This window comes from Mycobacterium sp. 1274756.6, from assembly GCF_001668625.1.
GTDB lineage: Bacteria > Actinomycetota > Actinomycetes > Mycobacteriales > Mycobacteriaceae > Mycobacterium.
The window spans coordinates 1-53,656 of record NZ_LZLJ01000005.1 but is presented as its reverse complement, the minus strand read 5'-3'; the positions used below and the strand labels follow the sequence as shown (position 1 = coordinate 53,656).

Annotated in this window: 46 protein-coding genes and 1 pseudogene; 28 read left to right on the top strand and 19 right to left on the bottom strand. The window is 70.8% G+C overall.

Annotation, left to right across the window (positions count from 1 at the left end; genetic code table 11):
* Window position 1 precedes the first annotated feature (1 nt).
* From A5643_RS00795 to A5643_RS18520, 3 genes and pseudogenes are all read left to right on the top strand, one after another.
* A complete protein-coding gene (locus A5643_RS00795) occupies window positions 2-271 on the top strand; it encodes a type VII secretion protein EsxS (RefSeq protein WP_231995397.1) in 270 nt (89 codons plus the stop codon).
* Between the two features lie 31 nt (window positions 272-302).
* Window positions 303-590: a WXG100 family type VII secretion target gene (locus A5643_RS00790; protein ID WP_066851115.1), complete on the top strand. Its 288-nt coding sequence runs from the start codon at window positions 303-305 to the stop codon at window positions 588-590.
* A gap of 6 nt (window positions 591-596) precedes the next feature.
* A pseudogene (locus tag A5643_RS18520) lies at window positions 597-908 on the top strand (ESX secretion-associated protein EspG); the annotation flags it as partial.
* Here A5643_RS18520 and A5643_RS18515 read toward each other — a convergent pair.
* From A5643_RS18515 to A5643_RS00755, 7 genes are all read right to left on the bottom strand, one after another.
* The gene (locus A5643_RS18515) at window positions 851-2,230 is read right to left on the bottom strand and encodes a PPE domain-containing protein (RefSeq protein WP_082948635.1); all 1,380 of its coding nucleotides are present in this window, start codon (window positions 2,228-2,230) and stop codon (window positions 851-853) included. The pseudogene A5643_RS18520 and the gene A5643_RS18515 overlap by 58 nt on opposite strands.
* A gap of 3 nt (window positions 2,231-2,233) precedes the next feature.
* A complete protein-coding gene (locus A5643_RS00780) occupies window positions 2,234-2,542 on the bottom strand; it encodes a PE family protein (protein ID WP_066851113.1) in 309 nt (102 codons plus the stop codon).
* A gap of 34 nt (window positions 2,543-2,576) precedes the next feature.
* Window positions 2,577-6,560, bottom strand: coding sequence for a type VII secretion protein EccCa (gene eccCa, locus A5643_RS00775; protein WP_066851112.1), 3,984 nt, complete (start codon window positions 6,558-6,560; stop codon window positions 2,577-2,579).
* Window positions 6,557-8,128 carry a type VII secretion protein EccB gene (gene eccB, locus A5643_RS00770; protein ID WP_066851111.1) on the bottom strand — a complete coding sequence of 524 codons (1,572 nt, stop codon included), beginning with the start codon at window positions 8,126-8,128 and terminating at the stop codon, window positions 6,557-6,559. Before eccB ends, eccCa begins: the two co-directional genes overlap by 4 nt.
* On the bottom strand, window positions 8,125-9,966 hold the full coding sequence (gene eccA / locus A5643_RS00765; protein ID WP_066851110.1) for a type VII secretion AAA-ATPase EccA: 1,842 nt from the start codon (window positions 9,964-9,966) through the stop codon (window positions 8,125-8,127). Before eccA ends, eccB begins: the two co-directional genes overlap by 4 nt.
* Before the next feature lie 257 nt (window positions 9,967-10,223).
* Window positions 10,224-11,150, bottom strand: a complete 927-nt coding sequence (locus tag A5643_RS00760; RefSeq protein WP_066851125.1) for a class I SAM-dependent methyltransferase — start codon at window positions 11,148-11,150, stop codon at window positions 10,224-10,226.
* Between the two features lie 223 nt (window positions 11,151-11,373).
* Window positions 11,374-11,955 carry a VOC family protein gene (locus tag A5643_RS00755; protein ID WP_066851109.1) on the bottom strand — a complete coding sequence of 194 codons (582 nt, stop codon included), beginning with the start codon at window positions 11,953-11,955 and terminating at the stop codon, window positions 11,374-11,376.
* 92 nt (window positions 11,956-12,047) lie between these two features.
* Here A5643_RS00755 and A5643_RS00750 point away from each other — a divergent pair, with 92 nt between their 5' ends.
* The 5 genes from A5643_RS00750 (at window position 12,048) to A5643_RS00730 (ending at window position 17,629) form a co-directional block, all read left to right on the top strand.
* On the top strand, window positions 12,048-12,686 hold the full coding sequence (locus A5643_RS00750; RefSeq protein WP_231995396.1) for a TetR/AcrR family transcriptional regulator: 639 nt from the start codon (window positions 12,048-12,050) through the stop codon (window positions 12,684-12,686).
* Window positions 12,683-13,807: an alpha/beta hydrolase gene (locus A5643_RS00745; protein WP_197497607.1), complete on the top strand. Its 1,125-nt coding sequence runs from the start codon at window positions 12,683-12,685 to the stop codon at window positions 13,805-13,807. Before A5643_RS00750 ends, A5643_RS00745 begins: the two co-directional genes overlap by 4 nt.
* On the top strand, window positions 13,798-14,784 hold the full coding sequence (locus A5643_RS00740) for a 2-hydroxyacid dehydrogenase (protein WP_066851108.1): 987 nt from the start codon (window positions 13,798-13,800) through the stop codon (window positions 14,782-14,784). The genes A5643_RS00745 and A5643_RS00740 overlap by 10 nt, the downstream gene beginning before the upstream one ends.
* Before the next feature lie 9 nt (window positions 14,785-14,793).
* Complete coding sequence (locus A5643_RS00735; protein ID WP_066851107.1) at window positions 14,794-16,986, top strand: acyl-CoA dehydrogenase family protein; 2,193 nt, start codon at window positions 14,794-14,796, stop codon at window positions 16,984-16,986.
* A 133-nt stretch (window positions 16,987-17,119) separates the two neighbouring features.
* On the top strand, window positions 17,120-17,629 hold the full coding sequence (locus A5643_RS00730; RefSeq protein WP_082948633.1) for a DinB family protein: 510 nt from the start codon (window positions 17,120-17,122) through the stop codon (window positions 17,627-17,629).
* A gap of 315 nt (window positions 17,630-17,944) precedes the next feature.
* Here A5643_RS00730 and fadD2 read toward each other — a convergent pair whose 3' ends face one another.
* Window positions 17,945-19,615: a long-chain-fatty-acid--CoA ligase FadD2 gene (gene fadD2 / locus A5643_RS00725; protein ID WP_066851106.1), complete on the bottom strand. Its 1,671-nt coding sequence runs from the start codon at window positions 19,613-19,615 to the stop codon at window positions 17,945-17,947.
* Between the two features lie 55 nt (window positions 19,616-19,670).
* Here fadD2 and A5643_RS00720 point away from each other — a divergent pair, with 55 nt between their 5' ends.
* The 9 genes from A5643_RS00720 (at window position 19,671) to A5643_RS00680 (ending at window position 31,328) form a co-directional block, all read left to right on the top strand.
* Window positions 19,671-23,264, top strand: a complete 3,594-nt coding sequence (locus A5643_RS00720) for a hydantoinase B/oxoprolinase family protein (RefSeq protein ID WP_066851105.1) — start codon at window positions 19,671-19,673, stop codon at window positions 23,262-23,264.
* A 32-nt stretch (window positions 23,265-23,296) separates the two neighbouring features.
* Complete coding sequence (locus tag A5643_RS00715) at window positions 23,297-24,268, top strand: ABC transporter substrate-binding protein (protein WP_066851104.1); 972 nt, start codon at window positions 23,297-23,299, stop codon at window positions 24,266-24,268.
* A 75-nt stretch (window positions 24,269-24,343) separates the two neighbouring features.
* Window positions 24,344-24,994 carry a 5-oxoprolinase subunit B family protein gene (locus A5643_RS00710; RefSeq protein WP_066851103.1) on the top strand — a complete coding sequence of 217 codons (651 nt, stop codon included), beginning with the start codon at window positions 24,344-24,346 and terminating at the stop codon, window positions 24,992-24,994.
* 19 nt (window positions 24,995-25,013) lie between these two features.
* Window positions 25,014-25,949 carry a 5-oxoprolinase/urea amidolyase family protein gene (locus A5643_RS00705; protein WP_066851102.1) on the top strand — a complete coding sequence of 312 codons (936 nt, stop codon included), beginning with the start codon at window positions 25,014-25,016 and terminating at the stop codon, window positions 25,947-25,949.
* A 10-nt stretch (window positions 25,950-25,959) separates the two neighbouring features.
* Window positions 25,960-26,505 carry a GNAT family N-acetyltransferase gene (locus tag A5643_RS00700; protein WP_066851101.1) on the top strand — a complete coding sequence of 182 codons (546 nt, stop codon included), beginning with the start codon at window positions 25,960-25,962 and terminating at the stop codon, window positions 26,503-26,505.
* Window positions 26,506-26,539: 34 nt separating this feature from the next.
* Window positions 26,540-27,901, top strand: coding sequence for an MFS transporter (locus tag A5643_RS00695; RefSeq protein ID WP_231995395.1), 1,362 nt, complete (start codon window positions 26,540-26,542; stop codon window positions 27,899-27,901).
* 104 nt (window positions 27,902-28,005) lie between these two features.
* Window positions 28,006-29,421 carry an MFS transporter gene (locus tag A5643_RS00690; protein ID WP_066851099.1) on the top strand — a complete coding sequence of 472 codons (1,416 nt, stop codon included), beginning with the start codon at window positions 28,006-28,008 and terminating at the stop codon, window positions 29,419-29,421.
* A gap of 87 nt (window positions 29,422-29,508) precedes the next feature.
* Window positions 29,509-30,645, top strand: a complete 1,137-nt coding sequence (locus A5643_RS00685; protein ID WP_066851098.1) for a uroporphyrinogen-III synthase — start codon at window positions 29,509-29,511, stop codon at window positions 30,643-30,645.
* A complete protein-coding gene (locus tag A5643_RS00680; protein ID WP_066851097.1) occupies window positions 30,642-31,328 on the top strand; it encodes a sirohydrochlorin chelatase in 687 nt (228 codons plus the stop codon). Before A5643_RS00685 ends, A5643_RS00680 begins: the two co-directional genes overlap by 4 nt.
* On the opposite strand, the gene A5643_RS00675 is transcribed toward A5643_RS00680, so the two are convergent.
* From A5643_RS00675 to nirB, 5 genes are all read right to left on the bottom strand, one after another.
* Entirely contained in the window at window positions 31,311-32,810 is a 1,500-nt protein-coding gene (locus A5643_RS00675) for a bifunctional aminoglycoside phosphotransferase/ATP-binding protein (RefSeq protein WP_231995394.1), read from the bottom strand. The genes A5643_RS00680 and A5643_RS00675 overlap by 18 nt on opposite strands.
* On the bottom strand, window positions 32,807-33,703 hold the full coding sequence (locus tag A5643_RS18510; RefSeq protein WP_066851096.1) for a universal stress protein: 897 nt from the start codon (window positions 33,701-33,703) through the stop codon (window positions 32,807-32,809). The genes A5643_RS00675 and A5643_RS18510 overlap by 4 nt, the downstream gene beginning before the upstream one ends.
* Window positions 33,704-33,840: 137 nt before the next feature.
* A complete protein-coding gene (locus tag A5643_RS00665; RefSeq protein WP_066851095.1) occupies window positions 33,841-34,176 on the bottom strand; it encodes a cupin domain-containing protein in 336 nt (111 codons plus the stop codon).
* 82 nt (window positions 34,177-34,258) lie between these two features.
* Entirely contained in the window at window positions 34,259-34,639 is a 381-nt protein-coding gene (gene nirD, locus A5643_RS00660) for a nitrite reductase small subunit NirD (protein ID WP_066851094.1), read from the bottom strand.
* 3 nt (window positions 34,640-34,642) lie between these two features.
* The gene (nirB, locus tag A5643_RS00655) at window positions 34,643-37,180 is read right to left on the bottom strand and encodes a nitrite reductase large subunit NirB (protein ID WP_082948630.1); all 2,538 of its coding nucleotides are present in this window, start codon (window positions 37,178-37,180) and stop codon (window positions 34,643-34,645) included.
* Between the two features lie 219 nt (window positions 37,181-37,399).
* On the opposite strand from nirB, the gene A5643_RS00650 reads away from it, so the two are divergent.
* From A5643_RS00650 to A5643_RS00630, 5 genes are all read left to right on the top strand, one after another.
* Window positions 37,400-37,840, top strand: coding sequence for an Hsp20/alpha crystallin family protein (locus A5643_RS00650; protein ID WP_066851093.1), 441 nt, complete (start codon window positions 37,400-37,402; stop codon window positions 37,838-37,840).
* Between the two features lie 156 nt (window positions 37,841-37,996).
* Window positions 37,997-38,290, top strand: coding sequence for an Rv0250c family protein (locus A5643_RS00645; RefSeq protein ID WP_066851092.1), 294 nt, complete (start codon window positions 37,997-37,999; stop codon window positions 38,288-38,290).
* A gap of 95 nt (window positions 38,291-38,385) precedes the next feature.
* Window positions 38,386-39,225 carry a succinate dehydrogenase subunit SdhC gene (sdhC, locus tag A5643_RS00640; RefSeq protein WP_066851091.1) on the top strand — a complete coding sequence of 280 codons (840 nt, stop codon included), beginning with the start codon at window positions 38,386-38,388 and terminating at the stop codon, window positions 39,223-39,225.
* Window positions 39,226-39,285: 60 nt separating this feature from the next.
* A complete protein-coding gene (locus A5643_RS00635) occupies window positions 39,286-41,202 on the top strand; it encodes a fumarate reductase/succinate dehydrogenase flavoprotein subunit (RefSeq protein ID WP_066851090.1) in 1,917 nt (638 codons plus the stop codon).
* Between the two features lies 1 nt (window position 41,203).
* Complete coding sequence (locus A5643_RS00630; RefSeq protein WP_066851089.1) at window positions 41,204-41,950, top strand: succinate dehydrogenase/fumarate reductase iron-sulfur subunit; 747 nt, start codon at window positions 41,204-41,206, stop codon at window positions 41,948-41,950.
* A 25-nt stretch (window positions 41,951-41,975) separates the two neighbouring features.
* Here A5643_RS00630 and A5643_RS00625 read toward each other — a convergent pair whose 3' ends face one another.
* Complete coding sequence (locus A5643_RS00625; RefSeq protein ID WP_066851088.1) at window positions 41,976-42,464, bottom strand: flavin reductase family protein; 489 nt, start codon at window positions 42,462-42,464, stop codon at window positions 41,976-41,978.
* 331 nt (window positions 42,465-42,795) lie between these two features.
* Between A5643_RS00625 and A5643_RS00620 the strand changes: the two genes are divergently transcribed.
* Window positions 42,796-44,631, top strand: a complete 1,836-nt coding sequence (locus A5643_RS00620) for an acyl-CoA dehydrogenase (protein ID WP_066851087.1) — start codon at window positions 42,796-42,798, stop codon at window positions 44,629-44,631.
* A 75-nt stretch (window positions 44,632-44,706) separates the two neighbouring features.
* On the opposite strand, the gene A5643_RS17950 is transcribed toward A5643_RS00620, so the two are convergent.
* The 3 genes from A5643_RS17950 to A5643_RS00610 form a co-directional block, all read right to left on the bottom strand.
* Window positions 44,707-45,000: a hypothetical protein gene (locus A5643_RS17950; protein WP_156628411.1), complete on the bottom strand. Its 294-nt coding sequence runs from the start codon at window positions 44,998-45,000 to the stop codon at window positions 44,707-44,709.
* 142 nt (window positions 45,001-45,142) lie between these two features.
* Window positions 45,143-46,063 (bottom strand): TIGR03564 family F420-dependent LLM class oxidoreductase, encoded by a 921-nt coding sequence (locus A5643_RS00615; RefSeq protein WP_066851086.1) that lies wholly within the window; start codon window positions 46,061-46,063, stop codon window positions 45,143-45,145.
* A gap of 204 nt (window positions 46,064-46,267) precedes the next feature.
* Window positions 46,268-47,683, bottom strand: a complete 1,416-nt coding sequence (locus tag A5643_RS00610; RefSeq protein WP_082948629.1) for an acetyl-CoA C-acetyltransferase — start codon at window positions 47,681-47,683, stop codon at window positions 46,268-46,270.
* 149 nt (window positions 47,684-47,832) lie between these two features.
* Between A5643_RS00610 and A5643_RS00605 the strand changes: the two genes are divergently transcribed.
* From A5643_RS00605 to A5643_RS00595, 3 genes are all read left to right on the top strand, one after another.
* Entirely contained in the window at window positions 47,833-49,197 is a 1,365-nt protein-coding gene (locus tag A5643_RS00605) for a 3-oxoacyl-ACP reductase (protein ID WP_066851085.1), read from the top strand.
* On the top strand, window positions 49,197-50,051 hold the full coding sequence (locus A5643_RS00600) for a MaoC/PaaZ C-terminal domain-containing protein (protein WP_066851084.1): 855 nt from the start codon (window positions 49,197-49,199) through the stop codon (window positions 50,049-50,051). The genes A5643_RS00605 and A5643_RS00600 overlap by 1 nt, the downstream gene beginning before the upstream one ends.
* A gap of 74 nt (window positions 50,052-50,125) precedes the next feature.
* Window positions 50,126-50,452: a hypothetical protein gene (locus A5643_RS00595; protein WP_066851118.1), complete on the top strand. Its 327-nt coding sequence runs from the start codon at window positions 50,126-50,128 to the stop codon at window positions 50,450-50,452.
* 13 nt (window positions 50,453-50,465) lie between these two features.
* Here the strand turns inward: A5643_RS00595 and A5643_RS00590 are convergent, their stop codons facing one another.
* On the bottom strand, window positions 50,466-51,083 hold the full coding sequence (locus A5643_RS00590; RefSeq protein ID WP_066851083.1) for a TetR/AcrR family transcriptional regulator: 618 nt from the start codon (window positions 51,081-51,083) through the stop codon (window positions 50,466-50,468).
* A gap of 50 nt (window positions 51,084-51,133) precedes the next feature.
* Window positions 51,134-52,330, bottom strand: coding sequence for a glycoside hydrolase family 3 N-terminal domain-containing protein (locus A5643_RS00585; protein ID WP_082948628.1), 1,197 nt, complete (start codon window positions 52,328-52,330; stop codon window positions 51,134-51,136).
* Window positions 52,331-52,457: 127 nt separating this feature from the next.
* Here A5643_RS00585 and A5643_RS00580 point away from each other — a divergent pair, with 127 nt between their 5' ends.
* Complete coding sequence (locus A5643_RS00580) at window positions 52,458-52,631, top strand: DUF2613 domain-containing protein (protein WP_066851082.1); 174 nt, start codon at window positions 52,458-52,460, stop codon at window positions 52,629-52,631.
* 22 nt (window positions 52,632-52,653) lie between these two features.
* A partial coding sequence (locus A5643_RS00575) for an alpha-(1->3)-arabinofuranosyltransferase domain-containing protein (protein WP_197497608.1) occupies window positions 52,654-53,656 on the top strand: 1,003 nt, incomplete at its 3' end.

Sequence of the window (53,656 nt, the reverse complement as noted above, 5' to 3'; positions counted from 1 at the left end):
GCTGATCGCCTCGGAGTCGGCGTTCGGCGCCAAGACCGCGCTGATGCGCAGCACGATCGCGCAAGCCGAGCAGTCCGCGCTGGCGTCGCAGGCCTTCCACCAGGGTGAGGGTTCCGCCGCCTTCCAGGCCGCGCACCTGCGCTTCGTGGAGGTCGCCGCCAAGGTGAACTCGCTGCTGGACATCGCCCAGGCCAACCTCGGCGAGGCCGGCACCACCTACGTGGCCGCCGACGCCGCCGCCGCTGCTGCCTACACCGGCGGCGGAGCCTAAGCCCCGACCTTCCGTACCGAAAGGACCACTGATGTCTCAGATCATGTACAACTACCCGGCGATGCTCGGTCACGCCGGCGAGATGAACGGCTACGCGGGCGCGCTGCGGGCCGTCGGCGCCGACATCGCCACCGAGCAGGCGGCGCTGCGCGGCGCCTGGCAGGGTGACACCGGGCTGACTTACCAGAGTTGGCAGGCCCAGTGGAACACTGCGATGGAAGAGCTGATCCGCGCCTACCACGCGATGGCGGGCACCCACGAGGCCAACACCCTGGCCATGCTGGGCCGCGACCAGGCGCAAGCAGCTAAGTGGGGCTAACGAGCAGTGCGACCCAACGCGGTTGAGCTGACGGTCGACCAGGCGTGGTACATCGCCGAAACCATCGAAGCGGGCTCCTTCCCGTGGGTGCTGGCGATCACCACGCCGTACCAGGACGCCGGCGAGCGGGCGGCGTTCCTGGCCGACCAGGCTGACGAATTGGACCAGCTGGGACTGTTGGCACCCGACGGTGCCGTCAACCCGGCGGTAGCCGACTGGATTCGGGTGGTGTGCTTCCCGGACCGTTGGCTGGACCTTCGCTACGTCGGTCCCTCCTCCAGCCCGGTAGCGGGAGCGACGTCGGTTTTGACCGCGGTGCCGGTGAAGCCCAGTCGGCCGGCTCCCCGCTGCGACGCGGTCGCGGCTGGATCGGGCCCGCCCGCATCGGCGTTCATGTCCATGTACTCGTGGCCGAAGTCCTTCATCTGCTTGCGCTGGCGACGCCGGGCGCGGGCCTGCTCCCGGTTCATCGCCCGCACTCCGGCGGCTGCGGCCGGGATGCGGGCGGCCGGGGCTTTGGCGCCGGACCGGTCGTTGATGGTCGGCCCGACCGCCGGCCCCCAGTCCTCGCCGCGGACCACATAGCCGACCGCTTCGGCTCCGGTGACCGGAACGGGGGCCGCGGGCGCCGGCGGTGCGGCTGGTGCGGCTGCCGGCGGTGCGGCCGCCGCCGGTGCCACCGGCGCCGGGGTCACCGGCAGCGGCGGGTGGTCGGTGCGGGTGCTGACCGCCTCGGGCTCGCGGGCCGGTTCTTCGGCTGGCGCCTCACCAGCGGGCGCCTCGACACCGGCCTGCGGCAGGATCGCGTTGATGCCCAAGCCGAGAACCAGCGGCAACACCAGCGGGGCGCTGAGGATCATCGCCCAGGTGGGCCAGCCGACGAGGTTGAAGAACACCTGATAGCCGACCAGAAACAGCAGGGGCAGGTTCGCGAATGGGTTGAGTAGGAAGCTCAGCAGCTTCTGGGGGTCGGTGAAGAGTTCGAGGAACTGCCGCATCAGGTCCCCGAGGTTGAGCGAATTCCCCGAATCTGCGGCCTGCGCCTGGGCCCGTGCCTGCATCATCGACGCCTGAGCGTCGCCGGCCTCGCCGACCCCCGGTTTGAGCACCATCGGCGCCGGTACCGATCGCGGGGTGGAGGCCATCGCCGTCGTGGCGGTGACCTGGTAGGTGCTCATCGCGACCGCCGCCTGGACCCACATCCGGATGTAGTCGGCCTCGTTGAGTGCGATCGGGATGGTGTTGATGCCGAAGAAGTTGGTGGCCACCAGAACCCCGTGGATGGCGTGGTTGGCCACCAGTTCCGGCATGGTGGGCATCATCGCCAGCGCCGCGGTGTAGGAGCCGGCCGCCACCTGCTGTTCGGCGGCGGTCACCGCCGCGTTGGCTCCGGCCTGCGTCAGCCACGCTACGAACGGCAGGTGCGCCGCGCTGTAGGCGGCCGCGCTCGGCCCCTGCCAGGAGCCGGACTGCACCGCGGCTACCGTCGCGGTGATATCCGCTGCGGCTTCGGCGTATTCGGCGCTCAGCGACGACCAGGCGGCGGCCGACGCCAGCAGCGGCCCCGGCCCGGGGCCGGCCGACAACAGGGTCGACCACACCTCCGGCGGAGACGCCATCCAGACGGGCCCGACAGGCATCGATCAGGCTCCAGCGATCCCGTAGGTGGCAGCCGCCGCCGCATCGCCGGTGGCGTAACTGATTCCGGACTCGCCGACGCCGATCCCGGCGCGGCCGAGCTCTTCGACGCCTTGCGCGGCGATCGCGGTGTGCTCACTGCCCTGGGCGCTGAAGCCGGCCGCCGTCTGCAGCGAGACGGGGTCCGCGGCGGGCGGGATCACGGCGGTGATCGCCGGGGCGGCCGCCGCATGAGCCGCCGCCAGGCGGGCGGTGAGCGCCTCCACGGCGGCGCTGGCCGCCTCCAAGCCCTCGGGGACAACGCGAAGTGTCATCGGTTCTGCTCCTTTCGATCGGTCGGGCGGGGTGTCACCGGGCCACTCCCTCGGTGACCAACGGGTTGACCAACTGCAGGAAGGTCGGGGTGTCGCTGTCGGCCAGCAACATGGCGCGACCGGCCGGCATGCGGCTGAACCGCTGGCCGCGGACCTTGCCGCCGTCGGTCGGGTTGCCCGACAGCATCAAGGTGACCGCCTGCAGGTCGTTGAGCCGGCGCAGCAGCGGGTTGGTCATCAACGCGTGCCCGGAGCCGCTGGCCCGGGCGGTGACGATCACCCGCAGCCCCAAATCACCGGCCTCCGAGAGCAACCCGATCAGGTTGGTCCACGGCCGCTGCCCGGTGTAGGGCCCGGTCATGGCGGGTCCGTCCGGGATCTGGTCGACGTCGTCGATGATCAGGTAGTGGGTGTGGCCCTGGAAACTCCAGCGCGCCAACTGCTCCGGTGGCAGCCCGGCCGGTGGGCGGCGCTGTTCGATCAGGGCCGACAGCCCCAGCATCGCCGGGATGATGCGGTCGATGTTGGCGGTGTACTCGTTCTCCGGGAACAGCGGTTCGTCGACGAGGTGCAGTCGGCGGTCCAGCACGGTGAACGCCACCCGGTCGGCCGTCGAGTTGTCCCGGATGGTGCGGATGAGATGACGCAGCAGCGTCGTCTTGCCGGACTTGCTGTCGCCGAGCACCATCACCAGCGGGTTGTCGGCGAAGTCGAGATCGACCGGAGCCAGGTCCTCTTCGCGCTGCCCGATCGTGATCCGTTCGCCGCCGGTCCACAACGGTTCCAGCGCGGTGGGCGACAGGTCGGTCGGCAGCAGTCGCACCGGCGGGGCGCTGACACCGGGGTAACGCGCGTTGATCGAGGAGATCTGCCCGAGGTCGGGCGACGCGATCAGGAAGTGCTCGGCCGCCATGGTCAGGCCGCGGCCCGGCTGATCGGCCGGAACCGACTCGGCGGGCCGGCGCAGCGCGCCGGGCACCCGAACGTTGCTGTCGCGCGGGTCGTGCAGTTTGAGCTCCAGGCGCAGGCCCAGCCCGTCGCGCATCGCCAGCGGGACCTCCAGCCAGTTCGGCGTGGTGATCACCACGTGAATGCCGTAGGCCAGACCGGTGTTGGCCAGTTCGGTCACCTTCGCCAGCAACGGGTTACGGGTGTTGAACTGGTCGGTGTTGTCCCGGCTGAACGCGTACAGGTTGTCGATGACCAGGAACACCTCACCGAAGCCGTCGTCGAAGCCACCGGTGCTGCCGTTGGTGCGCCGGAAGGCCTGGCGCTGCTGGCGGGAGAGCAGCAACTGCTCGATCTCACCGAAGGTGCGCCGGATGCGTTCGGGCTCCAGGCCCGACGTGACGCTGCCGACGTGGGCCAGCTCCTCCAACTCGCGCAGCTTTCCGCCGCCGTAGTCCAGGCAGTAGAACGTCACCTCGCGGGGCGAGTGCAGGCTGGCCGCCGACAGCATGAAGGTCTGCAGCGCGGTCGTCTTCCCGGACTTGGGGCCACCGTGGATGACGATGTTGCCCGAGGCCGACGCGGCGTCGAAAACCAGCGGGTCGCGCCGCATCTCGAACGGCTTGTCGATCTCGGCGAGCGGCCAGCGCAGGGTGCTCTGCCCGACGCCGCTGCGGACCAACAGGCCCTCCAGCGGGATGTCGGTGTCCAGCGGCGGCAGCCACAGTTGCGGAGCGCGCGGACCGTAGGCGGTCAACTGGTCGCCGATGGTGGCGATCAGCTTGCGCGGCGGACCGGTCGGCTCGTCGTGCTGGTCACCGACCACCACGGTGTCGTGGTCGGGTTCGACCCGGCCGGCGGTGAACAGCTTCGGTCGCGGGTCGGAGTGCACCACAACGGTCCTGGCCGACCGCGGCGGGTCGTAGATGCCGTCGACGTAGGTGCTGCGGAACTTGATCGGCGCTGCGCCGGGTGCCGGCACCAGGAAGCCGACGCCTTTGTGCTCCTTGCCGGATTCGATGTGGTAGGCGTCCTCGACTCCGATGATCTGCCGCGAGACCGACGGACTGGCCACCTTCAACCCGATCCGGTAGGAGGTGTTCTTGTCGATGTCCTTGATCTTGCCGACGTCGAGGGTCTGCGACGCGAACAGGATGTGGATGCGGAACGAGCGGCCCTTGCGCGCCACGTAGTCGAACAGTTCGGCGTACTCGGGGTGGTCGGCCAGCATCAGGCTGAACTCGTCGGCGACCACGAAAAGCGTCGGGATCGGCGGGAATTCGGGGCCGGACAGACCGCGGTCCGCGATCGCCGCCTCGTACTCCGCGACCGAGTTGAAGGTGCTGCCCTGCACCGCGCGGCCGGCCTCCCGCAACAGCAGCTCCCGGCGGGCGACCTCGCCGCGCAGGGTGTCGGCGAACCGGTCGGCCAGCGACTTCTTCTCGGCCATGTTCGAGATCACCGCGACCACCTGCGGGAAGTCGCGGAAGATGTCCGCGCCGGCCTCACCCTTGAAGTCGGCGTAGATGACGATCAGCCGCTCGGCGGAGTGGGTGGTCAGCAGCGACAACAGAATCGACATCAGGGTCTGGGACTTACCCGACCCGGTCATCCCGATCATCAGCCCGTGCGGCCCCATGCCGCCCTCGGCCTCGTCCTTCAAATCGAAGTACAGCGGTTCGCCGGTGGCGGTGACGCCGATCGGCACCCGCAGCTCGTCCTCGCGCCGGCGCGGGGCCCACAGGGCGGGCACATCGAGCTGCGTGGCGTCGGGGATGTCCAGCAGCGTCGTGAAGGTCGCACCGCGGGTGGCGGCCGACTGCAGCCCGACGTGGGTGGGGTTGGAGTCCCATCGGGACAGCCGGCGGGCCAGGTGGGCGGCGTCGGCCACCGCGAGGCGGTCGGCGGTGTCGACGAAGTCCTGCCAGCCGCCGGTCCCCCAGCGCTCCAGCCGGCCGTCGACGACGCGCAGAATCGGCCGTTCGGGGTCGGGGTACTGCTCGCGGTGCGGCGCGGTGGCGGTGCGGTGGATGACGGTGACTCCGGCGCGGCCGGCCCCGAGCGGGGAGGCCTTGACGTCGAAGTCGGGGTCGTCGATGACGATCAGCAGGTGCCGCAGCGTCTCGGCCGGTTCGCCGGTGAACGCGGGCCGCTCGGCGAGCATCGGGCGCAGCCCGTGCACCAGGTCCTCGGCATCCGACCAGAGGGCACGCGCCGAGCCGACGCCGTCGATCTGGCCGGGAATGTCAACGTGCGGAAGCCATTTCAGCCACGACCAGTCGGAGTTCTCCAGATCGGGGGCGGCCAGTGCGACGCCGAGCACGGTCGGGTCGTGCCAGGTGATCGCTTGCGCCACCCAGGCACGCAGCACCGCCCGTACGTCCTCGGCCCGGGTCTCCGGGTCGGCGGCGTCGGTGACGACGGTGATCTGCGACATCCGGCCCAGGCTCAACCCGACCGGGGCGTCGCGGACGATGCTCTGGGTTTCCAGCAGACTGCGCAGCGCGCTGTGCGAAACCGGTTCCAGGTCGATTTCGTCGACGGTGTCCTGCACCCGCAGCTGGGTGTCCAGCGCGACGTCGTGCAGACCGGTGCGCAGCACCAGGAAGTCGTCGTCGCGGGGGTCGCGTTCCCACTGGCGCCGGGTGCCCGCGACCGTCGACAGGGTGTCCGGCTCGGGGTGCGACCATTCCAGCCGGGTGCGCTGCTGGGCGGCCTGACCGCGGATGTTGTCGCGTACCACCGAGAGATAGCGCAGGTAGTCGGCGCGCTCCGCGTCGACGGCGGCGACCCGGTTCTTCTGGTTGCCGCCGCGGAAGAATCCGGTGGCCGCGAACAGCAGCACCAGCGGGAAGAACAGCACCAGCGGCGAGATCATCCGGACACCGGTGGCCACGATCGCCACGATGGCGCCGACGACCAGCAGCACGATCAGCACCGGCAGCGCGCGCTGCAGCAACGTCGCCGGGATGACCCGCGGCAGTTCCGGGGGCGGCTCGATCGCGATGGTGCCCTTGCGGGTCGCCGGAGGCGGGACCCGCCGGCGGGCCTCGAAGATCAATCGGCTCATCGGGTCTCCTGTGCGGCCCGCACCGTGCGGCCGGGCCGTGAGTCGGGCGCCAGGCTGTCGCGGGCGATGAGCGCATCGGCGCGGGACAGCGCGGGGCCGGGAGCGAACAGGGTCAGCAGCGACCAGGGGATCGGCAGCGCGGGTGGCGTCAAACCGAGTGCCTCAACGGTTTTCGAGTCTCCCGTGGGTCCGGAAGCCTCATCGATTCCGTAGCGGACCCCGGTGTCGGAGATCCAGTACAGCGAGCCCTCGATCGGCGAGGTTGGTTCCGCGCCGACGATCTGGGCGAAGTACCCGGTCCCCGAGGGCAGCGCCACCCGGCTGGCCGTGCCCTGCGCGGCACCGACCAGGTCGACGGTGTGCACGCCGTCGGGCACCGGCAGCGTCGAGCCGGACAGCAACGTCAGTTCGCTGGTGGCCGCGCCGTCGGGCTTGCTCCAGTGCGCGCAGGTCACCGGGGCGGCAGCGGGATCAACCGGGGCGACGCGCTGGTCGGGGTAGCGCGCGGTGTCGAGCATCCGGGACACCGGCAGTGCGGCGATCGCGTCGGCGGACAGCCTTGGCGGCTGAGCGAGCCCGTAGGAGTCGGTGTTGCGCAGCAACGCGGCCAGCACCGGTGAGATCGGCTGCAGCCCATCGGGCAGCACGGCGTAGTACAGCGCGGAGTTGTCGGTGGCGTAGGCGACCACCACTCCGCCGATCGGAGCGGGCGCGGGCAGCTCGTAGTGCGGGGGCTGGCCGGCGTCGGGGATCGGCGGGGCCGCCAGGGGCGGCGCCTCGGGGATCGCGTTGAACAGGCCGTGGGCGATCGGGCGCGGGGCCGGCAGGTCCACACCCCAGCCCAGCGCGCCGGTGATGGCGCGGTCGCCGAGGTCGATCGGGCTGCGCTTGCCGTCCCACAGCAGCCAGGTGCCGTTGCCGTTATCGACCAGCACGGCGTGCTGCGCGTCGAGCGCGCCCGCGCGGGTGCCGTCGGTGCGCGGCGGGCCGGCGATCACGGTGACGCCTGCGCTGGAGCCGGTGGCCGCGTCACAGACGGTCCAGTCCGCGTCGGCGACGTCGGTCTGCACCATCCGCTCCGGCGCGCCGGGGATGCCCAGCAGGTTTCCGCGCGGGATGGCGTCCAGCTCACTGGTTTTGACGGTCTTGGGGCTGACCGGCTTTCCGACGATGAGCCGCGCGGAGGTGAGGTTGAGTACCGGATGCAGCTGTTCGCCGAGCCGCACGTACAGCGCGGCGGTGGACCGGTCGGCCAGCACCGGCTCGTTGCCGGGAGCGCCACCGGGCCGGATGAACGAGAAGACGAAGAAGCCTAGCACGGCGGTGATCGTGATCAGGGCGCCCATGACCACCGAGCGGCTCTGGGTGCGCAGCGGCTCGACCAGCATCCGCGCGTCGTGCAGGGCCACCCCCGAGGCGATGCGCCGCATCACGAAACGCCATCCGCTGACCTGGTGCTTGGTGACGAAGCCGCGCCGGTAGACCACCCGGTCGGGGTTGTCGTTGACCGGGGTGCGCGAGGCGAACGACCGGCGGTCGTCGTCGGCGTCGTCGACGTAGTCGCTCATGCCGGCACCGTCAATCCGAGGCCCCGCAGCAACGGCGTGACCGAATAGCCGACGTCCGCGGCGGTGATCGTCATCAGTTCCTCATCGGTGAATTCGCCGGTGCCGGCCTGTTCGGAGTGGTCGAGGCGGTATTCGCGTTCCTCCTCGGAGCGCTCGACGAGGTTACGCACGAAGCGGCCGTTGCCGGCGATGTCGAGGCTGCGCCGCTCCACGCCGTTGGCGTCGGGGGTGGAGCCGGCCGCCAGGTCGGCGAACAGCTTCTCCATGTCGTCCAGCGCGGCCTGCTCGAAGACGCTGTCGCGGTGTTCGGCCATCACGTGGGCGATCTCGACCAGCTCGGCCGGGGTGTAGGACGGGAAGTCGATGCTGCGGGTGAAACGGGACCGCAGACCCTCGTTGGTGTCCAGAAACCGGTCCAGGTCGGCGCGGTAACCGGCGATGATCACCACCAGCCGGTCGCGGTCGTTCTCCATCCGCGCCAGCAGGGTGTCGATCGCCACCAGACCGAAGTCGTTCTTGGCTCCGGTGGCCACCAACGCGTAGGCCTCGTCGAGGAAGAGCACGCCGTCGAGGGCGCTGTCGATGATGGCGTTGGTCTTGGCTTCGGTCTCGCCGATGTGCTGGCCGATCAGGTCGGCGCGGTGCACCTCTTTGACGTTCTCCTTCTTCAGCAGACCGAGGCCGCAGTAGATCTTGGCCACCACCCGCGCGATCGTGGTCTTACCGGTGCCGGGCGGGCCGGCGAAGATCAGGTGGTGGGTGCGCTGGGCGACGGTCAGGCCGCGCTCCTGGCGCATCAGGCCCATCGCCACCGAACTCTTGAGCCGCTGCACCTGGTTCTTCACCTCGTCGAGGCCGATGAACTCCCCGAGTTCGCGTTCGGCCTCGGCGAGCAGTTGGGCCTTGCGTTCCTGGGCCTCCGGGTCGATGAAGTCGCCTTCGTCGGGCTCGGTGGCCGGGTCCCACGGGTCGGTGCGGGCGTCGATGCGATCGGCGGTGGTGGTGGCGATCCCGAACGAGCGGTCGTTGAGCGCGTGCTGGACCTGCTCGTTCTCCGGGTTGGCCGCGTACAGGTCCTGCAGCACCTCTTCGGCGGACTCCTCGTCGACGTGCACGCGCAACACCAGGCCACGGGCCAGGGCGCCGTCGACGGCGGCCACCGGGATGGGGCCGTCGGGCTCCTCGAGGTAGGACAGGGCCGCGGCGTGCATGCCCAGCCGGGCCAGGCTGATGCCGAGGGTGACCTTGACGGCGTGGGCGAACAGCTCGTCGAGAGCCGGGTCGTTGACCATCGAGGTCAGCAGCTTGACCACGTCGGCCCACCGCTCGGCGCGGTAGTGGACGGTCGCGGTCACCCACCGGGCCTCCCGCCACGACGGCCGGCGGTCGGTGATCTCGGTGACGATGCGGTGCGCCTCGGCGAACGCGCCGGTGGAGGCGAGCGCGGCCGCGTAGGCCAAGTGGTAGTCGTCGGGCTCGGCGGCGCGGAACCGCAGGTACAGGCCGCTGTCGTAAGTGAAGGTCACCGACCCGGGCGGCAGGTCGAGTTCGCGCTGCAGCACGCCGGCGCTCGCCGCGGTCGTCGAGACCGCTTCCAGCACCCGCGGCGAGTCGTCGCCCGCGGCTGCCAATCCCACCCAGGCGTCGCACTGGTCGTGGGCGATGCGGGTCAGCGCAGCGAAGCCGCTCCGGGCGGCGGGGAGGTCGGCCGGTCGCTGCCGACCGTGCACCGTGACGCCCAGGGCCCGGCAGCAGGTAGCAAACCGGCTGGCGATGTCGCTGTCGACGCGGTGCACGACGGACCGGCCGGAAAGCGTGCCGGTATCAGCGTTAGCCACCGGAGACCGCCCTTCCAACATAGCTTTACCTAACCTAACTCGGTGAAGTTAGCACTGCAGCAGGTTCGCTGTCGAGGCGAGTGCCGATGCCCAGGTCTGCGGGCTGATCACCGCGCCTGCGGCGTCACCCCCGCAAACACCGGCCCGCCCCGGCGACGCCCCAACGTTATTGAAAATGATTTTCGTTAGGCACGATACCGCACCTCCGCGATGGCATGAACCCGGCCTCCACGGGGTGCAGCTCATCAGGCGGCCCGCTATGTCCCGGCCGGGCGTGACTCGGTGGCGCCCTTGGTGGCGCTGACCAAGGTGATGCGCGCGATCATCGGTCCGGCCTCGACGTCCATCGCCGGCACCGGCCGCCCACCGGAACGCAGGCACTCCGCCAACGGCGTGGGTTGTGCCGTCCATCCGCGGGCGCCGAACCACCGATCGGCGGGCGCGCACTGTTCGTTGTAGATCAGCTGGTGGAAGATGCGGGAGTCGTCGCCGGCGGCGCGCTCCTCGGCCAGCGCCGCGCGGTAGTCCGCATCGGGCATGGGAACGCCGTCCTCGACGGCGAGCCGACTGCCGGCTGCGGCCAGCGCGTCCAACCCGGTGAACAGCTGCTCCTGAGCCGTGGCGGGCAGATAGATGAGCAGCCCCTCGGCGATCCACGCCGACGGCTGCGCCGGGTCGAACCCGCGCTCGCGCAGCGCCTGCGACCAGTCGTCGCGGAGGTCCACCGCGATCTCCCGTCGCTCAGCACGCGGGCGGACGCCGTGCTCGCTCAGCACGGCGCGCTTGAACTCCAGCACTTGCGGCTGGTCGAGCTCGAAGACCGTGGTGCCCGGCGCCCAATCCAGCCGATACGCGCGCGAATCCAGTCCGGCGGCCAGGATGACGACTTGGCGGATACCGGCGTCGGCGACCCGACCGAAGTAGTTGTCGAAGTAGTTGGTGCGGGCCGCCTGGAAGTTGACGAAATGCTCACCGAATTCGGGCGTCTTGAGCTGGTGATCGGGAAGCGTGCCGTCCAGCACCGCGGCCCAGTCCCCGCCGACCGCCCGGCAGAACACCTCGGCGTACGGGTCGACGGCCAGCGGGTCCGGCTTCTGCGCCTCCAGCGCCCGTGCGGTGGCGACGAACAACGCCGTCGACCCCACGCTGGTCGTGATGTCCCAACTGTCACCCTCACTGCGAATTCCGGTCATGCTCGCGACGCTACGCCGCTGCTCGTCGACGGAATCCAGACGGGGTTCGACTTCCGTGCTCATCGACCGGACACTCTCCGCACCGGGGCAGCCTAACAAACACCTTCGACGCGCATCCGCGGATAACTGAACGGGATCGATACGTCGCTGCGGTCGATTAGTCGCATTTTAACCGCTTCTGCGACCGAGAAAATGGCGGCGGCGTGGTCCGCCGCTACCGGTCCTGCCCCGCGCCCACCCGCCGGTCGGCGGCGGTCTTGGGCGTCACCTGCACATCTTCGCTGGTGAATTCCTTGGTCCAGCACGCGAATTCGATGGTGATGCCGTCCGGGTCGAGGAAGTAGAACGACCGCACGTAGACGCCGGGATGCAGAGTGGCGCTGACCTGGGTCTCGGACTCGTCGTGGTTGAGGATCGGCCCGACCCGCACACCCTTGTCCTTGAGCTTCTGCCGGTAGGCGTCGAACCTCTCCGGCGGCACATGCAGCGCCAGATGGTTCATGGTGCTCACCGCGCTGACGATCTCACCGATGCCGGGAATGGCGGCCGGCGAGGAGACGCCGGGCACCCGGTCGGGGGCGTCGGCGAACCAGAAGAAGGCCACGCAGTCGCCGTTGCCGGCGTCGAAGAAGAAGTGCTGCCCCATGCCGTTGGGCAGGTCCAGGGCCTTCACTAGCGGCATCCCCAACGTGTTGGTGTAGAAGTCCACGGTCCGCGCCATGTCAGAACACACCAACGCGACGTGGTTGATGCCGCTGAACTCGAATTCGGTGTTTGGGTTGGACGGCTTGATCATCGGGGCGCTCCTGGTCAGAATGTGTTCCTGAACCTAACATCAGATTCAGTTTGTGACCAGTGCCACTGGCAACGATTTCAGGAGGGCCGCCGGTGCCGGCAGCACCCGACCAGACCGCCCCGACGCAGCGGGGTCGGCAGACCCAGGCCGCGATCGACGCCGCCGCCCGCAGCCTCATCGCCCGCCAGGGCATCCTGGCCACCACGATCGCCGACATCGCCGCGGAGTCCCGCCGCTCGGCCGCCTCGTTTTACAACTACTACGACTCCAAAGAGGACATGCTGCGGCAGTGGGCGCTGCGCTTCCGCGACGAGGCCGGCGACCGGGCCGTCGCCGCCACCCGGCACGGGCTGACCAACCGGGAACGGGCCCACGAGGTCGCCGCGGCCCATTGGCACACCTACCGGCACCGGCTGGCGGAGATGATCGGGGTGTCCCAACTGGCGATGATCAGCGACGACTTCGCCCGGCACTGGGCCGAGATCTGCGCCATTCCCATCGGGTTCATCACCGAGACCGTGCGCCGCGCCCAAGCCGACGGCTACTGCCGCGACGACGACCCGCGACTGCTGGCCGAAGCCCTGGTGGCCCTGTTCAACCAGTTCTGCTTCGTCCAGCTCAGCGGGATCGGCTCGGACCGCGACGCACCCGCCCCCGACGACGAGGCCTGCATCACCACCCTGGCGCACATCTTCTACCGCGCCATCTACTGCACCGAGGAGCATCCGTGACCGGCACCGCCGAGATCAGCCGAGAGTTCATCGGGTTGCCCTCCCCCACCGCGCAACGCGCCGGTGCGGGCGGACACCCCTGCCAAGGCATCTACCACCGCCCGAAGGGCCACCGGCCGACGGTCGCGATGATCGCCACGCACTACCAGATCGACTTCTCCGAGCACTACCTCGCCGACTACATGGCCGCCCGCGGGATCGGGTTCCTGGGCTGGAACACCCGCTTCCGCGGGTTCGAGAGCAGCTTCCTGCTCGACCATGCCCTCGTCGACATCGGCGTCGGGGTGCGCTGGCTCCGCGAGATCGCCGGGGTGCAGACCGTGGTGCTGCTGGGCAACTCCGGCGGCGGCTCACTGATGGCGGCCTACCAGTCCCAGGCGGTGGAGCCCAACGTCACGCCGCTGCCGGGGATGCGGCCCGCCGCCGGGGTCGACGAATTGCTCCCCGCCGACGGTTACATCGCCAGCGCAGCCCACCCGGGTCGCCCCGAGGTGCTCACCGCCTGGATGGACGGCGCCGTCGTCGACGAAGCCGACCCGGTGGCCACCGACCCCGCGCTCGATCTGTTCACCGGTGCGCACGGCCCGCCGTTCGACCCCGATTTCGTGGCGCGCTACCGGGCCGCGCAGGTGGCCCGCAACCACGCCATCACCGATTGGGTGGAGGCCGAACTCGAGCGGGTGCGCGCGGCCGGCTTCTCCGACCGGCCGTTCACCGTGATGCGCACCTGGGCGGACCCGCGCATGGTCGACCCCACGCTGGAACCGACCAACCGGCCCGCCAACCTCTGCTACGCGGGGGAACCGGCGCGGGCGAACCGGTCCGCCCGCGGCATCGCCGCGGCGTGCACCCTGCGCAACTGGCTCGGCATGTGGAGCCTGCGGCACGCCCAGACCCGCGCCGAGCCGCACCTGGCCCGAATGCACTGCCCGGCGCTGGTGATCAACGCCGACGCCGACACCGGTGTGTTCCCGTCGGACGCCCAGCGCATCCTCGACGCCCTCGCCGGCACCGACACCGCGCTGCGCACTCTCGGCGCCGACCACTACTTCACCACCCCGGGCGCGCGCGACGCGCAAGCCGACCTGATCGCCGATTGGATCACCGCACGATGGTCGTGAGGGTCCTCGCGCACTTCACCCCCGGCCGGCAGGCGCGCGAACTCGTTGCCGCCGAAGCCGACTGGCTCGAGGTGCGGTTCTGCGCCGACGACGACTCCCCGGAATCACTGGCCGCACTGCAGCGCGAACTGCCCGGCGCCGAGGTCATCTGGCACGTGCTGCGTCCGCTGACCGAGTCGGATCTGGCCGCGGCGACCCGGCTGCGCCTGGTGCAGAAACTCGGCGCCGGGGTGAACACCGTCGACGTCGCCGCCGCCACCGCCCGCGGGGTCGCGGTGTCGAACATGCCCGGCGCCAACGCCCCGTCGGTCGCCGAGGGGACCGTGGCGTTGATGCTAGCCGCGCTGCGCCGCCTGCCCGCCCTCGATCATGCGACCCGCACCGGGGCGGGCTGGCCGCCGGACCCGGGGCTGGGCGATACGGTGCGCGATATCGGCGGTTCGACGGTCGGGCTGATCGGGTACGGCAACGTCGCGCAGCGGGTGGCAGCCATCGTGGCCGCGATGGGCGCACGGGTGCTGCACACCAGCACCGGCGACGACGGGCGTCCGGGCTGGCGGCCGCTGCCGGACCTGTTGGCCGCCAGCGACATCGTCTCGCTGCACCTGCCGCTGACCGACGCCACCCACCAACTGCTCGACGCTGACGCCCTGGCCCGACTGCGTCCCGGCGCCGTGCTGGTCAACACCGCGCGTGGCCCGATCGTCGACGAGGCCGCGCTCATCGAGGCGCTGCGCTCCGGCCGGGTCGCCGCGGCCGGACTGGATGTGTTCGACACCGAACCGGTGGATCCGGCGAACCCGTTGCTGGCGTTGCCCAACGTGGTGCTCAGCCCGCACGTCACCTGGTACACCGTCGACACCATGCGCCGCTATCTGGCGGCGGCGATCGACAACTGCCGCCGGCTGCGGGACGGGGAACAACTTGCCAATGTGGTCAATACGGTCGACATTCCCAACCGACCGGTTAATAGATAGGGTGCCTGCATGCCGATTGCGATCAACACCGAACATCAGGATCTGGCCGACTCCGTCAAGGCCTTCGTCGCGAAGGTAGCACCGTCGGAAACGCTGCACGCCGCCTTGGAGACCCCCGTCGACAACCCGCCGCCGTACTGGGCCGCCGCCACCGGGCAGGGGCTGTCGGCGGTGCACCTGCCGGAGAGCGTCGGCGGGCAGGGTTTCGGGATCCTGGAGCTGTCGGTGGTGCTCGCCGAGTTCGGCTACGGCGCCGTGCCCGGCCCGTTCGTCCCGTCGGCGATCGCCAGCGCGCTCATCGCCGCGCACGACCCCGCCGCAGCGCCGCTGGCCGGACTGGCCTCCGGGGAGACCATCGCCGCCTACGCGCTCGACTCGCAGTTGACCGCCACCCGGTCCGGGGACAACCTGGTGATCCGCGGTGAGGTCCGCTCGGTGCCGGCCGCGGCGCAAGCCTCGCTGCTGGTGCTGCCGGTGGCGATCGACAGCGGCGACGAATGGGTGGTGATCGACGCCGACCGACTCGAGATCGAGCCGGTGGAAAGCGTCGACCCGCTGCGCCCGATCGCCCATGTCCGCGCCAACGCCGTCGAGGTCGGCACCGACGCGGTGTTGAGCAACCTCAACAGTGCCCACGCCCGTGCGTTGATCACCACGCTGCTCTCCGCCGAGGCGGTCGGCGTCGCCCGGTGGGCCACCGACACCGCCGCGGCCTACGCCAAGATCCGCGAACAGTTCGGCCGCCCGATCGGCCAATTCCAGGCGGTCAAGCACAAGTGCGCCGAGATGATCGCCGACACCGAACGCGCCACCGCCGCGGTGTGGGACGCCGCCCGCGCACTCGACGACGTCGCCGAGAACGGCTGGGACAACGCCCACGCCGAGTTCGCCGCCGCCGTCGCGGCCACCCTCGCCCCGGCTGCCGCCCAGCGTTGCGCCCAGGACTGCATCCAGGTCCACGGTGGGATCGGCTTCACCTGGGAGCACGACACCAACGTCTACTACCGGCGCGCCCTGGTGCTGGCCGCCGCCTTCGGCCGTCGCGGCGACTACCCGCAGCAGGTCCTCGACACCGCCATCGGCGCCGGGATGCGCAAGGTCGACATCGACCTCGATCCGGACACCGAGGCGCAGCGCGAGGAGATCCGCGCCGAGGTGGCGGCGCTCAAGGCGATGCCCCGCGACGAGCGCACCGTCGCGATCGCCGAGGGCGGCTGGGTGCAGCCGCACCTGCCGAAGCCGTGGGGACGCGACGCCACCCCGGTGGAGCAGATCATCATCGCCCAGGAGTTCAGCACCGGGCGGGTCAAGCGCCCGCAGATGGGGATCGCCGCCTGGATCATCCCGTCGATCGTGGCGTACGGCACCGACGAGCAGCAGCAGCGGTTCCTGCCGGCGACCTTCCGCGGCGAGATGGTGTGGTGTCAGCTGTTCTCCGAGCCCGGTGCCGGCTCGGACCTGGCCAGCCTCACCACCAAGGCGGTGAAGGTCGATGGGGGCTGGCGGATCACCGGCCAGAAGATCTGGACCTCCGCGGCCCAGTTCTCGCATTGGGGCGCGCTGCTGGCCCGCACCGACCCGAACGTGCCGAAGCACAACGGGATCACCTACTTCCTGCTGGACATGAAGACCGAGGGGGTGACGGTGTCGCCGCTGCGGGAGCTGACCGGCGGCGCCATGTTCAACACCGTCTACCTCGATGACGTGTTCATTCCCGACGAGCTGGTGCTCGGCGAGGTCGACCGGGGCTGGGAGGTCAGCCGCAACACGTTGACCAACGAGCGGGTCTCGATCGGCAGCAGCGAGTTGCCGTTCCTGGCCAGCCTCGACCAGCTGGTGGAGTTCGTCCGCGACGGCCAGTTCGACGCGGTGGCGCAGAACCAGGCCGGCCGGCTCATCGCGGAGGGGCACGCGGCCAAGCTGCTCAACCTGCGGTCCACCCTGCTGACGTTGGCCGGCGGGGACGCGATGCCGTCGGCGGCGATTTCCAAGCTGCTGTCGATGCGGACCGGACAGGGCTACGCGGAGTTCGGCGTCGCCTCGTTCGGCGCGGACGCGGCGATCGGGGATGCCGAGCAGGATCCGGGCAAATGGACCGACTACCTGCTGTTCAGTCGGGCGACCACGATCTACGGCGGAACCTCGGAGGTCCAGCTCAACATCATCGCCGAGCGGCTGTTGGGGCTGCCCCGCGACCCGTAAACCGCCCCGGCGCCCCTGAGATCGACATCGCCAAGTCGAAAACAGTCCGTTTTTCCCGGGATAACGCCTCTGGGCTGTCGATTTCAGGGATGACCGCGCCGTCGAGGCGGCGGGCCGCTGCTAAATTGGCGCCGTGACCGCACCTCCGCGCCTGCTCGCCGGAGAGCAGGCCACCGGCGGCGAGCGCGAGACGCTGGCGGCGTTCCTCGACGGCTACCGCGACATCGTGGTCCGCAAGGTCAGCGGCTTGACCGACGCCGCGGCACGCCGCCGGCTGGTGCCGTCGGCCACCACGGTGGGCGGGCTGGTCAAGCACCTGCGCTGGGCCGAGCACGGCTGGTTCGGGCAAGTGCTGCGTGACCGCACCGGGGAGAACCAGCGCAGCCACGGCCGGGAGTGGGAGTTCGACTTCCGCGCCGAGGAATCACTGCCGGTGCTGGTGGCCGAGTACCAGCAGCAGTGCGCGGAGTCCCGGCGGGCCGCGGCCGGGCTGCCGCTGGAGCACACCGTGCCGCACACCCGCCTCGGTGGGGTGTCGCTGCGCTGGATCTACCTGCACATGATCGAGGAGACCGCCCGCCACGCCGGCCACCTGGACATCCTGCGCGAGCAACTCGACGGCGCGACCGGCTTCGGGACTTGAGCCCAGTGTGCGGTGGGACTCGGCCCGCGCCATCTCCGCCCGCCAACAGCTGACCTCGCCCCGCGCCGCTGACCTCGCCCTGCGCCGCTGTACTCGCCCCGCGCCGCGAGGCAGAAACCATGCAGGCCCGCACTCGACTTTTGTCTGCACCGTTTCTGTCTCGCGGGAATTCGGGCGCAGGACCGGGTCGCGCGGGAAATGCGGGGTCTCGCGGGACGCCCGGGTCCCGCGGGAAGCGCGCGCGGGAAACGAGGGTCTCGCGGGGAAACGCGAGGTCTCGCGAAAAGCGCGGGCGGAACCCGCGCGACAAACGCGCTACAGCTCGCGCAGTTCGCGTTTGAGGATCTTGCCGGTGGGGTTACGCGGCAGTTCGTCGAGGAAGAGCACCTCGCGCGGCACCTTGTAGCGGGCCAGCCGCTCCTTGACGTACCGCTTGATGGCGTCCTCGTCGATCTCGGAGCCCTCCCGCCGGACCACGAAGGCGCGCAACCGCGCTCCCCATTCGCTGTCCTCGACGCCGAGCGCGGTGGCCTCCACCACGTCGGGGTGGCCGCTGATGAGGTCCTCCACCTCGGCGGGGAAGACGTTCTCCCCGCCGGAGACGATCATCTCGTCGTCGCGGCCGCTGACGAACAGCAGGCCGGTCTCGTCGAAGTAGCCCACGTCGCCGGAGGACAGCAGCCCGTCGATGATCTGCTTGCCACCCCCGCCGGTGTAGCCCTGGAACGGGAAGAAGTTGCCGACGAAGATCCGGCCCACCTGACCCTGCGGCAGCTCGTTGCCGTTGTCGTCGAGGATCTTGACCTTGACGCCCTTGACGACCGGGCCGACGGTGGCCGGGTCGCGTTGCAGGTCCTCGGGTCCGGCGATGGTGGCGAACGCGACCTCGGTGGAGCCGTACATGTTGTAGATGATCGGGCCGAGGTCGTCCATCGCCCGGCTGGCCAGTTCCGCCCCGAGCTGGGAGCCGGAGACGAATACGATCCGCAGCGCCGACAGGTCGGGTTTGGGTTCGGTCTTCTCCAACTCGTCGAGGATCCGCGCCAGCATCACCGGGACCACGATCATCGCGGTCGCCTTGTGTTCGGCCAGGTCCTGCAACACGGTGGCCGGCTTGAACCGCCGGCGCAGCACCAGCGTGGAGCCGAAGAACATCGCCAGCGTGCCGTGCAGGTAGCCCAGCGCGTGGAACATCGGCGACGGCAGCGACGTCACCTCCCCGCCCCGGAACGGCACGTGCGACAGGATCCCGCCGATCGGCGCCAGCGTCGGCGGGGTCGCCCGGTTGGCGCCCTTCGGGCTGCCGGTGGTCCCGGAGGTCAAGATGATGATCGAGGCGTGCTTGGACACCTTCGGCGGCGGCGCGGTGCTGCTGCGGGCGATCACCTCGGCCAGAGTTTCGTCGGTGCTGCCCGACGGGGAGTCGGTGTCGGGGTTCTTGCCCAGCGCGCGCAGTTTGCCCAGCGGCGGGTCGGATTCGGCGACCGCGGCGGTGTACTCGTCGTCGTAGATGATGACCTTGGCGCCCTCGCGCTCGGAGACCTCTTTGATCTGCGGTCCGGCGAACTCACTGTTGAGCATGATCAGCCGGGCGCCCACCCGGGCGGCGCCGTAGTTGGCGACCAGGAACCAGCGGTGGTTGCGGGCCAGGATCGCCACGCCGTCACCGCCGCGCACCCCCATCGCCAGCAGCGCGTTGGCCACCGCGTTGGCGGCGTCGTCGAGTTCCTTGAAGGTCATCGCTCCGTCGTCGTCGATGACCGCGTTCTTGTTCGGGCTGCGCCGGGCGTTCAGCGCCGGGATCATGCCCAACTCCCCCCAGCGCACCGCGTCGCTGATCGTCGCCGCGATGATCTGCGGGGACCCCACCTTCAGGGCCCCGGAGCTCAAAATCTTGCGCAGGTAGTGTAGCTCGGCGGCTCCGCGCTCGGCGAACAGCTGAAATTTGTTGATGACCTGGCCGGGAAGGTCCATGGCATTGAACATGACCTCACTTTATGTGACGGCGGTCGCAGCCGGTTGCCGAATTACCATCGGGCACGTGGGTGACGGCGCGTGGCAGTTCTGGGTGGACCGCGGGGGGACGTTCACCGACATCGTGGCCCGCCGCCCCGACGGGCGGCTGCTCACCCACAAACTGCTCTCCGAGAACCCCGCCCACTACGCCGACGCCGCCGTGGCCGGCATCCGCACCCTGCTCGGCGCCCACCCCGAGCAATCGATCGCCGGGCAGGTCGGGGCGGTGCGGATGGGCACCACGGTGGCCACCAACGCGCTGCTCGAACGCACCGGTGAGCCCACCCTGCTGGTGATCACCCGCGGCTTCGGCGACGCGTTGCGCATCGCCTACCAGAACCGGCCGCGGATCTTCGACCGCCAGATCGTGCTGCCCCAGCCGCTCTACGCGCGGGTGCTCGAGGTCGACGAGCGGGTCCGCGCCGACGGCGCCGTGCTCACCGCCCCCGATCCGGCCCGGGTCGAACAGCAACTGCGCGAGGCCCACGCCGACGGGCTGCGCGCAGTCGCGGTGGTGTGCCTGCACAGCTACCTCTACCCCGACCACGAGCGGCTGATCGGCCGGCTGGCGGAGCAAGCCGGGTTCACCCAGGTGTCGCTGTCCAGCGAAGTCAGCCCGCTGATGAAGCTCATTCCCCGCGGCGACACCGCGGTGGTCGACGCCTACCTGTCCCCGGTGCTGCGCCGCTATGTCCGGCAGGTGACCGGGCAGCTGAGCGGTGTGCCGCTGATGTTCATGCAGTCCAACGGCGGGCTGGCCGAAGCCGACCATTTCCGCGGCAAGGACGCCATCCTGTCCGGACCGGCGGGCGGCATCGTGGGCATGGCGCGGATGTCCGAGCTCGCCGGGTTCGACCACGTCATCGGCTTCGACATGGGCGGCACCTCCACCGACGTCTCGCACTACGCGGGCGCCTACGAGCGGTTGTTCGCCACCGAGGTGGCCGGGGTGCGGCTGCGCGCCCCGATGCTCGACATCCAGACGGTGGCCGCCGGGGGCGGCTCGGTGCTGCACTTCGACGGCAGCCGCTACCGGGTGGGTCCGGATTCCGCGGGTGCGGCGCCGGGGCCGGCCTGCTACCGCGGCGGCGGCCCGTTGACGGTCACCGACGCCAACGTGATGCTCGGCCGCATCCAGCCGGACCACTTCCCGGCCGTGTTCGGCCCCGACGGCGACCAGCCGTTGGACGCCGCCACGGTCCGCGACCGGTTCCGCGCACTGGCCCAACGGATCACCGCGCAAACCGAGGACGGCCGCTCCGCCGAACAGGTCGCCGAGGGGTTCCTGCGCATCGCGGTCGCCAACATCGCCAACTCGGTGAAGAAGATCTCGGTCCAGAAGGGCCACGACGTCACCCGCTACGCGCTGACCACGTTCGGCGGGGCGGGCGGGCAGCACGCCTGCGCCGTCGCCGACGCGCTGGGCATGCGCACCGTGGTGGTGCCCCCGATGGCCGGGGTGCTCTCCGCGCTCGGGATCGGCCTGGCTGACACCACGGTGCTGCGCGAGCAGGCCGTGGAACTGCCCGTCGAACCGGCCAGCCACAACCGGCTGACCGCCGGCGCCGACGACCTGGAGGCCGCGGTGCGCGCCGAACTCGACGCCCAGGGCGTCCCCGCCCCCCGCATCCGGGTGGTGCGCCGGGCGCACCTGCGCTACTCGGGCACCGACACCGTGATCGCGGTCGAGTTGGCCGACGCGGCGACGATGACGGCCGCGTTCGAACACCGGCACCAGGCGATGTACTCGTTCGTGCTGGACCGCCCGCTGATCGCCGGCGCGGTGGCCGTCGAAGCCACCGGGCTGAGCGAGCAGCCCGACCTCACCGGGCTCGGCGCCGCGCAAGGTGCTGCCGGCGCCGCGCCGGCGACGGTGCGGTTGCACTGCGCGGGCGCCTGGCGCGACGCACCGCTGCACCGGCGCGAGGCGATGCCGCCCGGTGCGACGGTGTCCGGCCCGGCGATCATCGCCGAGGCCAACGCCACCACCGTGGTCGACCCGGGCTGGCGCGCGACGGTGACCGACGGCGGGCACCTGATCCTGACCCGGGTGGGCGCCCCGCCCGCCCGCGGCGCATCCACCGCGGTGGACCCGGTGCTGCTGGAGATCTTCAACAACCTGTTCATGTCGATCGCCGAGCAGATGGGCACCCGGCTGGAGGCCACCGCGCAATCGGTGAACATCCGCGAACGACTCGACTTCTCCTGCGCGCTGTTCGACCCCGACGGCAACCTCGTCGCCAACGCCCCGCACATCCCGGTCCACCTCGGCTCGATGAGCGCCACCGTCCGCGAGGTGATCACCCGCCGCGCCGGCACGATGCGCCCCGGCCAGTCCTACGCCGTCAACGACCCCTATCACGGCGGCACCCATCTGCCCGACATCACCGTGATCACACCGGTTTTCACCGCCGACGGCGCCGAACTGCTGTTCTTCGTCGCATCCCGGGGTCATCACGCCGAGATCGGCGGCATCACCCCCGGATCGATGCCCGCCGACAGCACCACCATCACCGAGGAGGGGGTGCTGTTCGACAACTGGCTGCTCACCGAGGAGGGCCGCTTCCGTGAGCAGGAGACCCGGAAGTTGCTGACGTCGGCGGCTTTCCCGTCGCGCAGCCCGGAGGTCAACCTCGCCGACCTGCGCGCGCAGATCGCGGCCAACCGGAAGGGCGTCGACGAAGTCCACGCCATGATCGGCGATTTCGGCCTCGACGTGGTGCAGGCCTACATGCGCCACGTGCAGGACAACGCCGAGGAGGCGGTCCGCCGTGTCATCGACCGGCTGCACGACGGCACCTTCCGCTACTCCATGGACTCCGGCGCCACCATCGCGGTGCGCATCGATGTGGACCACTCCGAGCGCAGCGCGACCGTCGACTTCACCGGCACCTCAGCGCAATTGGACACCAACTTCAATGCGCCTGCCGCGGTGGCGACCGCCGCGGTGCTCTACGTGTTCCGCACCCTGGTCGCCGACGACATCCCGCTCAACGACGGCTGTCTGCGTCCGCTGCGCATCGTCGTCCCACCCGCCTCGATGCTCGCTCCCGAGCCCCCGGCCGCGGTGGTGGCCGGCAATGTCGAGACCTCCCAGGCGATCACCGGCGCGCTGCTGGGGGCGCTGGGAGTGCAGGCCGAAGGCGCCGGCACGATGAACAACCTCACCTTCGGCAACGCGAGCCACCAGTACTACGAGACCCTGGGCTCGGGCTCGGGCGCCGGGGACGGCTTCGCCGGGGCGCCGGTGGTGCAGACCCACATGACCAACTCCCGGCTCACCGACCCCGAGGTGCTCGAGTGGCGGTTCCCGGTGCTGCTGCGGGAGTTCGCGGTGCGGCGCGGCAGCGGCGGCGCCGGCCGCTGGCCCGGCGGCGACGGCGCGGTGCGCCGCCTGGAGTTCACCGAGCCGATGACGGTGAGCGTGCTCTCCGGACACCGGCGGGTTGCGCCCTACGGGCTGGCCGGCGGGGAACCCGGCGGACTCGGGCGCAACACCGTGGTGCGCGCCGACGGGCAGGTCGTCGAGTTGGCCGGGTGCGACTCGATCCGCCTCGACCCCGGTGACACCGTGGTGATCGAGACCCCCGGCGGCGGTGGGTACGGCCCGCCGCGCTGACCGCGGGCCCCCGACCGGGTTAGTCTGCCCCGGTGGCACAACAGTGGAGCCGGCGCGGGTTCTTCGGTGTCGCGGCCGCCGGGCTGATCGCCGCCGGGCTGCCGGCCGCCTGCGCCCGCACCGACGACACCGAGGACGACCCGGGCAAGCCGGTCACCATCCGCCACCTGTTCGGGGAGACCGTCATCGACGCGCCGCCCACCCGCGTCGTCAGCGCCGGCTACACCGGCCAGGACGACCTGCTGGCGCTGGGCGTGGTGCCCGTCGGCGTGACGTACTGGTTCGGCGACCAGCCGTTCGCGGTGTGGCCGTGGGCCCAGCCGCGACTCGGCGGCGCCGAACCGACCGTGCTCAACCTCGACGGGGGGATCGACGTCGACGCGATCGCCGCCCTCGGACCCGACCTGATCGTGGCGACCAACGCGGGGGTGGACGCCGACACCTACGCCGCACTGTCCGCGGTGGCGCCCACCGTGCCGCAGAGCGGGGCCGACGCCTTCTTCGAACCCTGGCGCGACCAGGCCACCGCGATCGGCCGGGCGGTGTTCGCCGCCGAACAGATGCGCGGTCTCATCGACGACGTCGACGCCCGGTTCGCGGCGGTCGGCGAGGCGCACCCGCAGTTCCACGACCGCGCCGTGCTGCTGCTCGACGGCCGCCTCGAGCGCGGCGCGGTGGTGGCCGCGCTGGGCTGGCGCACCGATTTCCTCACCGCGATGGGGCTGCGCGTCGCCGACGGGCTCGGCGAGTTCGGCGACGGGGCCCGCGCGGTGATCCCGCGCGACCGGATCCGGCAGGTGCTCGACACCGCCGACGTGGTGATCTGGACCGTCGACAACGACCCCGACGCGGATTTCCTGCGCGCCGACCCCGAGATCGCGGCGGTGCGCACGCCGCAAATCTTCACACCGCCGGAGCTGTCCGGCGCGATCGCGTTCGCCTCGCCGCTGAGCTATCCGGTGGTCGCCGAGCAGTTGCCGCCGCTGCTGGCCGACGCGCTCTGAGCGGTTGCTAAGGCCGTTCTGGCAAGCTTCGAAAATCCCTTACCCGCGCCGCCATCGGGCGTTACCGTCGGGCGCATGGGCGCGGCATTGGATCTGACCCTCTCCGACGCGGTCCTCGACTACGGTGACCGGGCGCTGCTGCTGCAGTTCGACAGCACCGCCGAGGTGCTGGCCTGGACGGCGGCGGTGCGCAAAGCGGCGCTGCCCGGCGTGCACGACGTGGTGCCCGCATCGCGCACCGTGCTGGTGAAGCTGGAGAGCCCCCGCCATCAGGGCGCCACCCGGCAGCGGCTGCGGCGCATGCAGGTGGTCGCCGACGACATCCAGACCGCACCGCCGGCCGACGGCGCCGACGTGGTGATCGACGTCGTCTACGACGGCCCGGACCTGCCGGTGGTCGCCGAGCACACCGGGTTGAGCGTGGCGCAGATCATCGACGCACACACCGCGACCCCGTGGCGGGTGGGATTCGGCGGGGCCATCCCGGGTTTCGCCTATCTCACCGGCGGCGACCCCCGGCTGGCCATTCCGCGCCGCGCCGAGACCCGTGACCGGGTGCAGGCCGGAGCGGTGGCGCTGGCCGGCGAGTTCAGCGGGATCTACCCGCGTGAGTCCCCCGGCTGGTGGCAGCTGATCGGTCGCACCGACACCGTGGTCTGGGACATCACCCGCCCCTCCCCGGCGCTGCTGACGCCGGGCATGTGGGTGCAGTTCCGGGCCGCCTAGCCGCGAGAAGGAGAACACCATGCCAACCCAATCGGGGCCGACCCTGGAGATCCTGCGCACCGGGCCGCTGGCGCTGATCGAGGACCTCGGCCGCGCGGGGCTGATCCATCTCGGCGTCACCCGGTCGGGGGCGGCCGATTTGGGGGCGCACACGCTGGCCAACCGGCTGGTGGCCAACCCCGACGATTGCGCCACCATCGAGGTGACCTTCGGCGGGCTGGCCGCCCGGGTGCGGGGCGGCGATGTCACGATCGCGGTCACCGGCGCCGACACCGACCCCACTGTCAGCGGTGTTCCGTTCGGCACCAACAGCATTCACACCGTCGAGGATGGTCAGATCATCTCGTTGGGTGCACCGCATGCCGGTCTGCGCACCTATCTTGCGGTCCGCGGCGGCATCGACGTGCCGCCCGTGCTGGGCTCGCGCAGTTACGACGTGATGTCGCAGATCGGGCCGCGACCGTTGCGCAGCGGCGACGTGCTGCCGATCGGGGAGCACAGCGAGGAGTTCCCCGAAATCGACCACGCGCCGGTCGCCCCGATCGACGAGCAGCTGCTGGAACTGCAGGTGGTGCCCGGACCGCGGGACGACTGGCTGGAGCACCCCGACGCGCTGGTGCATTCCATCTGGATGGTCACCGACCGCAGCGACCGGGTCGGGATGCGCCTGGAGGGCCGCCCGCTGCGGCTGCGCCGGCCGGACCGGCAGCTGCCCAGCGAAGGCACCACCCGCGGCGCCATCCAGGTGCCGCCATCGGGACTGCCGGTGATCCTGGGCCCGGACCATCCGTTGACCGGTAGTTTTCCGGTGGCCGGGGTGGTCGTCGACGAGGATCTGGACAAGCTCGCCCAGATCCGGCCCGGCCAGCACGTGCGACTGCACTGGTCGCGGCCGCGTCACGCCGCCGTCGACCATTCCGACGCTTCGGTCGCCGCGGCGAGCGGCACCTGGTAGACCGGGCAGTGTGCATGCCAGGGTTCACACCGCTCGCCTGATCCACACCTCCGACCTCGACGAGGACACCCGCCGCAGCGCCCACCGGATGGTGATCGACGCCTACGCCGGCGAACTGACCGACGCGAACTGGGACCACGCCCTGGGCGGGATGCACGCGCTGATCTGGCGGTACGGCTCGATCATCGCCCACGGCGCGGTGGTGCAGCGGCGGCTGTTGCACCGCGGGGTGGCCTTGCGGTGCGGCTATGTCGAGGCGGTCGCCGTCCGGGAGGACTGGCGGGGGCAGGGGCTGGCGATCGCGGTGCTCGACGCCTGCGAGCAGGTGATCCGCGGGGCTTACCAGCTCGGCGCGTTGAGCTCCTCGGAGCGCGGCCGGCGGCTTTACACGGTGCGCGGATGGCTGCCCTGGCGTGGACCGACCGCCGCGCTGACCCCCGACGGGCTGGTCCGCACCCCCGAGGAGGACCGGTCGGTGTTCGTGCTGCCGGTCTCGGCCGAGTTGGACCCGACCGCCGAGCTGGCCTGCGATTGGCGCGACGGCGACGTCTGGTAACCGGATGGGCGGCGTCCTCCGGCGAAGCCGCCGGGTGATCGACTGGGATCCCGAAGACCGGTCCGGGTGGGCCGCGGGCAACCGACGCATCGCCCGCCGCAACCTGATCGCCTCGATGGTCGCCGACCACGTCGCGTTCTCGGTGTGGGCGATCTGGTCGGCGCTGGTGCTGTTCATGCCGACGTCGGTCTACGGTCTGTCGCTGGGCGACAAGCTCCTGCTGGGGGCGGTCGCCGCGCTGGTCGGCGCGCTGGTCCGCATCCCCTACACGCTGGGGCTGGCCAGATTCGGCAGCCGGGCCTGGACGACGTTCGCCGCGCTGGTGCTGGTGTTGCCGACCGCGCTGACCATGGTGCTGCTGGCCAATCCGGGCCTGCCGCTGTGGGCCTACCTGCTGTGCGCCGCGCTGACCGGGCTCGGCGGCGGCAACTACTCGGCGTCGATGGTCAACATCAACGCCTTCTACCCGCAGCGGCGCAAGGGCACCGCGCTGGCCGTCAACGCCGGCGGCGGCAATCTGGGGGTGGCGGCGGTGCAGTTCGGTGCGTTGCTGCTGCTGGCCGCGGGCAGCCCCCACCCGCACTGGATCTGCGCCGCCTATCTGGTGCTGTTGACCCTCGCCGGGATCCTCGCGCCGCTGTTCATGGACGACGTGGCGCACCCGCTTCGGCTCCGGCACTTCTCGGCGCTCCTGGCCGATCGAAAGGCCTGGGCGCTCGGACTGCTCTACGCGTGCATCTTCGGCTCGTTCCTCGGTTTCGCCTTCGCGTTCGGCCGGGTGCTCTACCTCAACCTGGTGGCCGGCGGCTACAGCAGCGCCGACGCCCGTCTGCAGGTCGCGCAGGTCGCGTTCCTCGGGCCGCTGCTGGGGGCGCTGGCCCGCGTCTACGGCGGCCGGGTCGCCGACCGCCGCGGCGCCGGACCGGTGGCGCTGGCCGCCTTCGTCGGCATGACGGCCGGTGCCGCGGTGCTGCTCGCAGCGAGCCTGCGCGACGACCGCAGCCCCGGACCGCCCGACACCGCCACGGTGATCGGTTACCTGGCCGGTTTCCTGGTGTTGTTCGCCCTCTCGGGGCTGGGCAGCGGTGCGGTGTTCGGGTTGATCTCCGCGCTGTTCGACGGGCGCAGCCGGTCGGTGGCGCTCGAGCGGGGCCTCAGCGAGCCGCAGCGTCACGACTGGTCCCGGTCGATGTCGGGGGCGCTGATCGGCTTCGCCGGCGCGTTCGGCGGGTTGGGGGCCGTCGCGATCAACCTGGTCTTGCGGCATTCCTACCTGGCCACCGGCAACGAGACCCGGGCGTTCTCGATCTTCCTCCCGTGCTATCTGGTGGCGATGTTGGTCACCTGGCGGCTGTTCGCCCGGCGGCGGAACGCCCTGTGCCCACCGGATCGATAGGTGTTTCCCGGTGGTTTCACAGCGTGCGGTAACAGTTCTGACACACCGGATTTCTAGCCTGGCTGGCGGTATCCCACACCGGGAGTCGACCGCGAGGAGAGTGCATGGCCAGCAGACACCGCATCGAGCACTGGGACCCCGAGGACATCATCGCCTGGGAGGCCGGCAACAAGCGGATCGCGCGACGCAACCTGATCTGCACGGTCGCCGGCGATCACGCCGCGTTCTCGATCTGGTCGCTGTGGGCGGTGATGGCGCTGTTCATGCCCGAGAGCGTCTACGGCTTCTCGGCCGGCGACAAGCTGCTGCTGGGAGCGGTCGCCACCTTCGTCGGCGGGTGTGCCCGAATCCCGTACACGCTGGGGCTGGCGAAGTTCGGCGGCCGGAACTGGACGGTGTTCTCCGCGCTGATCCTGTTGGTCCCCACCGCCTGGACCCTGGTCCTGCTCGACCATCCGGGCCTGCCGCTGTGGCCCTACGCGCTCTGCGCGGCGCTGACCGGTCTCGGCGGCGGTAACTACTCGGCGTCGCTGGCCAACGTCAACGCGTTCTATCCGCAGCGGCTCAAGGGCGTGGCGTTGGGGGTCAACGCCGGTTTCGGCAACCTCGGGGTGGCCGGAATCCAGCTGGTGGGGTTGCTGGTGCTGGCCACCGCGGGCAACCGTGCCCCCTACTGGGTGTGCGCGGTGTACCTGGTGGTGCTGGCCGCGGTGGCGGTCGCCGCGGCCCTGTTCATGGACAACCTCGAGCACAGCATCGAGGTCGGTCACATCCGCTCGATCCTGTCCGTGCCCGACAGCTGGCTGGTCACGCTGCTGTACACCTGCGCGTTCGGCTCCTGGATCGGTTTCGTGTTCGCCTTCGGCCAGGTGCTGCACGTCAACTTCGAAAGCTCCGGTCAATCCGCGGCGCAGGTGTCGCTGCACGTGGCCCAGATCGCTTTCCTCGGACCGCTGTTGGGCGGGTTGGCGCGCGTCGCCGGCGGCAAGCTCGCCGATCGGCTCGGCGGCGGCCGGGTCAGCCTGGCGGTGTTCACCGGCATGATCGCCGCGACCGGGCTGCTGGTGGCCTTGAGCGTCCACGACGACTACATGCACGGCCCCAATCACGTCTACGGCGCCACCCACACCTACACCATGATCGGCTATGTCGTGGGGTTCATCGCGCTGTTCGTGCTGGCCGGCATGAGCAACGGGTCGGTGTTCAAGCTGATCCCGTCGGTGTTCGAGGACCGCAGCCGCACACTGGATCTCAGCGATGCGGACCGTCAGCACTGGGCGCGCACCCACGCCGGGGCGTTGATCGGGTTCGCCTCCACCGTCGGCGCCCTGGGCGGGGTCGGAATCGACCTGACGCTGCGCCAGTCCTACGCCAGCACCGGTTCGGAGACCACCGCGTACGGGATCTTCCTGGCTTTCTACGCGGTCGCCGCAGCCCTGACCTGGTTCCGGTACGTGCGCCGGTCGCCGAACCCGGCACCGCAGGCCCGTGAGCCGGAGCCGGTTCCCGCGTTGCTGTGACCGACCTCGCAGGGCCGTGCGCCCGGCGCAACGACGCGGCAACTGCCGTGTAACACAACGGAAATGCCGCGCGCATAAACCGGATACATGAGTCGAGGCCCGCTTGCCGGCTACCGGATCGCGGTGACCGCTGCCCATCGCGTCGCGGAACTGGGCGCGCTGCTCAGCCGCGCCGGCGCGGTGGTGAGCGTCGCTCCGGCGATCGAGATGATGGCGCTGCCCGACGACGCGCAGCTGCACCGCAACACCAGCGCGCTGATCGCGGCGCCGCCGGAGGTGTTCGTCGCCGCCACCGGGCTGGGCCTGCGGGCCTGGATCGCCGCCGCGGACGGTTGGGGATTGGCCGGCGACCTGCTGACCGCACTCGCCGGAGCCCGCATCCTGTCGCGCGGACCCAAAGCGACCGGCGCGTTGCGCGCCGCGGGCCTGCGCGAGCACTGGACACCGCCTTCGGAATCGTCCGCCGCCCTGCTCGACCACCTGCTGGCCCGCGGCGTCGCGGACCGGCGCATCGCGGTGCAGGTGCACGGCGCGGCCGACGGTCGCGACCCGGCACCGGAATTGATCTCGGTTCTCCGCGACGCGGGGGCGCAGGTGACGGTGCTCCGCACCTATGCGTGGACGGTGCCTGCACCCGACGGCCCACTCGACCGGACCATCGCCGAGATCGGCCGGCGTCGCCTCGACGCGGTCGCGTTCACCTCGGCGGCAGCCGCGATGGCGTTCTGGGCCCGCGCCGGCGAACTCGGGCTCGCCGACACCGTCCAGGATGCGCTGCGCCGCGACGTGTTCGCGTTCTGTATCGGGCCGCACTGCGCCAAGCCCCTGGCGCGCAGGCAGGTTCCGGTCTCCTGCCCGGAGCGATCCCGGCTGGGCGCATTCGCCCGCCATATCGCCGAGGAGTTGCCCCGGCTGGCCCCGCGCGTCGTGCACGCGGCCGGCCACGTCATCGAGATCCGCAACGGCGCCGTGACGGTCGACGGTGCCGCTCGATCGGTTCCGCCGTCGGCGATGGCGGCGCTGCGCGTGCTGGCCCGGCAGCCCGGCGCGGTGGTCAGCCGCGCGGAGTTGTTGCGAGCCCTGCGCGGAACCAGTAGCAACACCCACGCGGTGGAGACCGCGGTGCTGCGGCTGCGGACCGCCCTGGGCGACCGCGAGATCGTGAGCACCGTCGTCAAGCGCGGATACCGGCTGGCGGTCGACGCGCGGTGCGGTGCGGCATGAACCGGATCCTGGTGGCCCACGGCTGCCGCCACGCCGCGGGTCGGAGCACGATCGGCGGCCTCGCCGACGGCGTCAGCGCGTTGCTCAACGCCCCGGTACACGTCGCCTTCGTCGATGTGGTCGGGCCGACCCCGGCGGACGTGCTGACCGGGCTCGGCCCGGCTCCCGCGATGCTGGTTCCGGCGTTTCTGTCCCGCGGCTACCACGTCCGCGCCGACCTGCCCGCACAGATCGTCGCCAGTGGGCACCCCGAGGTGACGGTGACTCCGGCGCTGGGTCCGGGTCCGGCGCTGGTGTCGCTGCTGGCCGCCCAAACCGCCGACAGCGGCTGGCGGTGCGGCGAGCCGTTGGTGCTGGCCGCGGCGGGCAGTTCCGATCCGGTGGCCCGTGCCGACCTGGACCGGACCACCGCCCTGTTGGCCGCGCGGCTGGCCAGCCCGGTGCGGCTGGCGTTCGCCGCCACCGGCAGGCCGTCGGTGGCCGAGGCCGTCCGTGGCGCGCGCCGGGACGCACCGGACGCGCCGGTCACGGTGGTGTCCTACCTGTTGGCCGAGGGGCTGTTCCAAGACCGGCTGCACACCGCGGGCGCCGACGTGGTGACCGCGCCGCTGGCACATCGACCGGAGCTGGCCGCGCTGGTCGCCGACTTGTTCCGGCGCGCCCCGCTACCGGCTGCCGCGTGATACGGCCCGGTGCCAGCACTGCTCCGCAGCGGCCACCGCGTCCTCGACCCGCCCGCCGGTGTCGATGCGGTGCGCATCGGCCCAGTCGTCGACCGCCAGTTGCCGGGCCAACTCGGCGGTCGCATCGGACGGGTGATCGGACTGCCGCCCCGCGACCCGCTGCGCGGCGACGTCCGCCGCGGCGACACAGTGCAGTTCGATCAGGGCCGCGTGCGACTCCGCGGAAAGCCGGCGGGCGCGGTCGCGCTGGGCGGGGTCGCGCCACGTGCCGTCGAGGATCACCGCCACACCGGCGCTCAGCAGCCCGCGCGCCTGCCGCAGCATCTCGTCGTAGACGGCGGCCACCTGCCCTTGTTCGTACAGCCCCGCATCCCGGGCCCCGGCGGCACCGGCGATGCGCCCCTGCCCGACGAGGTCCTTGCGGACCTCGTCGGTGGAGATGACCCGGGCGCCGACCCGGTCGGCGAGCAGCCGCGCCAGTGTGGTCTTGCCGGTCCCGGGCCCGCCCCCGACCAGGGTCAGCCGCACCGTGGCCGCCCGCAGCCGGGCCGCGGCGATCTCGAGATGGGCGTGCGCGGCCGAGCGCGACCCGGCATGGCTCTGGCCGAACCGGACGCAGTCGGTTTTCGCCCGCACCAGGGCGCGGTAGGCGACGTAGAAGCCGGCCAGCGACTGCGGCGACCGGTCGCCGGAGTGGCTGCGGTAGCGCTGCAGCAGGACGTCGCTCAGATCGCGGCGGCCGAGGAATTCCAGATCCATTGCCAAAAAGGCGATGTCGTCGATGACGTCGACGTGGCGCAAGGTGTCGTCGAATTCGAGACAGTCGAGGATCTCGATCCCGTCGGGCAGGCAGAAGATGTCGTCGGTGAGCAGATCGCCGTGACCGTCGACGATGCGGCCATCGGCGATGCGCCGCTCGAACAGCGTGGTCCGCCCGTCCAGATAGCGGTCGGCCAGCGCGGCGATCTCGGCCAGCAGCTCCGGTGCGACGACTTCGCCGGAAAACGGGTCCAGCTCACTGAGATTGGCGTGCCAGCGCGCCCGCACCGCCGCCACCGTGCCCTGCCGGTCGATCGCCGGGCCGCGTTCGGCACTGTCGTGGAATCCGGCCAGGGCGCCCGCGATCGCGTCCAGCAGGTCATCGGCCGGTTCGCCGGCCGACACGATCGCGGCGAGGCGGGCGGAGTCGGGATGCCTGCGCATCACGATCACCGGTTCGGCCGGCCCGCCGTCCGGGCCGGACAGGTGCGCCACCCCCAGGTAACTGCTCGGCGACAGGCGCCGGTTGAGTTCGACCTCGCGGGCGCAGACCCGCTCGCGCTTGTCGACGGTGGAGAAGTCCAAAAACTCGGTGGTGACCGGCTTTTTGGCTTTGTACGCCCGGTCTCCGACGAGAACGACGATGCCCGAATGGGTTTCGTGGATCTGTGGTGGGCGGTGCGAGGCACTGCCGCCCGGACCGCTGTCGGCGGCGGCGGTCACGGCCGCCGGGCGACGATCACCGGGATCTCCGCGGCGTGCACCACGGCGCGGCTGACCGAGCCGAGCAGCATGCCGGTGAAGCCGCCGCGGCCGTGGCTGCCCACCACGATCAGCTGCGCGGCCTCGGCCTGCTCGAGCAGGTGGTGGGTCGGCTGCCCCCAGACCACCACCCGCCGCACCGCGACGTCGGGATAACGCTCCTGGTAGCCGGCCAGCCGCTCGGCGAGCACCTGCTCGCCGCGGGTGACCAGGTCCGACCATTCGTCGCCGGTCACCCCGACGAGGTCGGCGTCGTGCCAGGCGTGCAGCGCGGTGAGCCCGACGCCGCGTACCGACGCCTCGGCGAAGGCGATCTCGGTGGCCAGCTCGGAGGCCCGGGAGCCGTCGACACCGACCAGCACCGGCAACCCGGCGGCGGCCTCGCCGCGCTCGTCGTCGCCGTGGATGACCGCGACCGGACCCCGGGCGTGCTGGATCAACCCGGCGCTGACCGACCCGACCAGGGTGCGCCGCACCGCCCCGAGGCCGCGGGAGCCGACCACCACCAGGTCGGCGTCCTTGGACATGTGCACCAGGGTGGGCACCGGCTGCGCCCAGATGGTCTCGGTGCGCACCTCCGGTCGTGGCCCCGACCCGGTGCTGGCCTCGATGACCTCCACCGCCTCACCGAGCACCCGGCGGGCCTCCCGCTCGTAGGGTTCGCGCAGCGAGACCGGGCTGGCGTCGACCTCCCAGGCGATCGCCTGCGCTTCGACCTGCGCGACGGTGATCGCGAGAACCACCGTCAGCGCCGACTGGTGCCGCAGCGCCGCGTCGACCGCCCAGCGCAGCGCGGCTCGCGCGGGGCCCGATCCGTCGAACCCGACCACGATTCCTCGTTGGGTCGCAGACATCTCGGCATCCCCTTCCCTCGGCGGCACGCTTGTGGGCACCCGGTGTGCACGCTAGGCGGTCTCGGGGGCCGGCCGGCTCCTCTTCCCTTTGTACCCGGCGGGGGTGCGCGCGGCGGCCGACCGGGCGGCCGGTCGGCTCAGCGGCGCTTCTTGGCCACGGTCAACAGCACGACCGAGTCCTCCAGCGCCTCCAGCCCGTGGACCGCGTCGGGGATGATCAGCAGGTCACCGACCCAGCCGATCCACTCATCGGCGCCCGCGCTGAGCCGCACCCGCCCGGTGAGCACCTGCAGGGTGGCATCGTCGAGGGTGGTGTGGTCGTCGAGGACCCGGCCCTTGGCCAGCGCGATGAGGGTCTGGCGCAAGGTGTGCTCGTGGCCGCCGAACACCGTCTCGGCGCGCCGCCCACTGGCCTCGGTCCTGGCTCGCTGCAACTGATCGCGAGCCATTGCTGTCAACGAGAATTTGTTCATCGGCGTCGCTTCGATCCGTCGTGGGAGCGGTGTGGCTCCGAGGCTACCGCTGCGACGCCGTGGTCGCGGCACAGTTGGCCGATTAAGCGCCGGTGCGCCCGACCGCCACCAGGCCGTCGTCGGTGACGCGGGCGGCGTACACCGGCACCGCCACCCGCGGATCGTCGAGGCAGGACCCGTCATCGAGGGCGAAGTGCTGTTTTTTCAGCGGCGAGGCCACCACGGTGCGGCCCCCGCGGTCGCCGACCAGGCCGCGGGAGAGCACCCCGGCGCCGAAGAACGGGTCGATGTTGCCGATCGCGTGCACCGAGTCGTCGGCGAGCCGGAACAGCGCGGCCTGCGCGCCGTCGTCGAGCAGCACCCCCACGCCGCGGCCGGGAATCAGCTGCTCGTAGCGGCAGACGACGGTCCAGACCGTGGTGTCGTCGGCGGTGTCGAACCGGCCGGTGTCCAGCAGGGTCATGATCTACTCCTCCCTCTCACGCAGTCGCGGCATCCCGATCGGGGCCGGGATCTTGCGACCGTCGTCCTCGGTGAACGACACCGTCGGGTCGACGGCGTCGGGGGCGTTGACGAAGGACACGAACCGGGCCAGCTTCTCCGGATCGTCGAGCACCCCTTTCCATTCGCACTGGTAGCCGGCGATGTGGCGGGCCATGGCGTCCTCGAAATCCGCTGCGAGGCCGAGTGAGTCGTGGCAGACGACGTCGCGCAGGTGGTCGAGGCCGCCGTCGAGGGACTCGATCCACGGCGCCGTGCGCTGCAGCCGGTCGGCGGTGCGGATGTAGAACATCAGGAAGCGGTCGATGTAGCGGATGAGGGTGTCGGTGTCCAGGTCACCGGCGAGCAGTCGGGCGTGCGCCGGTGTCATGCCACCGTTGCCGCCCACGTAGAGGTTCCAGCCGGTCTCGGTGGCGATCACCCCGACGTCCTTGCCGCGGGCTTCGGCGCATTCGCGCGCGCAGCCCGACACGCCCATCTTGATCTTGTGCGGGGCCCGCAGACCGCGGTAGCGCAGCTCCAGGTCGATGGCCAGCCGGGTGGAGTCCTGTTGCCCGTAGCGGCACCAGCGGCTGCCCACACAGCTTTTGACGGTCCGCAGGGCCTTGCCGTAGGCGTGACCGGATTCCATGCCGGCGTCCACCAGCCGGGCCCAGATCGCGGGCAACTGGTCGACGCGGGCGCCGAACAGGTCGATGCGCTGCCCGCCGGTGATCTTGGTGTACAGGCCGAAGTCCTGGGCGATCTGGCCGATCAGGATCAGGTGTTCGGGAGTGATCTCCCCGCCGGGGACCCGCGGCACCACCGAATAACTGCCGTTGCGTTGGATGTTGGCCAGGAAGTGGTCGTTGGAATCCTGCAGGGCGGCCTGTTCGCCGTCGAGGATGTGGTCGGACCCGGTCGAGGCCAGGATCGAGGCGACCACGGGTTTGCAGATGTCGCAGCCGGTTCCGGTCCCGAAGCGTTCCGCCAGGGCGGAGAAGGTCCGGATGCCGGTGGCGCTGACGATCTCGAACAGCTCGGCCCGCGACTGGGCGAAATGCTCGCACAGCGCCGTGGATTGCTCGACGCCTTCGGCCTCGAGCAACTGTTTGAGCAGGGGCACGCAGGAACCGCACGCGGTGCCCGCGCCGGTGCACGCCTTCAGCGCGGGCACGTCGCTGCACCCGCCGGCGATGGCGGCGGTGATCTCGCCCTTGCTGATGTTGTTGCAGGAGCAGATCTGGGCGGTCTCGGGTAGCGCGGCCACTCCCGGCGCGGCGCCGTCGCCGCCCGGGCCGGCGGCGATGAACGCCATCGGGTCCCCCGGCAGCCGGGCGCCCACCAGCGGGCGCAGCACCCCGTAGGAGGAGGCGTCGCCGACCAGCACCCCGCCGAGCAGGGTCTCGGCGTCGTCGGAGAGCACCAGTTTGGCGTAGGTGCGGTGGACCGCGTCGTTGACGGTGACCGCCAGGCTGTCCGGGTGCTCCCCGAGCGCGTCGCCGAAGCTGGCGACGTCCACCCCGAGCAGTTTCAGCTTGGTGGCGGTGTCGGCGCCGGGGAAGGCGGCGGCGCCGCCGAGTAGGCGGTCGGCCACCACCTCGGCGGTGGCGTAGCCGGGGGCGACCAGCCCGTAGCAGCGGCCCTCGACGGCGGCGACCTCCCCGATCGCGTAGATGTCGGGGTCGCTGGTGCGGCAGGCGCGGTCGGTGAGCACCCCGCCGCGCTCGGCGGTGCGCAGTCCGGCGGCGCGGGCCAGTTCGTCGCGGGGCCGGATGCCGGCGGCGAAGATCACCAGCCCGGCGTCGATGGTGGCGCCGTCGGTCAGGCGCACCCGCAGACCCGCACCGTCGGGTTGCGGGGCGATCTCCGCGGTGCCGGTGTCCACCCGCACGTCGATGCCGAGGTCGGCGATGAGCCGGGCCAGCACCGCGCCGCCGCCCTGGTCGAGTTGCTGGGCCATCAGCCGCGGTGCGCGCTCGACGACCACCGGTTGCACTCCCATGCCGCGCAGCGCGTTGGCCGCCTCCAAACCCAGCAGGCCCCCGCCGACGACCACCCCGGCGCGGCCGGCGGCCCGTGCCGCGGTCGCGCGGATCGCGTCGAGGTCATCGAGGGTGCGGTAGACGTGACAGCCGGGCAGGTCGTGGCCGGGCACCGGCGGCACGAACGCCGCCGACCCGGTGGCCAGCACGAGGGTGTCGTAGCCGTGTCGGTCACCGGCGGCGGTGACGACGGTTTTGCCGGCCCGGTCGACGGCGACGGCGCGGCTGCCCAGGTGCAACCGCACCCGGTCGTCGCCGGGGTAGGAGTTGCCCGGCAGCGCCATCGGCGCCCGGTCCCAGTGCTCGGTGTAGCCGGTGAGGCCGACGCGGTCGTAGGCGGCGTGCGCTTCCTCGCCGAGGACGGTGACGCGCCAGCGGCCGGTGTCGTCGCGGGCGCGCAACGCCTCGATCAGCCGGTGCGCGACCATGCCGTGGCCGACGACCACCAACTTCCGTGTGCTGTTCCCGTTGCGGACCATGTTCGCAGGTTAAGAAGGCGGTGTTGCGGTCGTGTCGCCTCGTGTGACGGCGCGATGACGGTCTGCTCACAGCCCGGTTGGCCGCCGGTGAGGTTGTTCGCGGTGGGCGAACACGCCCCGGGACTTTAGCGTGGTCGACTCAAGTTGCACGGGGCGGAGGCCGGCACCGGGCCGGTCCCCGACAAGCGAACACCAGCTGTGGAAACAAAGGAGACAACCATGAGCAACCTGACACTGTGGTCGCGCCCGGCGTTCGACGTCGACCGCTGGGTCCACGATTTCTTCGGTGAGGGCGCCGGCTGGCTGAAGCCGGTCACCGTCGACGCCGGCTTCCACCCGGCCGCCGAGATCATCCGGGACGGCGAGGACGCGGTAGTCCGGCTGGAGCTGCCCGGCGTGGACGTCGAGAAGGACGTCACCGTGGAGGTGGACGGCGGTCAGCTGGTCATCCACGGCGAACGCCGCGACGAGCACGCCGAGGCGACCGATGGCCGCACCCTGCGGGAGGTCCGCTACGGATCGTTCCGCCGCACCTTCCGGCTGCCCGAGCACGTGACCGGTGACGCGGTCGCGGCGTCCTACGACGCCGGGGTGCTCAGCGTCCGGGTGACCGGCGCCTACGCGGGGTCGGAGCCCAAGCGCATCGCGATCACCAAGTAACCCCCCGGCGATCCGGCGCCGGTCCGGATCGGCCGCCGCTTTCGAGATGCGGCGGGGCGCAACCGCCCCGCCGCATTTCCTTTCGCGGTTAGCCCGGCGGCCTTACCCTGGGTGCCGTAGTGTGATCCATGACACCTTCGGCCGCTAGGAGCTCTGTTGTCTCGCCCCACCGAATTCACCGAGCTGTACGACCTGATCGGTGGATTGCGCCGCAGCCTTTCGGCGCTCAAGACGCGCTACGCCGACGTCCCCGGGATGCGGCGCATCGTCGCCGACATCGACCGGCTGGTCGCCGATGCCGAACTGCTCGACGCCGACCTGGACGAACTGGACCTCAGCCGCTGGGCGGCCACCCACCCCGAAGAGAAGATCACCATCCCCGACACCGAATACGACATCGAGTTCTGGCGTGATGTCGACGACGAGGGGCTGGGCGGCTCCCGCTTCTGAGACCGCGCTCCAGCGCTAGTGGCGCGCATTCCACCACGGGCCTCCCGGTGATTTGAGTATCCTCCGAACAGCCCACGTGAAGAGGATCACTTTCTATGAGCGCACCCGCCGTGACCCGCCGCGCCACCGGTGTTTTCTCCGCCGAACGCGCCCAACTCGACCGCCGCACGCTGCGCACCGACCGGTGGTGGCTGCAGCCGCTGCTGGTCAACCTCGGTCTCGGCGCGTTCATCCTCTACGCGACCGTGCGCGCGTTTTGGGGACGCGACTACTGGGTCGACGACTACCACTACCTGACGCCGTTCTACTCGCCGTGCATCAGCGCCTCCTGCGTGCCCAACGCCAGCCACCTGGGGGTGTGGTTCGGGCACTTCCCGCCCTGGATCCCGTTGGGCATGTTGGTGTTGCCGATCCTGCTGGCGTTCCGGGTCACCTGCTACTACTACCGCAAGGCCTACTACCGCTCGGTGTGGCAGTCCCCGACCGGCTGCGCGGTGCCCGAGCCCCGCAAGGGCTACACCGGCGAGACCCGCTTCCCGCTGATCTTCCAGAACGGCCACCGCTACTTCTTCTACCTGGCGTCGGCGATCCTGCTGCTCAACACCTATGACGCGGCGGCCGCCTTCTACTCCGCGGACGCCAACAACGGGCAGGGCGGATTCGGCTTCGGGCTGGGCAACATCATCCTGGTGGCCAACGTGGCGTTGCTGTGGGCCTACACCGGTGGCTGCCACTCCTGCCGGCATGTCATCGGCGGACGGCTCAAGCACTTCTCCAAGCATCCGGTGCGCTACTGGCTGTGGACCAAGGTGTCCTGGTTCAACGCCCGGCACATGACGTTCGCTTGGATCACGCTGGGCACCTTGGCGTTCACCGACTTCTACGTCTGGATGGTCTCCAGCGGGACCATCACCGACTTCCGGTTCATCGGGTGAGCGGCGTCGCGGCGCTCGCCGCCGATGCCGGCCCAGCAACGACAGGACAAGTGAGGGTTCATGGTTGAAGTCGAACGGCACGCCTACGACGTCGTCGTGATCGGTGCCGGCGGCGCGGGGTTGCGCGCGGTGATCGAAGCCCGCGAGCGCGGCCTGCGGGTCGCGGTGGTGTGCAAGTCGCTGTTCGGCAAGGCCCACACCGTGATGGCCGAGGGTGGCTGCGCCGCCTCGATGGGCAACGTCAACGACAAGGACAACTGGAAAGTTCACTTCGGTGACACCATGCGCGGCGGCAAGTTCCTCAACAACTGGCGGATGGCCGAGTTGCACGCCAAGGAGGCCCCCGACCGGGTGTGGGAGCTGGAGACCTACGGGGCGCTGTTCGACCGCACCAAGGACGGCCGGATCAGCCAGCGCAACTTCGGCGGCCACACCTACCCGCGGCTGGCCCACGTCGGTGACCGCACCGGGCTGGAACTCATCCGCACCATGCAGCAGAAGATCGTCTCGCTGCAGCAGGAGGACAAGGCCGAGTACGGCGACTACGAGGCCCGGATCAAGGTGTTCATGGAGTGCACCATCACCGAGCTGGTCAAAGACGGCGACCGCATCGCCGGGGCTTTCGGCTACTGGCGCGAGTCCGGCCGGTTCATCCTGTTCGAGGCGCCCGCGGTGGTGCTGGCCACCGGCGGGATCGGCAAGTCGTTCAAGGTGACGTCGAACTCCTGGGAGTACACCGGCGACGGGCACGCGCTGGCCCTGCGGGCCGGGGCGAGCCTGATCAACATGGAGTTCATCCAGTTCCACCCCACCGGGATGGTCTGGCCGCCCAGCGTCAAGGGCATCCTGGTCACCGAGGGCGTGCGCGGCGACGGCGGGGTGCTGAAGAACTCCGAGGGCGCCCGGTTCATGTTCGACTACATCCCGCCGGTGTTCAAAGGCCAGTACGCCGAGACCGAGGACGAGGCCGACCAGTGGCTCAAGGACAACGACTCCGCCCGGCGCACCCCGGACCTGCTGCCCCGCGACGAGGTGGCCCGCGCGATCAACTCCGAGGTGAAGGCGGGCCGCGGCTCCCCGCACGGCGGGGTCTACCTCGACATCGCCTCGCGGCTCACGCCCGAGGAGATCACCCGGCGGCTGCCGTCGATGTACCACCAGTTCATGGAGCTCGCCGAGGTCGACATCACCAAGCAGCCCATGGAGGTCGGGCCGACCTGTCACTACGTGATGGGGGGCATCGAGGTCGACCCGGACACCGGGGCCGCCACCACGCCGGGGCTGTTCGCCGCCGGGGAGTGTTCCGGCGGGATGCACGGTTCCAACCGGCTCGGCGGCAACTCGCTGTCGGACCTGCTGGTGTTCGGCCGGCGCGCCGGGCTGGGCGCGGCCGACTACGTCGACAAGCTGGACAGCCGGCCGCAGGTGGACCCGGTCGCCGTCGACGCCGCCGCGAAGCTGGCGTTGGCGCCGTTCAACGGCCCGACCGGCACCACCCGCCCGGAGAACCCCTACACGCTGCACACCGAGTTGCAGGAGGCGATGAACGAACTCGTCGGCATCATCCGCAAGGCCGACGAGATGCGGCAGGCGCTGGCCAAGCTCGAGGAGCTCAAGGCCCGCTTCGCCAACATCGCCGTGGAGGGGCACCGCCAGTTCAACCCGGGCTGGCACCTGGCGGTCGACCTGCGCAACATGCTGCTGATCAGCGAGTGCGTGGCCAAGGCGGCGCTGGAGCGCACCGAGAGCCGCGGCGGGCACACCCGCGACGACTACCCGGCGATGGACGCCGAGTGGCGTCGCACCCTGCTGGTGTGCCGCACCACCGGCGACAACGCGGTGGTGCCCGACGTCGACGTCACCCGGGAGTCCCAGACCCCGGTGCGCGAGGACCTGCTGGAGCTGTTCGAGATCGACGAGCTCGAGAAGTACTTCACCGACGACGAACTGGCCGATCACCCAGGACGGAGAAGCTGACATGAGCTACGACGCGACGTTTCAGGTCTGGCGCGGCGACGAGGACGGCGGCGCCCTCGAGGAGTTCACCGTCGAGGTCAACGAGGGCGAAGTGGTGCTCGACGTCATCCACCGGCTGCAGGCCACCCAGACCCCCGACCTGGCGGTGCGCTGGAACTGCAAGGCCGGCAAGTGCGGCTCCTGTTCGGCGGAGATCAACGGCCACCCGAAGCTGATGTGTATGACCCGGATGTCGACGTTCGACCCCGACGAGGTCGTCACCGTCACCCCGATGCGCACCTTCCCGGTGGTCCGCGACCTGGTCACCGACGTCTCCTACAACTACGAGAAGGCGCGCGAGATCCCGTCGTTCACCCCGCCCGCCGGTCTCGCGCCCGGCGAGTACCGGATGGACCAGCGCGACGTCGAACGGTCCCAGGAGTTCCGGGAATGCATCGAGTGCTTCCTGTGCCAGGACGTGTGCCACGTGATCCGCGACCACGAGGACAACAAGAAGAACTACGCCGGGCCGCGCTTTTTCATCCGGATCGCCGAGCTGGAGATGCATCCCCTCGACCAGGGCGACCGGCGTGACCTCGCCCAGGACGACGCCGGGCTGGGCATGTGCAACATCACCAAGTGCTGCACCGAGGTCTGCCCGGCCGGCATCAAGATCACCGACAACGCGATCATCCCGATGAAAGAGCGTGTCGCCGGCCACCGCTACGACCCGATCGTGTGGCTGGGCAACAAACTGTTCCGCCGCTAGCGGCCCGCCCCGCGATCAGGTCCGGTCAGCCGCGCAGCCGACGGAAGGCGCTGCGGTGGAACACGATCGGCGCGACGTCGGGGTGCACAGTGATGTCGTTGACCCGCAGCAGCACCAGGGTGTGATCCCCGGCGGGGATCAACTGTTCGATCGCGCTCTCCAGCCAGACGCTGGTGCCTTTGATGAACACCGCGCCGGTGGCGCTCGACTGGGTCTCCAGGCCGGCGAAGCGGTCGCCGGTCTTGGCCGCCAGGGTGCGCGCCGCGGTGTCGTGCGCCTCGCCGAGGACGCTGATGCCCAGCACCGGCAGGTCGCGCAGCCGCGGCCAGGTGGTGGAGGAGTTCTGCACGCAGAACGACACCAGCGGCGGCTCCAGCGACACCGGAACGAAGGTGCTGGCCGCCAGGCCGACCCGGGCCCCGTCGACCTCGGCGGCGATGGCGATGACACCGGAGGGAAAGTGCCCGAACGCCTCGCGCAGCGCCGCCGGACTCAGCTCACTGGGGGTACTCACTCAGCTTCTTCCACAGCAGGTTCTTCAGGTTCTTCAACACCCACGTCGACATGGTCGGGAGGTCTGTCCGTACCCTACCCGCCGCAGCTGCCCGGATAACCAGCCGCCCGGCTCGGCGCCCGCGGCTCGAACGACTCGATTCCCGCAGGTCACCGAGCTATTCGCGACGCCGGAACGGATCACAGCCAACCGGTTGGTTTGGGCTAGGTAACAATTTTGCCGGTCAGCTTGCGCCGAAGTTACCCACCGGTTACCTTGAGGGTCGTTACTGGTGGGTAACTTAGCCCGAGTACCCAACCGTCAAGTGGCGCTCTCATCGAGGAGGAAGTCCGTGAGCCACTACAAGAGCAACATCCGTGACCAGGTGTTCAACCTGTTCGAAGTCCTCGGTGTCGACAAGGCGCTCGGCAAGGGCGCCTACGCCGACCTGGACGTCGAGACCGCCCGCGACATGCTCACCGAGATGGCCCGGCTGGCCGAAGGCCCGATCGCCGAGTCGTTCGTCGAAGGCGACCGTAACCCGCCGGTGTTCGACCCGGAAACCCACAGCGTGACCCTGCCGGAGTCGTTCAAGGCCTCGGTGCGCGCGGTCATCGAGGCCGGCTGGGACAAGGCCGGGCTCGACGAGGAGCTCGGCGGCATGCCGATGCCCAAGGCGCTGATGTGGGCGCTCAACGAGCACATCCTCGGCGCCAACCCGGCGGTCTGGATGTACGCCGGCGGCGCCGGCTTCGCCAACATCCTCTACCACCTCGGCACCGACGAGCAGAAGAAGTGGGCCGTCACCGCCGCCGAACGCGGCTGGGGCTCCACCATGGTGCTCACCGAGCCCGACGCCGGATCGGACGTCGGCGCCGGCCGCACCAAGGCGGTCCAGCAGGACGACGGCACCTGGCACATCGACGGGGTGAAGCGGTTCATCACCTCCGCCGACTCCGACGACCTGTTCGAGAACATCTTCCACCTGGTGCTGGCCCGCCCCGAGGGCGCAGGCCCGGGCACCAAGGGCCTGTCGCTGTTCTTCGTCCCGAAGGTGCTGTTCGACTTCGAGACCGGCGAGATGGGTGAGCGCAACGGCGTGTTCGTCACCAACATCGAGCACAAGATGGGCCTGAAGGTCTCCACCACCTGTGAGCTGACCTTCGGTCAGCACGGCGTGCCCGCGAAGGGCTGGCTGGTCGGCGAGGTGCACGACGGCATCGCGCAGATGTTCGAGGTGATCGAGCAGGCCCGCATGATGGTCGGCACCAAGGCGATCGCGACGCTGTCCACCGGCTACCTCAACGCACTCGAGTACGCCAAGGAGCGGGTGCAGGGCGCCGACCTGACCCAGATGACCGACAAGACCGCGCCGCGGGTCACCATCACCCACCACCCGGACGTGCGGCGCTCGCTGATGACCCAGAAGGCCTACGCCGAGGGGCTGCGCGCGCTGTACATGTACACCGGCACCTACCAGGACGCCGAGGTGGCGACCGCGGTGCACGACATCGACCCGGAACTGGCCGTGAAGGTCAACGACCTGCTCCTGCCGATCGTCAAGGGGGTCGGCTCCGAGCAGGCCTACGCCAAGCTCACCGAGAGCCTGCAGACCCTCGGCGGCTCGGGCTTCCTGCAGGACTACCCGATCGAGCAGTACATCCGCGACGCCAAGATCGACTCGCTGTACGAGGGCACCACCGCCATCCAGGCCCAGGACTTCTTCTTCCGCAAGATCGTCCGGGACAAGGGTGTGGCGCTCGGGCACGTCGCCGGCCAGATCGAGGCGTTCGTCAAGAGCGAGTCCGGCAACGGGCGGCTCAAGACCGAGCGTGAGCTGCTGGGCACCGCGCTGGCCGATATCCAGGGCATGGCCGCCGCGCTCACCGGCTACCTGATGGCCGCCCAGGAGGAGGTCACCAGCATCTACAAGGTGGGGCTGGGCTCGGTGCGGTTCCTGATGGCCGTCGGTGACCTGATGATCGGCTGGCTGCTGCAGCGCCAGGCGGCGGTGGCCGTGGAGGCGCTCGACGCCGGGGTCAGCGACGAGGACCGGGCCTTCTACGAGGGCAAGATCGCGGTGGCGTCGTTCTTCGCCAAGAACGTCCTGCCGCTGCTCTCCAGCACCCGCCAGGTCATCGAGACCCTGGACAACGAGATCATGGAGCTCGACGAAGCGGCGTTCTGACCGAACCCGCGCAGTGCACGACGGGCCCCCGGGCGATCCTCGGGGGCCCGTTGCGTTCGGGCTGCCGGATCGGTGCTACCGCACAGCAGGCACATATACGCAGGACAGGCCACCCGCCTCGGACGAATAGCATTTGACTGCTCCGGAGGCTTGCCCGGAACTGTCGAACTGGACTTCCATGGTGGCCGGCTCGTGGAGCGAGGGCCTGGTCGCCGGGTCGGGCTGGGCCCACGGATGCCAGGCCAGCAGGCCGGCGCCCAGGATCGCCAACGCCAAGACCGCGGTGGGCTTTGTCAGCGATCGCGACTGCGGGGGCAGGTAGCCCGGCTGGGTGGGCTGCTGCGGAGATTGCGGAGGTGTGTTGGCCATGGTGGGTTATCCAAGCAGGCGCGCACGCCGTCTGCCGCGGCCGGTCCGGGCGGTCATCCCTGAAATCGACGCCGTGGCGGCCCGATAACCCGATTTTTCGGGGTATAGGCCGATCTCGACGTCGATTTCAGGGGGTATCGCCTCAGCCGTCGAGCCGGCGCAGCAGCGCGCGGGTGCGGGCCCGGCCCTCCGCAGCCGGGTCGAAGACCACCCCGACGAACTCGTCGACGCCGGCCGCCGCGAACGCCGTGATCTGCTCGGCGACGGTGTCCTCGTCGCCCACCAGCGCGATCTCCTCGGGTGCGCGGAAGCCCTCCCGGTCCAACACGGCCCGGTAGGAGGGCAGGTAGCCGTACACGGCGAACTGTTCGGCGGCGACCGCGCGGGCGGAGTCGACGTCGTCGGTGACGCTGACCGGGATGCAGGCGACGACCCGCACCGCGCCGGGCGGACGCCCGGCCTCGGCCGCGGCGTCACGCAAAGTGGGCCCGACGTGGTCGGTCAGCGTTTTCCGCCCGGTCATCCAGGTGATGGTGCCCGCGCTGCGCCGGCCGGCCAGCCGCAGCAGCTGGGGACCGAGCGCCGCGACGTAGACCGGCGGCGGTGGCGCGCCGCTGATCTGCAGCTGGCCGCGGGTGGTGACGGTCTCGCCGGCCGCCTCGGCCCGCTCGCCGGCCAGCAGCGGCTGCAACCCGTCGAGGTATTCGCGCAGCCGACGCACCGGCCGGTCCCACGGAATGCCCCACATGCCTTCGGTGACCGCCTGGTGAGTCATGCCCAGCCCGAGCAGGAACCGCCCCCCGCTGATCAACGACAGGGTCAGCGCCCGCTGCGCCAGCAGCATCGGGTGCTGGTTCTGGATCGGGAGCACCCCGGTGCCGACCTCGATGTCATCGACCTCGCGCAGCACCACGGCCAGCATCGTGATCAGGTCCGGCTCGTGGGGCAGCTGCGGCACCCAGATGCGGCGGAAACCCTCTTGTTTGAGCCCGGCGAAGCGACCCACCGTGGCATCCACCGGAGCTTCGCCGCCGCCGACCGTGCCCAGAATGCTCACCTGCATGGACTCAACCCTAAGCCGGGGCGGAAGAAGCCCGGGTCGGAGCGACCGGAACCGCCGGCGGGCCGCCGCCGGATCCCCTCATCCCGACGACGGCCCCCAGCGGAACGCTCCGCGTAGTCATCGGGTCGGGGGTTCGATGACCAACACGGAGCGCCCTGTGTATCGGGTAACCCGTCGTCGGCGTTACAAAACCGTTCGGGGCTCTCAGGCTTCCACGATCGCGGCGACCCCCTGGCCGCCCGCGGCGCAGATCGAGATCAGCGCCCGGACCGGCCTGTTCTTGGCCGCGCCGGTCCGCTGCGCCTTGGCCTCGGCCACCATCTTGGCGGTCTGGGCCAGGATGCGGCCGCCGGTGGCCGCGAACGGGTGCCCGGCCGCCAGCGAGGAGCCGTTGACGTTGAGCTTGGCGCGGTCGATGGCGCCCAGCGCCTGGTCCAGCCCCAGCCGCTGGGTGCAGTACTGCTCGGATTCCCAGGCGGCCAGGTGGCACAGCACGGTGGCGGCGAACGCCTCGTGGATCTCGTAGAAGTCGAAGTCCTGCAGGGTGAGGCCGTTGCGGGCCAGCAGCCGCGGCACCGCGTAGGTCGGCGCCATCAGCAGCCCGTCGGCGCCGTTGACGTAGTCCACCGCGGCGGTCTCGGCGTCGACGAAGTAGGCCAGCGGGGTCAGGTTGTGCGCCTTGGCCCAGTCCTCGCTGGCCAGCAGCGCCACCGACGCGCCGTCGGTCAGCGGGGTGGAGTTTCCGGCGGTCATGGTGGCGTCACCGGAGCGCACCCCGAACACCGGGCGCAGGGTGGCCAGCTTCTCCGCGCTGGAGTCCGGGCGCAGGTTGTTGTCGCGGTAGAGCCCCAGGAAGGGGGTGACCAGGTCGTCGAAGAAGCCGCGGTCGTAGGCGGCGGCCATGTTGCGGTGGCTGGCGGCGGCCAACTCGTCCTGGTCGGTGCGCTTGATCCCCATCTCCTTGGTGGTGATCGCCTGGTGCTCACCCATCGACAGCCCGGTGCGCACCTCCTGGTTGGCGGGGATCTCCACACCGAGGGTGGCCGGCAGTTTGGCGACCAGCTTCAGCCGCTGGACGTTGGATTTGGCCCGACGCAGCGCCAGCAGCGTCTTGCGCAGCTGGTCGCCGACCTCCAGCGGCGCGTCGGAGGTGGTGTCCACCCCGCCCGCCGCGGCGACCTCGTAGCGCCCGGCGGCCACCCCGTCGGCGGCGCTGATCGCCGCCTGCAGGCCGGTGCCGCAGGCCTGCTGCAGGTCGAAGGCGGGAGTGTAGGAGGACAGTTTGGAGCCGAGCACGCATTCGCGGATGAGGTTGAAGTCGCGGCTGTGCTTGAGCACCGCGCCGCCGATCACCGCGTCGAGGCGCTCACCGGCCAGACCGAACCGGTCGACCAGCCCGTCGAGGGCCGCGGTGAACATGTCCTGGTTGGACGCCTCGGCGTAGGCGCCGTCGGAGCGGGCGAACGGGATGCGGTTGCCGCCCAGGATGGCGACGCGCCGCCGCTCGGTGACGGGCTGCGTTTCTTTCGGGGCGGCTTTGGCGGTGGCTTTCGGAGCTTTCGCGGCCTGGGCGGTTTTCGCGGTTTTCGCGGCTTTCGGGGTGGGCTCGGTGGGGGCCATGGTCTCTCCGATGGTCGGTGTTGTCGGTGCGGGCGGGCCACATGTCAGCCGGGGTAGCGATGGCCGACGTCGGGTCATACTACCCACTGTTCTTACTCTGGAGTAAGTTCGTTGTAGTACACGATACGCCCGACACGGAAGGCAGTTCAGTGGCGCCCAAGCTTCCCTCCGACCTGTTCTCGCAGGTCGTCAACTCCGCACCCGGATCTTTCCTGGCCAAACAACTCGGCGTCCCGCAGCCCGAGACGCTGCGCCGCTACCGCCCCGGGGACCGGCCGCTGGCCGGCTCGCTGCTGATCGGCGGGGAGGGCCGGGTCGTCGAACCGCTGCGCGACGCCCTGGCCGACGACTACGACCTGGTCGCCGACAACCTCGGCGGACGCTGGGCCGACTCGTTCGGCGGGCTGGTGTTCGACGCCACCGGGATCACCGAGCCGGCCGGGCTGAAGGCCCTGCACGACTTCTTCACCCCGCTGCTGCGCAACCTGGGCGCCTCGGGCCGGGTGGTGGTCGTCGGCAGCACCCCCGACGAGGTCGAGAACGTCGACGAGCGGATCGCCCAGCGCGCCCTGGAGGGCTTCACCCGCTCCCTGGGCAAGGAGCTGCGCCGCGGCGCGACGGTGGCGCTGGTGTACCTGTCACCCGCCGCCAAGACCGGCATCTCCGGCGCCGAGTCGACGCTGCGGTTCATCCTGTCGGCCAAATCCGCCTACGTCGACGGGCAGGTGTTCTACGTCGGCGCCGGCGAGGCGACCGCCCCCGCCGACTGGGACAAGCCGCTGGACGGCAAGGTCGCGATCGTCACCGGTGCCGCCCGCGGGATCGGCGCGACCATCGCGGAGGTGTTCGCCCGGGACGGCGCGAAGGTGGTGGCGATCGACGTCGCCGCGGCCTCCGAGGCGCTGGAGAAGACCGCCGCCAAGGTGGGTGGCACCGCCCTGGCGCTGGACGTCACCGCCGACGACGCGGTCGACCGCATCACCGCGCATCTGCGCGAGCACTACGACGGCAAGGCCGACATCCTGGTCAACAACGCCGGTATCACCCGCGACAAGCTGCTGGCCAACATGGACGACGCCCGCTGGGACGCGGTCGTCGCGGTGAACCTGCTCGCCCCGCAGCGGCTCACCGAGGGGCTGGTCGACGCCGGCGCGATCGGCGCGGGCGGCCGGGTGATCGGGCTGTCGTCGATGGCCGGGATCGCCGGTAACCGCGGCCAGACCAACTACGCGGCCACCAAGGCCGGGATGATCGGGCTGACCCAGGCGCTGGCGCCGGTGCTGGCCGAGAAGGACATCACGATCAACGCGGTCGCGCCCGGTTTCATCGAGACCGACATGACCGCGGCGATCCCGCTGGCCACCCGGGAGGTGGGGCGCCGGCTGAACTCGCTGTTCCAGGGCGGTGAGCCGGTCGACGTCGCCGAAGCGATCGCGTTCTTCGCCAGCCCGGCTTCTGGCGCCGTCACCGGCACCACGATCCGGGTCTGCGGCCAGGCGATGTTGGGGGCCTGATGACCGAGCAGACACCACAGCCGAGCGCGTTGACCAACATGCTGCGCGCGGTGGCCGGGGCGCTGCCGTTCGTGCCGCGCGGCGACGCGCTGCCCGACCGCACCGTGCGCATCGACGCGTTGCCCATCGACCGGGCGCACGTGGCCGCCTACGCCGACGTGACCGGCCTGCGCTACCGCGACACCGTGCCGCTGACCTACCCGTTCGTGCTGACGTTTCCGACGGTGATGTCGCTGGTGACCGGGTTCGACTTCCCGTTCGCCGCGATGGGCTCGGTGCACACCGAGAACCACATCACCGCCTACCGGCCGATCCGGGTCAACGACACCGTCGGCGTCGCGGTGCACGCGGAGAACCTGCGGGAACACCGCAAGGGCCTGCTGGTCGACATCATCAGTGAGGTCAGTGTCGGCAACGAGCCGGCCTGGCACCAGGTGACCACGTTCCTGCACCAGCAGCGCACCAGCCTCTCCGACCAGCCGAAACCGCCGCCGGTCAAGCAACCCAAGCTGGCGCCGGCGCCGGCGCTGCTGCGTATCTCCCCCGGTCAGATCCGCCGCTACGCCTCGGTGGGCGGGGACCACAACCCGATCCACACCAACGCGATCGGGGCGAAACTGTTCGGGTTCCCCACCGTGATCGCCCACGGCATGTTCACCGCCGCGGCGGCGCTGGCCAACATCGAGGCCCGGCTGCCCGAGCAGGTGCGGTACTCGGTGCGGTTCGGCAAGCCGGTGCTGCTGCCCGCCACGGTGGGGCTGTACACCGAGCGCACCGACGACGGCTGGGAGGTGGCGCTGCGCAACGTCGCCAAGGGCTACCCGCACCTGACCGGCACAGTGACCGCGCTGTAGCACCGCCGCAACGGCCATTTCACCCCGCGTCGCGCGGCGGCCGGGGATAATGCTCGCGGGTGGAAGGACACATGATGCAGACGTTGCGTACCGGAGTCGTCGTCGGGGCGGCCGCGGCCGGGTTGGCGCTGGGCGGGCTGTTCGCCGGGGCCGGCGTCGCGCAGGCCAACGAGTACACCTACCTCAGCGACCTGCGCGCCGCCGGGGTGTTCATCCACACCGACGCCGTGCCCTACGTGCTCCAGCAGGCCTTCCTGGCCTGCCGGGACCTGCGCGACGGGGTGCCGCCGGAGGTGGTGGGCTCGCAGTTCCCGGTCGGCTCCGGGGTGGCGCCGGCCCCCGACCCGAACGTCTACCTCGACATCCTGCAGCGCAACATGTGCCCGCACGCCCTGCAGTGAGCCCCGGTTCGCCCTAACCGGCCGGGTCTTGCGGCCCGGGCTCGGGCGGGGTGCCCTTCAGGCCGCGCCAGAACAGGTTGCTCATCAGCGACGCGGCCTCACCGACATCGGTGTCCCCGGTGCTGACCCGGGTGGCGACCGCCTCCCCCGCGCCGACCAGCGCCACCGCCATCAACTCGAAATCCTCACCCGGTTCGGGGTTGCGGGTGCCCGCCCGCAGCAGCCGGGTGACCAGGTCGATGATCTGCTCACGGCCTTCCCGCACCGTGTGGGCGAACGCCTGGGAACTGGTGGCCTGGGTGTACAGCACGATCCACGAGGCCCGGTTGGTGTCGATGTAGTGCAGGAAGGTGTGGATGGTGTCGGCGAGCAGGCCCTTGGCCGGCTGGTCGAAGTCGATGTCCTCGCGCACCGCCGCGATGAACCGCTTCAGTTCGCGGTCCAGGCAGGCGCCGAACAACTCCTCCTTGGAGCCGTAGTACAGGTACAGCATCGGCTTGGAGATCTCGGCTTTGGCCGCGATCGCGTCCATCGAGGTCTCGTGGTAGCCGTTGATCGAGAACATCTCGACCGCGGCGTCGAGCATCTGCTGTTCGCGGACGGCGCGCGGCAACCGTTTGGTTCCCGCCATGGCTCCCCTTCCGCGCTCGTCCGCCTGCCGCACCTAAGGGTAAAGCCTGGTCAGCCCGCGCAGGCCGGACCCGCGCCTTTCGCGCCGGCCACCCGCTGCACGGCGTTGTTCAGCGCCGCCTCCGGGAAGTCGCCGCGCTCCACCGCGGCCTCGAGGTGGTCGAGCACCGCGGCCACCTCGTCGGTGGTGACCCACAGCGCCACGTCGACCCCGGCCTGCAGGGCGCGCAGCACCGCCTCGGGCACCCCGAAGCGGGCGTTGATCGCCGCCATCGAGGACAGGTCGTCGGTGAAGATCACCCCGTTGTACGGCGGGCCGCCGTAGCCGCCGCCCTGGCGCAGCAGGTTCACCGCCGCCGGGCTGAGGCTGGCCGGGTCCGAGCCGGTCAGCTCGGGCACCTGCAGGTGCCCGATCATCACCGCGGAGCCGTGCTGGTTGACCAGGCTGCGGTAGGGCACCAGGTCGCTGTCCTGCAGCTGCGACAGCGGCGGGGTGGAGACCGCCCCGGTGTGGGTGTCCCCGCTGCCGTGGCCGTGGCCGGGGAAGTGTTTGAGCACCGGCATCAGCCCGGCGTCGTGCAGGCCCCGGGCGTAGGCGTCGGCGTACTCGGTGACCCGCTGCGGGTCGGAGCCGAACGAGCGGTCGCCGATGACGGTGTCGTCGGCGGCGTCGGTGACGTCGACCACCGGGGCGAAGTCGATGGTGATGCCCAGGTCGTGCATCTTGCGGCCCCGCTCCAGCGCGATCTGGTACACCGCCTCGGGGCTGTTGTTCTGCGCCAGCACCTTCGCCGACGGGGACGACCCGATCAGCGACGACAGCCGCGACACCCGGCCGCCCTCCTCGTCGACGCTGACCGCCAGCGCCACCGGACCGGCCTGCGCCTTGATGTCGGGCAGCGACGAGCCGTCGGTGAGCAGCGACAGGTCGGTCCAGCTGCCGATGAAGATGCCGCCGACATGGTGGTCGGCCACCACCGCGCGGGCGTCGGCCGCGTCGCGCACCCCGACCATCAGCAGCTGGGCGAGCTTGTCGCGCACCGGCAGCGCCGTCACGTCCCCGCACGGGGCGGCCGGGTCGGCCAGCGGCGAGTCGGTGGAGGCCGGCGCGGGCACCGGCGCCGACGGGGCGGGCGGCGCCTCGGCCGGCGGCGCCGAGCACGCCATCACCAGGGCGGGCAACGCCGCCAACCCGACAAGCAGACGGGCGTACCGGGGCCGGGGGGCGGGTGTCGGGCGTGCGATCATCGCCCCATCGTGTCATGCAGCGCCCGCCCGGCCGGGCAGCCCCCGTCACCTCCCGCGTGGCGCGGCCGGCTCGTGCTAGTTTGGCGAGCGGGGTAACCCCGATCGGTCGACGTCTAGGAGCCTGACTATGCAGCGGTTCGTCGTACCCGCCGCGGCGAGTGTCGTGGTCGGTCTGCTGCTCGGTGCCGCCGCGATCTTCGGGATCACCTTGATGGTGCAGCAGGACACCAAACCGCAGCTCGCCGGGGGTGACCCGCAGTCGTCGGTGCTCAACCGGGTTGAGTACGGCGACCGCAGCTGACCTGAGCGCACCCGCCGCGCCGGTGCCGGCCCCGCCGACACCGTTGTCGCGCCGGTGGCTGTGGCTGGTCGGCACGATCTCGCTGGCGTGCTGCCTGCTTCAAGCGCCGGGGCAGATCTCGCCCGACACCAAACTCGACCTCACCGCCAACCCGCTGCGCTTCCTGTCCCGGGCCACCAACCTGTGGAGCAGTGAGCTGCCGTTCGGGCAAGCCCAGAACCAGGCCTACGGCTACCTCTTCCCGCACGGCGCCTTCTTCCTGGCCGGTGACGTGCTCGGCGTGCCCGGCTGGATCACCCAGCGGCTGTGGTGGGCGCTGCTGCTGACCGTCGGGTTCTGGGGGCTGCTGCGGGTGGCCGAGGCGCTGCGGATCGGCTCGCCCACCTCGCGGGTGCTGGCCGCGGCCGCGTTCGCGCTGTCCCCGCGGGTGCTGACCACGCTGGGCTCGATCTCCTCCGAGACGCTGCCGATGATGCTGGCGCCGTGGGTGCTGCTGCCGGTGATCCTGGCGCTGGACGGCCGGTCCGGGCGCCGGTTGTCGGTGCTGGCCGGTCAGGCCGGGCTCGCGGTGGCGCTGATGGGGGCGGTCAACGCCGTCGCCACGCTGGCCGGTGGCCTGCCCGCGCTGATCTGGTGGGCCTGCCATCGACCCAACCGCCGCTGGTGGCGTTTCACCGGCTGGTGGGTGTTGGCGTTGGTGCTGGCCAGCACCTGGTGGGTCAGCGCGCTGCTGCTGCTGGGCCGTATCAGCCCGCCGTTCCTGGACTTCATCGAATCCTCCGGGGTCACCACCCAGTGGACGTCGCTGACCGAGATGCTGCGCGGCACCGCCGCGTGGACCCCGTTCGTCGCCCCCGACGCCACCGCCGGCACGTCGCTGGTCACCGGCCCGGTGTACGTGCTGGCCACGGTGCTGGTGGCCGCGGCCGGGCTGGCCGGGCTGGTGCTGCTGGCGCGGCGCCGCACCGCGCCGGCCGGGCGGCTGGTGGTGATGCTGCTGGTGGGGGTGGTGCTGCTGGGCGCCG

Bases quoted from the DNA above. Each gene is read 5' to 3' on its own strand.
- A5643_RS00790 (WP_066851115.1), top strand. From the start codon at position 303: ATGTCTCAGATCATGTACAACTACCCGGCGATGCTCGGTCACGCCGGC.
- A5643_RS18515 (WP_082948635.1), bottom strand. From the start codon at position 2,230: ATGCCTGTCGGGCCCGTCTGGATGGCGTCTCCGCCGGAGGTGTGGTCG.
- A5643_RS00780 (WP_066851113.1), bottom strand. From the start codon at position 2,542: ATGACACTTCGCGTTGTCCCCGAGGGCTTGGAGGCGGCCAGCGCCGCC.
- eccCa (WP_066851112.1), bottom strand. From the start codon at position 6,560: ATGAGCCGATTGATCTTCGAGGCCCGCCGGCGGGTCCCGCCTCCGGCG.
- eccB (WP_066851111.1), bottom strand. From the start codon at position 8,128: ATGAGCGACTACGTCGACGACGCCGACGACGACCGCCGGTCGTTCGCC.
- A5643_RS00755 (WP_066851109.1), bottom strand. From the start codon at position 11,955: ATGATCAAGCCGTCCAACCCAAACACCGAATTCGAGTTCAGCGGCATC.
- A5643_RS00740 (WP_066851108.1), top strand. From the start codon at position 13,798: ATGGTCGTGAGGGTCCTCGCGCACTTCACCCCCGGCCGGCAGGCGCGC.
- A5643_RS00735 (WP_066851107.1), top strand. From the start codon at position 14,794: ATGCCGATTGCGATCAACACCGAACATCAGGATCTGGCCGACTCCGTC.
- fadD2 (WP_066851106.1), bottom strand. From the start codon at position 19,615: ATGTTCAATGCCATGGACCTTCCCGGCCAGGTCATCAACAAATTTCAG.
- A5643_RS00710 (WP_066851103.1), top strand. From the start codon at position 24,344: ATGGGCGCGGCATTGGATCTGACCCTCTCCGACGCGGTCCTCGACTAC.
- A5643_RS00705 (WP_066851102.1), top strand. From the start codon at position 25,014: ATGCCAACCCAATCGGGGCCGACCCTGGAGATCCTGCGCACCGGGCCG.
- A5643_RS00690 (WP_066851099.1), top strand. From the start codon at position 28,006: ATGGCCAGCAGACACCGCATCGAGCACTGGGACCCCGAGGACATCATC.
- A5643_RS00685 (WP_066851098.1), top strand. From the start codon at position 29,509: ATGAGTCGAGGCCCGCTTGCCGGCTACCGGATCGCGGTGACCGCTGCC.
- A5643_RS00680 (WP_066851097.1), top strand. From the start codon at position 30,642: ATGAACCGGATCCTGGTGGCCCACGGCTGCCGCCACGCCGCGGGTCGG.
- A5643_RS18510 (WP_066851096.1), bottom strand. From the start codon at position 33,703: ATGTCTGCGACCCAACGAGGAATCGTGGTCGGGTTCGACGGATCGGGC.
- A5643_RS00665 (WP_066851095.1), bottom strand. From the start codon at position 34,176: ATGAACAAATTCTCGTTGACAGCAATGGCTCGCGATCAGTTGCAGCGA.
- nirD (WP_066851094.1), bottom strand. From the start codon at position 34,639: ATGACCCTGCTGGACACCGGCCGGTTCGACACCGCCGACGACACCACG.
- nirB (WP_082948630.1), bottom strand. From the start codon at position 37,180: ATGGTCCGCAACGGGAACAGCACACGGAAGTTGGTGGTCGTCGGCCAC.
- A5643_RS00650 (WP_066851093.1), top strand. From the start codon at position 37,400: ATGAGCAACCTGACACTGTGGTCGCGCCCGGCGTTCGACGTCGACCGC.
- sdhC (WP_066851091.1), top strand. From the start codon at position 38,386: ATGAGCGCACCCGCCGTGACCCGCCGCGCCACCGGTGTTTTCTCCGCC.
- A5643_RS00635 (WP_066851090.1), top strand. From the start codon at position 39,286: ATGGTTGAAGTCGAACGGCACGCCTACGACGTCGTCGTGATCGGTGCC.
- A5643_RS00630 (WP_066851089.1), top strand. From the start codon at position 41,204: ATGAGCTACGACGCGACGTTTCAGGTCTGGCGCGGCGACGAGGACGGC.
- A5643_RS17950 (WP_156628411.1), bottom strand. From the start codon at position 45,000: ATGGCCAACACACCTCCGCAATCTCCGCAGCAGCCCACCCAGCCGGGC.
- A5643_RS00615 (WP_066851086.1), bottom strand. From the start codon at position 46,063: ATGCAGGTGAGCATTCTGGGCACGGTCGGCGGCGGCGAAGCTCCGGTG.
- A5643_RS00610 (WP_082948629.1), bottom strand. From the start codon at position 47,683: ATGGCCCCCACCGAGCCCACCCCGAAAGCCGCGAAAACCGCGAAAACC.
- A5643_RS00600 (WP_066851084.1), top strand. From the start codon at position 49,197: ATGACCGAGCAGACACCACAGCCGAGCGCGTTGACCAACATGCTGCGC.
- A5643_RS00595 (WP_066851118.1), top strand. From the start codon at position 50,126: ATGCAGACGTTGCGTACCGGAGTCGTCGTCGGGGCGGCCGCGGCCGGG.
- A5643_RS00590 (WP_066851083.1), bottom strand. From the start codon at position 51,083: ATGGCGGGAACCAAACGGTTGCCGCGCGCCGTCCGCGAACAGCAGATG.
- A5643_RS00585 (WP_082948628.1), bottom strand. From the start codon at position 52,330: ATGATCGCACGCCCGACACCCGCCCCCCGGCCCCGGTACGCCCGTCTG.
- A5643_RS00580 (WP_066851082.1), top strand. From the start codon at position 52,458: ATGCAGCGGTTCGTCGTACCCGCCGCGGCGAGTGTCGTGGTCGGTCTG.